50 protein-coding genes and 1 tRNA gene (2 of these 51 cut by a window edge) are annotated in these 57,671 nt (G+C 57.2%); 37 read left to right on the top strand and 14 right to left on the bottom strand.

The genetic code is table 11. The annotated features are described in order from the left end of the window. The 4 genes from GJT30_02870 to acnB form a co-directional block, all read left to right on the top strand. On the top strand, positions 1–1,150 hold the 3' end of the coding sequence (locus GJT30_02870) for a DNA internalization-related competence protein ComEC/Rec2 (protein ID MSM38553.1). The gene continues 1,268 nt to the left of window position 1, outside the view; 1,150 of the gene's 2,418 nt are visible here — the last part of the coding sequence; its start codon lies off the left edge, out of view; the stop codon is at positions 1,148–1,150. 58 nt (positions 1,151–1,208) lie between these two features. Continuing rightward, entirely contained in the window at positions 1,209–2,600 is a 1,392-nt protein-coding gene (locus GJT30_02865; GenBank protein ID MSM38552.1) for a diguanylate cyclase, read from the top strand. Between the two features lie 11 nt (positions 2,601–2,611). Continuing rightward, a complete protein-coding gene (locus GJT30_02860; protein MSM38551.1) occupies positions 2,612–4,012 on the top strand; it encodes a histidine--tRNA ligase in 1,401 nt (466 codons plus the stop codon). 220 nt (positions 4,013–4,232) lie between these two features. Then, positions 4,233–6,776, top strand: coding sequence for a bifunctional aconitate hydratase 2/2-methylisocitrate dehydratase (acnB, locus tag GJT30_02855; protein ID MSM38550.1), 2,544 nt, complete (start codon positions 4,233–4,235; stop codon positions 6,774–6,776). 268 nt (positions 6,777–7,044) lie between these two features. Here the strand turns inward: acnB and GJT30_02850 are convergent, their stop codons facing one another. The 3 genes from GJT30_02850 to GJT30_02840 form a co-directional block, all read right to left on the bottom strand. After that, positions 7,045–7,491, bottom strand: coding sequence for a chemotaxis protein (locus tag GJT30_02850; protein ID MSM38549.1), 447 nt, complete (start codon positions 7,489–7,491; stop codon positions 7,045–7,047). Between the two features lie 372 nt (positions 7,492–7,863). After that, a complete protein-coding gene (locus GJT30_02845; GenBank protein MSM38548.1) occupies positions 7,864–8,829 on the bottom strand; it encodes a hypothetical protein in 966 nt (321 codons plus the stop codon). A gap of 287 nt (positions 8,830–9,116) precedes the next feature. Continuing rightward, on the bottom strand, positions 9,117–10,796 hold the full coding sequence (locus GJT30_02840; GenBank protein ID MSM38547.1) for a HAMP domain-containing protein: 1,680 nt from the start codon (positions 10,794–10,796) through the stop codon (positions 9,117–9,119). A 543-nt stretch (positions 10,797–11,339) separates the two neighbouring features. Here GJT30_02840 and GJT30_02835 point away from each other — a divergent pair. After that, entirely contained in the window at positions 11,340–13,703 is a 2,364-nt protein-coding gene (locus tag GJT30_02835; GenBank protein MSM38546.1) for a CxxxxCH/CxxCH domain-containing protein, read from the top strand. Positions 13,704–13,809: 106 nt separating this feature from the next. On the opposite strand, the gene GJT30_02830 is transcribed toward GJT30_02835, so the two are convergent. Next, positions 13,810–14,589 carry an SDR family oxidoreductase gene (locus GJT30_02830; protein MSM38545.1) on the bottom strand — a complete coding sequence of 260 codons (780 nt, stop codon included), beginning with the start codon at positions 14,587–14,589 and terminating at the stop codon, positions 13,810–13,812. A 731-nt stretch (positions 14,590–15,320) separates the two neighbouring features. On the opposite strand from GJT30_02830, the gene GJT30_02825 reads away from it, so the two are divergent. The 4 genes from GJT30_02825 (at position 15,321) to GJT30_02810 (ending at position 19,027) form a co-directional block, all read left to right on the top strand. Then, complete coding sequence (locus GJT30_02825; GenBank protein MSM38544.1) at positions 15,321–16,400, top strand: histidine kinase; 1,080 nt, start codon at positions 15,321–15,323, stop codon at positions 16,398–16,400. 54 nt (positions 16,401–16,454) lie between these two features. Next, on the top strand, positions 16,455–17,498 hold the full coding sequence (locus tag GJT30_02820; protein MSM38543.1) for a DUF2219 family protein: 1,044 nt from the start codon (positions 16,455–16,457) through the stop codon (positions 17,496–17,498). 156 nt (positions 17,499–17,654) lie between these two features. After that, positions 17,655–17,867 carry a hypothetical protein gene (locus GJT30_02815; GenBank protein ID MSM38542.1) on the top strand — a complete coding sequence of 71 codons (213 nt, stop codon included), beginning with the start codon at positions 17,655–17,657 and terminating at the stop codon, positions 17,865–17,867. A 200-nt stretch (positions 17,868–18,067) separates the two neighbouring features. Continuing rightward, positions 18,068–19,027 carry an HD domain-containing protein gene (locus GJT30_02810; GenBank protein MSM38541.1) on the top strand — a complete coding sequence of 320 codons (960 nt, stop codon included), beginning with the start codon at positions 18,068–18,070 and terminating at the stop codon, positions 19,025–19,027. 151 nt (positions 19,028–19,178) lie between these two features. Here the strand turns inward: GJT30_02810 and GJT30_02805 are convergent, their stop codons facing one another. Together GJT30_02805 and GJT30_02800 are read right to left on the bottom strand one after the other, a co-directional pair. Further along, a complete protein-coding gene (locus GJT30_02805; GenBank protein MSM38540.1) occupies positions 19,179–19,481 on the bottom strand; it encodes a hypothetical protein in 303 nt (100 codons plus the stop codon). A 227-nt stretch (positions 19,482–19,708) separates the two neighbouring features. After that, the gene (locus tag GJT30_02800; protein ID MSM38539.1) at positions 19,709–19,891 is read right to left on the bottom strand and encodes a hypothetical protein; all 183 of its coding nucleotides are present in this window, start codon (positions 19,889–19,891) and stop codon (positions 19,709–19,711) included. A gap of 277 nt (positions 19,892–20,168) precedes the next feature. Between GJT30_02800 and GJT30_02795 the strand changes: the two genes are divergently transcribed. From GJT30_02795 to GJT30_02785, 3 genes are all read left to right on the top strand, one after another. Continuing rightward, complete coding sequence (locus tag GJT30_02795; GenBank protein MSM38538.1) at positions 20,169–21,311, top strand: hypothetical protein; 1,143 nt, start codon at positions 20,169–20,171, stop codon at positions 21,309–21,311. Between the two features lie 82 nt (positions 21,312–21,393). Continuing rightward, positions 21,394–21,702 carry a hypothetical protein gene (locus tag GJT30_02790; protein MSM38537.1) on the top strand — a complete coding sequence of 103 codons (309 nt, stop codon included), beginning with the start codon at positions 21,394–21,396 and terminating at the stop codon, positions 21,700–21,702. A 265-nt stretch (positions 21,703–21,967) separates the two neighbouring features. Continuing rightward, positions 21,968–22,210, top strand: coding sequence for a hypothetical protein (locus GJT30_02785; protein ID MSM38536.1), 243 nt, complete (start codon positions 21,968–21,970; stop codon positions 22,208–22,210). 31 nt (positions 22,211–22,241) lie between these two features. Here GJT30_02785 and GJT30_02780 read toward each other — a convergent pair whose 3' ends face one another. Further along, positions 22,242–22,505, bottom strand: a complete 264-nt coding sequence (locus GJT30_02780; GenBank protein MSM38535.1) for a hypothetical protein — start codon at positions 22,503–22,505, stop codon at positions 22,242–22,244. A 338-nt stretch (positions 22,506–22,843) separates the two neighbouring features. Between GJT30_02780 and GJT30_02775 the strand changes: the two genes are divergently transcribed. The 5 genes from GJT30_02775 to GJT30_02755 all read left to right on the top strand — a co-directional run bounded on the left by GJT30_02775 (position 22,844) and on the right by GJT30_02755 (position 27,305). Then, entirely contained in the window at positions 22,844–24,997 is a 2,154-nt protein-coding gene (locus GJT30_02775) for a PAS domain S-box protein (GenBank protein ID MSM38534.1), read from the top strand. A 28-nt stretch (positions 24,998–25,025) separates the two neighbouring features. After that, entirely contained in the window at positions 25,026–25,196 is a 171-nt protein-coding gene (locus GJT30_02770; GenBank protein MSM38533.1) for a hypothetical protein, read from the top strand. Between the two features lie 254 nt (positions 25,197–25,450). Then, on the top strand, positions 25,451–26,083 hold the full coding sequence (locus tag GJT30_02765) for a hypothetical protein (protein ID MSM38532.1): 633 nt from the start codon (positions 25,451–25,453) through the stop codon (positions 26,081–26,083). A gap of 125 nt (positions 26,084–26,208) precedes the next feature. Beyond that, positions 26,209–26,661 (top strand): hypothetical protein, encoded by a 453-nt coding sequence (locus tag GJT30_02760; GenBank protein MSM38531.1) that lies wholly within the window; start codon positions 26,209–26,211, stop codon positions 26,659–26,661. 230 nt (positions 26,662–26,891) lie between these two features. Further along, positions 26,892–27,305, top strand: coding sequence for a hypothetical protein (locus tag GJT30_02755; GenBank protein ID MSM38530.1), 414 nt, complete (start codon positions 26,892–26,894; stop codon positions 27,303–27,305). Between the two features lie 118 nt (positions 27,306–27,423). On the opposite strand, the gene GJT30_02750 is transcribed toward GJT30_02755, so the two are convergent. The 3 genes from GJT30_02750 to GJT30_02740 all read right to left on the bottom strand — a co-directional run bounded on the left by GJT30_02750 (position 27,424) and on the right by GJT30_02740 (position 30,765). Beyond that, positions 27,424–28,491: a PilT/PilU family type 4a pilus ATPase gene (locus GJT30_02750; GenBank protein MSM38529.1), complete on the bottom strand. Its 1,068-nt coding sequence runs from the start codon at positions 28,489–28,491 to the stop codon at positions 27,424–27,426. A gap of 33 nt (positions 28,492–28,524) precedes the next feature. Next, a complete protein-coding gene (locus GJT30_02745) occupies positions 28,525–30,303 on the bottom strand; it encodes a DUF4388 domain-containing protein (GenBank protein MSM38528.1) in 1,779 nt (592 codons plus the stop codon). A gap of 273 nt (positions 30,304–30,576) precedes the next feature. Next, a complete protein-coding gene (locus GJT30_02740) occupies positions 30,577–30,765 on the bottom strand; it encodes a hypothetical protein (protein MSM38527.1) in 189 nt (62 codons plus the stop codon). Positions 30,766–31,085: 320 nt separating this feature from the next. Between GJT30_02740 and GJT30_02735 the strand changes: the two genes are divergently transcribed. Next, positions 31,086–31,703, top strand: coding sequence for a tetratricopeptide repeat protein (locus GJT30_02735; protein MSM38526.1), 618 nt, complete (start codon positions 31,086–31,088; stop codon positions 31,701–31,703). Positions 31,704–31,731: 28 nt separating this feature from the next. Here the strand turns inward: GJT30_02735 and GJT30_02730 are convergent, their stop codons facing one another. Together GJT30_02730 and GJT30_02725 are read right to left on the bottom strand one after the other, a co-directional pair. Next, on the bottom strand, positions 31,732–33,840 hold the full coding sequence (locus tag GJT30_02730) for a hypothetical protein (GenBank protein MSM38525.1): 2,109 nt from the start codon (positions 33,838–33,840) through the stop codon (positions 31,732–31,734). Next, a complete protein-coding gene (locus GJT30_02725; protein ID MSM38524.1) occupies positions 33,840–34,340 on the bottom strand; it encodes a lactate utilization protein in 501 nt (166 codons plus the stop codon). The genes GJT30_02730 and GJT30_02725 overlap by 1 nt, the downstream gene beginning before the upstream one ends. A gap of 333 nt (positions 34,341–34,673) precedes the next feature. Between GJT30_02725 and GJT30_02720 the strand changes: the two genes are divergently transcribed. The 11 genes from GJT30_02720 to GJT30_02670 all read left to right on the top strand — a co-directional run bounded on the left by GJT30_02720 (position 34,674) and on the right by GJT30_02670 (position 47,425). Then, complete coding sequence (locus GJT30_02720; GenBank protein MSM38523.1) at positions 34,674–36,047, top strand: FAD-binding protein; 1,374 nt, start codon at positions 34,674–34,676, stop codon at positions 36,045–36,047. A gap of 80 nt (positions 36,048–36,127) precedes the next feature. Continuing rightward, complete coding sequence (locus GJT30_02715) at positions 36,128–37,369, top strand: 4Fe-4S dicluster domain-containing protein (protein MSM38522.1); 1,242 nt, start codon at positions 36,128–36,130, stop codon at positions 37,367–37,369. 83 nt (positions 37,370–37,452) lie between these two features. Beyond that, positions 37,453–38,172, top strand: coding sequence for a GntR family transcriptional regulator (locus tag GJT30_02710; protein ID MSM38521.1), 720 nt, complete (start codon positions 37,453–37,455; stop codon positions 38,170–38,172). A 204-nt stretch (positions 38,173–38,376) separates the two neighbouring features. Further along, positions 38,377–40,167 (top strand): aspartate--tRNA ligase, encoded by a 1,791-nt coding sequence (gene aspS, locus GJT30_02705; GenBank protein ID MSM38520.1) that lies wholly within the window; start codon positions 38,377–38,379, stop codon positions 40,165–40,167. A 10-nt stretch (positions 40,168–40,177) separates the two neighbouring features. Next, entirely contained in the window at positions 40,178–40,888 is a 711-nt protein-coding gene (locus tag GJT30_02700) for a LysM peptidoglycan-binding domain-containing protein (protein MSM38519.1), read from the top strand. Positions 40,889–41,235: 347 nt separating this feature from the next. Then, positions 41,236–43,461 carry an NADP-dependent isocitrate dehydrogenase gene (locus GJT30_02695; protein ID MSM38518.1) on the top strand — a complete coding sequence of 742 codons (2,226 nt, stop codon included), beginning with the start codon at positions 41,236–41,238 and terminating at the stop codon, positions 43,459–43,461. 40 nt (positions 43,462–43,501) lie between these two features. Continuing rightward, complete coding sequence (gene mdh / locus GJT30_02690) at positions 43,502–44,455, top strand: malate dehydrogenase (protein ID MSM38517.1); 954 nt, start codon at positions 43,502–43,504, stop codon at positions 44,453–44,455. Positions 44,456–44,672: 217 nt separating this feature from the next. Beyond that, positions 44,673–44,867, top strand: coding sequence for a 4Fe-4S dicluster domain-containing protein (locus GJT30_02685; protein MSM38516.1), 195 nt, complete (start codon positions 44,673–44,675; stop codon positions 44,865–44,867). A 24-nt stretch (positions 44,868–44,891) separates the two neighbouring features. Continuing rightward, entirely contained in the window at positions 44,892–46,025 is a 1,134-nt protein-coding gene (locus GJT30_02680) for a 2-oxoacid:acceptor oxidoreductase subunit alpha (protein MSM38515.1), read from the top strand. A gap of 2 nt (positions 46,026–46,027) precedes the next feature. After that, positions 46,028–46,849, top strand: a complete 822-nt coding sequence (locus GJT30_02675) for a 2-oxoacid:ferredoxin oxidoreductase subunit beta (protein ID MSM38514.1) — start codon at positions 46,028–46,030, stop codon at positions 46,847–46,849. A 27-nt stretch (positions 46,850–46,876) separates the two neighbouring features. Further along, on the top strand, positions 46,877–47,425 hold the full coding sequence (locus tag GJT30_02670) for a 2-oxoacid:ferredoxin oxidoreductase subunit gamma (protein MSM38513.1): 549 nt from the start codon (positions 46,877–46,879) through the stop codon (positions 47,423–47,425). 251 nt (positions 47,426–47,676) lie between these two features. Here the strand turns inward: GJT30_02670 and GJT30_02665 are convergent, their stop codons facing one another. After that, on the bottom strand, positions 47,677–47,919 hold the full coding sequence (locus GJT30_02665) for a hypothetical protein (protein MSM38512.1): 243 nt from the start codon (positions 47,917–47,919) through the stop codon (positions 47,677–47,679). Between the two features lie 157 nt (positions 47,920–48,076). Here GJT30_02665 and GJT30_02660 point away from each other — a divergent pair. The 6 genes from GJT30_02660 to GJT30_02635 all read left to right on the top strand — a co-directional run bounded on the left by GJT30_02660 (position 48,077) and on the right by GJT30_02635 (position 53,839). After that, positions 48,077–48,151, top strand: a tRNA-Cys gene (locus GJT30_02660). Positions 48,152–48,235: 84 nt separating this feature from the next. Next, positions 48,236–48,772: a hypothetical protein gene (locus GJT30_02655; GenBank protein ID MSM38511.1), complete on the top strand. Its 537-nt coding sequence runs from the start codon at positions 48,236–48,238 to the stop codon at positions 48,770–48,772. A gap of 297 nt (positions 48,773–49,069) precedes the next feature. Further along, complete coding sequence (locus tag GJT30_02650; protein ID MSM38510.1) at positions 49,070–49,729, top strand: corrinoid-binding protein; 660 nt, start codon at positions 49,070–49,072, stop codon at positions 49,727–49,729. Beyond that, positions 49,726–50,760: a hypothetical protein gene (locus GJT30_02645; protein ID MSM38509.1), complete on the top strand. Its 1,035-nt coding sequence runs from the start codon at positions 49,726–49,728 to the stop codon at positions 50,758–50,760. The genes GJT30_02650 and GJT30_02645 overlap by 4 nt, the downstream gene beginning before the upstream one ends. Then, entirely contained in the window at positions 50,757–51,365 is a 609-nt protein-coding gene (locus tag GJT30_02640; protein MSM38508.1) for a DUF1638 domain-containing protein, read from the top strand. The genes GJT30_02645 and GJT30_02640 overlap by 4 nt, the downstream gene beginning before the upstream one ends. Beyond that, positions 51,362–53,839, top strand: coding sequence for a PAS domain S-box protein (locus GJT30_02635; protein ID MSM38507.1), 2,478 nt, complete (start codon positions 51,362–51,364; stop codon positions 53,837–53,839). The genes GJT30_02640 and GJT30_02635 overlap by 4 nt, the downstream gene beginning before the upstream one ends. Positions 53,840–53,873: 34 nt before the next feature. On the opposite strand, the gene GJT30_02630 is transcribed toward GJT30_02635, so the two are convergent. Next, a complete protein-coding gene (locus GJT30_02630; GenBank protein MSM38506.1) occupies positions 53,874–54,761 on the bottom strand; it encodes a LysR family transcriptional regulator in 888 nt (295 codons plus the stop codon). A 269-nt stretch (positions 54,762–55,030) separates the two neighbouring features. Between GJT30_02630 and GJT30_02625 the strand changes: the two genes are divergently transcribed. Continuing rightward, entirely contained in the window at positions 55,031–56,866 is a 1,836-nt protein-coding gene (locus GJT30_02625) for an amidohydrolase family protein (GenBank protein MSM38505.1), read from the top strand. Positions 56,867–56,919: 53 nt separating this feature from the next. Further along, positions 56,920–57,671: the 5' portion of a pirin family protein gene (locus GJT30_02620; GenBank protein ID MSM38504.1), read on the top strand. Its footprint extends 157 nt past the window's final position; only the first 752 of its 909 coding nucleotides appear in the window; it begins with the start codon at positions 56,920–56,922; the stop codon falls past the right edge of the window.

The following is a 57,671-nucleotide window of genomic DNA, read 5'->3' as shown; positions in this document are numbered from 1 at the left end:
CGTGGTCCCCCTGGTTGGCTACGGTGCCGTGCTCCTCGGGTTCACTGCCCTTGCTGCCGCTGCCTGGTTTCCTTTCCTGGCTGCCCTGTTGCTGCAACTGGCAGCCATGTTGGTCCACTGGTCTGGTGTGGCGCTCCTCTGGCTGGACCATCTGCCCGGGCTTTCCCCGCTGACGCCGACCCCGCTGGAACTGGCAGCGGCTGTCGTCGTCATGGTGGCCTTCACCATTTTCAGGAGTATGGGACCAAGGCTTCTCGCCACCGCGCTTCTGGCCGTCATCCTGGTGTCGGCCCGCACCGGGGCGGATGAGGGGGACGGTCATCTTCGCATTACCTGTTTCAGCGTGGGGCAGGGGGAGAGCACCTTGATCCGCTTTCCGGACCGGACCACCATGCTGGTGGATGGCGGCGGATCGCTGCGGGAAGGGGGAATGGACGTGGGTGAGCGGCTTCTGGCGCCAGCGCTCTGGACCCTGGGGGTCGAGCGGATCGATTACCTGGTTCTCAGTCATCCCCATCCGGATCATCTGCGCGGGCTTCTCTTCGTTGCGACCAACTTTCCGGTGGGGGAGTTCTGGGAAAGCGGACTTCCCTATGAAATGCCCGATTACCTGAAATTGCGGCAGATCCTTGCAGCGAAGGGCGTACCGGTCCGTACGATCCGGGCCGGCACACCGCCGTTCAGGGTTGGCGGCGCACTGGTCGAGCTGCTTGCTCCGGTGGTTTTCTCCCGGAATGCGGCCCGGGCAGCTCCGCTCGACGGGGAGATCAATGACGAATCGCTGGTCTTTCGGCTCTCACTGGACCGGTTTGCCATCCTCTTTACCGGCGACAGCGGCTTTGTCACCGAGGCCCGGCTGTTGCGTGACCCTCGGAGGCTTGCCTGCACGGTCCTCAAGGTGGCGCACCACGGCAGCCGTTATTCCAGCTCGATCCCTTTCATTAAGGCCGCACATCCCCGCTTTGCCCTCATTTCGGCCGGTTACAACAACAGCTTTCATCTTCCCTCTGCGCTTACCCTTGCCGACCTGCAGAAGCTCGGTGCCGCTGTCTATCGGACAGATCAGGACGGCACCATTGAGCTGGATGTAGACCGACAGAGCGGGAGAGTGGCAGTCAGAAAACTGACACGAATGATTGACAGCCCTTAAATATGTCTGATAATGTTTGATGATTAGTCGTTACGGGGTGGCAACCGTCGGAGGTTGGATGGAACGGATACTGATAGTCGAGGATGACCTGTTTTTCCGCGAGGTGTTCTCCGATCTCCTCAAGGAGGAGGGGTACGAGGTCGAGTCGGCTGCCACGGCCGATGAGGCGTTCGATCTTTTGCACCGGCTCGACTATCATCTCGTGGTAGTGGACCTGGTACTGGAGGACGACAGCGGTCTCGACGTGCTGGAAAAGGTCAAGCAGATCGATCCCGCCATCGAGGTGATCATCGTGACCGGCCATGCCAACATCGAGACCGCCATCTATGCCCTCAAGCACGGCGCCCGCGATTACCTGGTCAAGCCGATCAACCATGACGAGTTCAAGCATACGGTATCGCTCTGCATCGAGCAGCGCCGGCTTCTCGACGAGAACCTGGAACTGAAGGGGTTGGTGAACCTCTACCAGGTGAGCCAGAGCATTGCCAATTGCCTGGAACAGGACCGGCTCTATACCCTGGTGGTCGACTCCCTCGCCAAGGAACTGGGGGTCAGCCGCTCTATCGGGTACTTCTTCGAGGAGTGTCTCTATGCCATCCGCGAGCTGCGCGGATTTTCCGAAGAGGCCGGAAACCGTCTCGGCGAATGGATCATGGGGCAGTTTCGTCCCACCGAAGAGAAAACCGGCAGTTTCATGCTCCTGAACAACATCCTCGGCGATGCGCCGCAGCATCTGGCCGAGAGTGGTGAACTGCGCGACGTGCGCGACGCCCTGGTTCTGCTGGTACGGAGCCGGGGGCAGGTGCACGGGGTTGTGATCCTCTGCAACGATCCGGGGTCCGATCTGCCCGAGGCCATCAACTACAAGAACCTTACCTTCCTCCTTGACCAGTCCTCGCTCGCCTTTGAAAACGCCGCCCGTTATGCCTCTGCCCGCAATCTCATCAACGTGGACGAGCTGACCGGGCTGTTCAACTACCGTTACCTGGAAGTCTCCATGGACCGCGAGGTCAAACGGGCCGAGCGGTACGGCACCAATCTGTCGGTGATCTTCCTTGACATCGACCAGTTCAAGGAGATCAACGACACCTACGGCCACCTCATCGGCAGCAAGGTGCTCAAGGAGGTCGGCAAGCTCCTCAAGGCGTCGGTGCGGGAGATCGATACCGTGATCCGCTACGGTGGCGACGAGTACACCGTCCTGTTGGTGGAGACCGGCCTGGAGACGGCGGCAGGGGTTGCCGAGCGTATCCGTCGCTCCATAGAGCGCCACCGGTTCCTGGCCAGCGAAGGGCAGAATATCAGGATCACTGCCAGCCTCGGTTATGCCTGCTACCCGGAAGACACCAAGTCCAAGGTCGAACTGATCGAACTGGCCGACCAGGCCATGTACCGCGGCAAGGCGAGCGGGAAAAACGTGGTCTTCTCCGTAGCCAAAACCAGAAAATAGCCCCTCCCGACATGGGCGCACCGCACCGATCCGGGTGCCGGGCGTTCGCCGTTACGCAAATCCTTGCATCCGGAGCAGTTTTTTCGTATGTATCTGTATGCCCTCCGTCGGCAACCGGATGGACGTCATCTGTCATCGTCACGGAACAAAAGGAGAAACAACCGTTGGCCATCACCGCAATCAAGGGTTTCAATGACATCCTCCCCGGCGAAGTGGAAAAGTGGCAGTATATCGAGGCCACTGCCCGCCGGGTTTTCGAGCTCTATGGCTTCAGCGAGATCAGGATTCCGATCATGGAGAAGACTGAGCTGTTTGCCCGTTCCATTGGTGACACCACCGATATCGTAGAAAAGGAGATGTACTCCTTTGTCGACAAGGGGGAGAACAGGGTGACACTGCGGCCTGAGGGGACCGCCAGCGTCATGCGCGCCTTTGTCGAGCACAAGCTCTATGCCCAGGACCCGGTTGCCAGGCTTTACTACATGGGGCCGATGTTCCGCTACGAGCGCCCGCAGAAGGGGCGCTACCGCCAGTTTCACCAGATCGGCGCCGAGGTGACCGGCGTGACCAGCCCCCTGGTGGACGCCCAGGTGCTGACCATGCTCTGCCATTTCTTTGCCGAGCTGGGGCTTACCGAACCGCGGCTGGAGATCAACTCCCTCGGCTGCCCCGAATGCCGTCCCGCCTATCGCGCGGCTCTGCAGGAATTTCTGCGGGCACGGCTCAACCGGCTCTGCGACGACTGCCGGCGGCGCATCGAGACCAATCCGCTCAGGGCGCTGGACTGTAAGGCCACCGGCTGCAAGGAGGCCACCCTGGATGCCCCGTCGGTGCTGGACAGTCTGTGCACCGCCTGTGACGACCATTTTGCCCGGACCAGGAGCGCCCTGGAGCTGACCGGCACCGGCTATGTCATCAATCCCCGCATGGTGCGCGGTCTGGATTATTACACCCGCACCACCTTTGAGCTGGTCACCGGCTTGCTCGGCGCCCAGTCGGCAGTGGCTGCCGGCGGCCGCTACGACGGCCTGATCTCCGAGATTGGCGGTCCCGCCATTCCCGGCATCGGTTTTGCCATGGGGGTGGAGCGGGTCGCCCTGCTCCTTGCCGAGCGCGATTTTTCCCGTCGTCCCGACCTGTTCGTCGCTGCACTGGGGGATGAGGCACGCGACGCTGCCTTCAGCCTCATGAGCGGCCTGCAGCGAAAGGGGGTGAGCGTGGAGTTCGATTACGAAGGGAAGAGCCTGAAGAGCCAGCTCCGACGTGCCGACAAGTGCAATGCCCGCTTCACCCTCATCATCGGCGGTGACGAACTGGCTGCCAAGAGCGGCACTCTCAAGGAGATGGATGCGGGCATCCAGGAGCCGGTGGCGCTTTCGATAGAAGCACTCTGTCTGAGAATACGTCCTTAGAACCCTGCAAATAGCCGTTTCACAGACCGGCATCGCCTTTTTGGCGGTGCCGGTCTTTTTTCAGCAACAGGATCCTGCCGATCATGCAGTTTTCGGTCAGATTAGAATTGACAAAATCTCACAGAAATTGTATACAGTATTCCGTTTAGCTGGCTGGTCAAAAAGAGAAACTACCTGAAAAGATTGGACGTTCAGGGTCACTTAATCACAGGAGGAGATTATGATCGAAGCCTATCTGCAGCACGAAGCCGAACGCAATTCACAGGGGATTCCGGCCCTGCCGCTCAATCCCGAGCAGACCGCCGAGCTGTGCAAACTCCTTGAGGCACCGCCTGCCGGCAAGGAAGCGTTCCTCGTCAACCTGATCAAGGAAAGGGTTTCCCCTGGTGTGGATCCGGCAGCCGAAGTAAAGGCAGCCTTCCTTGCCGAGATCGTCAAGGGGAGCAAAAAATCTCCTCTGATCTCCAAGGTCGAGGCGGTCCGCATGCTCGGCACCATGCTGGGCGGCTACAACGTGAATCCGCTGGTCGAAGCCCTCAAGGACGCCGAGCTGGCCCAGGAAGCTGCTACCGCCCTGTGTGGAATGACCCTGGTCTATGACGGCTTCGACAAGGTCGTGGAACTCTCCAAGTCCAACGCGGCTGCCAAGAAGGTGCTCGAATCCTGGGCCAATGCCGAATGGTTCACCAATCGTCCCGGCCTGCCCGAAACTATCAAGGTCAAGGTCTTCAAGGTCGAAGGCGAAATCAATACCGACGACTTCTCTCCGGCCGGCGATGCCTGGAGCCGTCCCGATATCCCGCTGCACGCCCTGGCCATGGGCAAAACCCGCTTCCCGAACCGCCTCAAGGATATCGCCGACTGGCGCGCCGCCGGCAATCAGGTGGCCTTTGTCGGCGACGTGGTCGGCACCGGCTCTTCCCGCAAATCGGCCTGCAACAGCGTTCTCTGGCACATGGGCCAGGAGATCCCCTGCGTACCCAACAAAAAGACCGCCGGCGTGATCATCGGCGGAGTCATCGCCCCGATCTTCTTCAACACCGCCCAGGACTCCGGCGCACTGCCGCTGAAGGCCGACGTGACCAAGATGAACGACGGCGATATCATCACCATCAACACCAAGAAGGGTGAGATCTCCAACGAGAAGGGTGAGGTCATCTCCACCTTCAAGATCAACCCCAACACCCTGGCCGACGAATTCCGCGCCGGTGGCCGTATCCCGCTGATCATCGGCCGCGCTGTTACCGACAAGGCCCGCAAGGCGCTCGGCCTTGCAGCTACCGATGTCTTTACCCTGCCGGTCAACCCTGCACCCAAGGCTGACCAGGGGTACTCCCTGGCCCAGAAGATGGTCGGCAAGGCCTGCGGCGTTGCAGGCGTTCTTCCCGGCACTGCCTGCGAACCGAAGATGACCACGGTCGGTTCCCAGGACACCACCGGCCCGATGACCGCCGACGAGCTCAAGGAACTGGCCTGCCTCAAGTTCCTGTCGCCGATGTTCATGCAGTCGTTCTGCCACACCGCCGCCTATCCGAAGCCGGCAGACGTGAAGATGCACAAGAACCTGCCCAAGTTCATCATCGATCGTTGCGGCGTACCCCTCAAGCCGGGCGACGGCGTCATCCATTCCTGGCTCAACCGCCTGCTGCTCCCCGACACCGTCGGTACTGGCGGTGACTCCCACACCCGCTTCCCGATCGGCATCAGCTTCCCGGCCGGTTCCGGCCTGGTCGCCTTTGCCGGCGCCATGGGCTTCATGCCGTTGGATATGCCCGAGTCAGTACTCGTCCGCTTCAAGGGCAAGCTGAATCCCGGTATCACCCTGCGCGATGCAGTCAATGCCATCCCTTACTGGGCCATCAAGCAGGGGAAACTGACCGTGCCCAAGAAGAACAAGATCAACATCTTCAACGGCCGCATCCTGGAGATGGAAGGCCTTCCCGACCTCACCGTCGAGCAGGCGTTCGAGCTGACCGACGCCGCTGCCGAGCGTTCCGCTGCTGCCGGCTGCATCCAGCTCTCCAAGGAATCGGTTGCCACTTATCTTCGCTCCAACGTGGCACTGATGAAGAAAATGATCGCCGACGGCTACCAGGATGCCAAGACCCTGCAGAACAGGATCGACGCGGTCAATGCCTGGCTGGCCAAACCTGAACTGCTTGAAGCCGACAAGAATGCCGAAGCGACCGGCGCCTACGCCGACGTGATCGAGATCGACCTGGCCGAAATCACCGAGCCGATCCTGGCCTGCCCGAACGATCCGGACGACGTCAAGCTCCTTTCCGACGTAGCCGGCACGCCGATCCAGGACGTCTTCCTCGGGTCCTGCATGACCAATATCGGCCACTTCCGCGCTGCTGCCGAAATCTGGCGTGGCCTGAAGTTCAATCCGAGCGTCCGCACCTGGATCTGCCCGCCGACCCGCATGGATCAGGCACAGCTCAAGGACGAAGCCTACTTCTCGGTTTACAGTGCCTTTGGTGCCCGGATCGAGATCGCCGGCTGCTCTCTCTGCATGGGTAACCAGGCCCGCGTGCCCGATGCGGTGAACATGTTCTCCACCTCGACCCGCAACTTCGACGACCGTATCGGTGATGGCGCCAAGGTGTTCCTCGGTTCCGCCGAACTGGGCGCAGTTACCGCCACCATGGGCAAACTGCCGACGGTGGCCGAGTTCATGGCAGTCTACAAGGAGAAGGTCGAGCCGAAGAAGGACGCGATCTACAAGTATCTCCAGTTCGACGAGATGCCGGAATACAAGTAATGTGATTGAGGGATTGTAATGTAACCCCCGCCCGGATTGTCCGAGCGGGGGTTTTTTTATGCCTGTAAAATGTACTGAATTGAGGGTGAGTCAGAAAAATCAACGATACTACAGCATGTTCCGGATTATTTCTTCAAGTTTTAGGTTAGATATTTGTTTGGGGCCAAGAAATGGGGTGCTTTCTTGGCCCGCTCTGAAAGCGGAGAAGCACCCCCTGTGTTCATCCCGAATGATCCCGCGCAATAGGTGAAGGACTGTCGCTTATCGGTTACTTGTAGTAACCGACAGCGCAGACCTGATCCCCTACCTTGGTGACAAACGACTGTTTCTGTACTGGTTCGGTTGTGCCCGGACGCGGCCACATGTAGGAAACCTCGGCTATCGCTCCTTCTTTGGCAGCAGCGTAGATATCCTGGCCAAGCGGTTTGCCGGCCTTGTCTTTCAGGTCCTTGAGGCTTTTCCCTACCAGGGTCGGATGCGCGGTGAAGATGCCGTCCGGGCCGCCGCAGAAGGGGTAGAGGTCACGGTCCTTAAACCCACCTTCGCCTTTGGTGAATTTGGCAAGGGCATCGGCCTTGTCGGCCTTGAGGGCAGTAATTGCCTTTTCAAGCATTGCCTTGGCTTCGTCAGCGGTACCAAAGCTTTCGGCACATACGGGTTGGGCAGATACGACCAGCATTGCGGCAAGTGCGACAAACAGCATAAAACGTTTCATCATATTCTCCTTTCGCGTGGCAAAATATCTCCGGTGTGGAGAGGGTGTTGAATATTCCCGGCTTGTCTGCATCATGCAGGCGACAAACTATAACCGTATTTTAAAAAATACACAATCAAGAAAAATGGTATCAGTGTAATAAAATTGTCAGAAAAAAAATAAATAATAACTAAAAGATAAAGACGTAGATATAAACAAACGACGTTATCAAACTATGGTGTTATTGCTTTTGGTATTAAACGGTGGGGGTATACTGCGTAGCTGACGGTAGGGGGTAAAGTGAGGCAATAACTGCGTTGCAGGTTAAACGCGAGCGGCCCACCGGGACATCCCGGCGGACCGCTGTTGTTTGCAGGCAGTGGATCTGTGCCGTCACCTGTGTGCTGTAAGTATGCCCCGGTAAAGAACTCCGTTGACTGCCAGTTGACTTACGGTGTGGCTTCTGGTGCGGATCAATTCCTTTCGGTAGTCATCGGCGCATAGCTCCATGGAGCGTGCGAGGCCGAAACGGATGACTTGGTCCAGCTCGACTTCCGGAGGGAGACTGATGCCGCTGGCGGCAAAGTAGGCCTGGGCCTGGGGCAGCAGGAACTGCACCAGCAGATCGAGCATCAGGGTGTCGTCGGTTGTTGCCAGGATCAGTCCGTAGATTACCATGCTCTGGCGGAACTGAGCTTCAGCCCCGACGATGAGGGTTCCAGCCTGGTCGACGGGCAGACCGAGCGGGGCGAGGGCAGTGGCGAAAGTTGCTGCCAGCAAGTCCGGAAAGGCCGGATCGCGTTGCTGTGCCGCCTGCGCCATCTGCAGGCCGATGCCGGAATCAAGCTCATTTCTTACCAGCAGGTCCACGCCGTATTCGATCAGTTCATGGGAGACGACCAGCAGATCGTCGGAACCGACGGCCCCTTGCAGGGCAGTGGCCAGTTCATTGGCCAGTGCTCGCGCCTTGATGATGACATAGCCCTCGCTGCCGCCGATGGTAAGGTTCTGGATATGGGCTGTCCAATCCTCACCCCATGCTTCGTTGTGGCTTACAAAGCCGTACGCCAGAGGCTTCAGCGCCTGTGTTGCGTTGTCCCACAGGGGCAGTGGCTGGTAGTGGGCCTCGTAAAACAGGATATTCTGGACCGGTTCCAAGGTAGGGTCGGCAAGGGTGAGATAGTTGAAGACGTCGGTAGCCATGCTGCCGTAAACTTCCTGCTGGTTGGCTTCGGTTTTTGTTGTTCCTATATGATCGATGATGTAGGTGTGGGCTGCCCATCCCCATGGATACGCCGGGACGGCACAGCACAAGAGGGCCAGAAGGCCCAGGGCAGATCCTGCCAGTTTTCGCATCATGGTCTTACTCCTTTCGTTCATGACACAACAAGGTGATTCGGCTGGTGATACCTTCTCAGGGCTACAGGTGATTAGTCTGTATTCATAAATGGTAGCAGCCCGATAGCAGGTGTCAATGACGGAGAACCGGATGGGATTGCTACAGCAGAGGCAGAAGAGGAAAATGAGAGGAGCAGGTCAAGCTGGAATCTTTGACGGGGAACTAGGTCTAGAGGAAAGGGGGCACAGACGTACGACCCCTCTATTCAGGGAGTGGTCTGCGACGTTGCGCGTTACTGTAGCATCTGTCAGGTAGTGACCGATGCGGAAGCGGTTTCCGTTTCCGCTGTCCTGAACTGATTCATGAGCTCCTGTAACCGGCCCGCGAGCAGTTGCATCCGGTCGGCGGCGTCAGCCGATTCATGGGCGCTCTGAGCTGTTTCCTGGACAACGTGCGTTATCTGGTGGATGCTCTTGCTGATCTCGTTGGTCGTTATCGTCTGCTCTCCTGATGCTGTGGCGATCTGGTTTACCTGAAAACTGACCGCGTTGATCTGTTCGAGAATTTCCTGCAGTGCCTTTCCTGATCTGGCTGCACCATCTGTCCCCGCATTGACCTCCGTTACCCCCTCCTGCATGGAGGCAATGGCCCCGGCAGTTTCCTGCTGGATGGTCCGTATCATTGTGGTAATCTCCCGAGTTGCCTTGGCAGTCCGCTCTGCAAGCCCACGTACCTCATCTGCGACAACGGCGAATCCGCGCCCGACCTCTCCGGCACGGGCTGCCTCTATGGCGGCGTTCAAGGCAATGAGGTTGGTCTGGTCCGCTATATCCTCGATTGTTGCGGCGATCACCCCGATCTGATCCGAACGCTTACCGAGGCCGGACATGGTCTGTGCTGTTTCGTTCACTCGCTCCGCGATCCGGTGCATCCGCGTGATCGTCTCCGCCACAACGTCTTCTCCGGATGAGGCCATTCTGTTGGCTATTGCCGAGGCTTCGGACGTGTTGATGCAGTTCTGCGTGATCTCACCGGATGTGCCTGCAATCTCTTCCCCTGCAGTAGCAACGGTTGAGGCTTGGCCCGCCACATCCTCGGCATCCGTTGCCATCTGGAGCGCCCTGCGATACTGATCCCCTGCTGCATGGACGATCTCACTGGCACTTTCCTGTACCGAGCCGACGATGCTCCGGAGATTGGCGACCATGCCGTTCATGTCCCGTGCAAGGCGCCCCAATTCGTCTGTACGTGTGCATTCCAGGTTTACGCTCAGATCCCCTTTGGTTATGCGGCTCACCCCCTCTGTCAGGACACCGATGGTGCGGCTCATCGGGTGTATCATCAGCATGGTCGCCACAATGGCGATCATGAAGACCAGGCAGCCGAGGAGAGAGGTGTAAAGAAGCTGTTTTTGCAGCATTGCGGCAATATTTGATATCTCCAGATCCACGCATGTCACGTAACGAACACCTCCGGGAGAGGTTACCGGCATGAAGACCGAGCGGAAACTCCCCCATTGGTCGGTATATTCGTCGAAGTGGACCTTGCCGTCGGCAATGGCTGCCTTCAGACCCGGACTCGGATCTTCGTACGGATCGAACATCTTCGTGTGCTCACCCTTTTCCATCTCTTCCCGGGTGTAGCTGGATGTGGAGAAGAAGAGCTTCCCCTCTTTTTCCATGACTGTATAGACGTATTTGACCCCTGCTTCTTCGGCAAAGCGGCTCAGATCCTTTACCATGAGCTCATATGCCCCTTTATCGATGGCAGCAGGATTTTGCATCTGGTCATGGAAGGCATCGGTTTCCATCTTGACGGCAGCCGCGGACGCGAGGAGTTTCCCGTCCACGGCTGCCAAACCGGCGGATTTTTGCGACCAATAGCCATAGCCCACGAACAGGGCAACAGTCGCGAAAATGATGGCGACCGTCATTAGCGTAAGTCTTCGCGAAAGACTGGATGTGACGTATGAGAATCCAAATCGCATGTCGAAACCCCCGTGGGTTGAAATCCAGATGAGCCAGCCCGACTCTTTGAGTTCTTTCATTTCAACTTTTCGGACATCCCATATGCATACTTAAGTGTTCGATTTACAGTCAGTTATATACATAAATCTGAATTTATTACGCATTCGTCGATACACTACCTTGCCGTTACCGATATTCGGGAGCGCAACGCCTATTGCCACCAAACTGCTCATGCTGATTGCGGTATCTAGTGTATTTATCATAATATTTTGCATAAATAGTGAATAAAATTCAAATATAACGATATGTTGCAATCATTTTTTTCTTTGAAAATATTTCAGAAGCCATTATATTAAGCATCTGTAATTAATCGGTCTGCAACCCCGCGGTGGAATGTGTTTCATCCCTTATAGACATCCTTGCCAGGAGTAGAGTGCATCCTCATTGCCGGCTATCCGGCGTCGTCGCTTTGGCGATGCAACCGGCATTTTGAGGCCGATCGCCCAGCCGGATAGGGCGATTCGGTGGACAGCATCTGAAGAGAAAGTGGATTACGGCCTGGGATGACCATGGATATTCAAGGAGCCTCAGTGATGCATTTCGTACCAATAACCCGCAATTTCATAGCTACCCTGTTTTTTTCAGGTTCACTTTTCTGCATGGTCAGTATGGCTTCAGCGGAAATAACGTGCACCGGTTGCCATGGGACTCTGGTCCCTGCGGATGTCCGGCCACTCGATGCCTCCAACAGGGATATTTTCACCGGCGGGTTTCAGGGCAATCACCGGACCCATATGGATGGCAACGCTACACCGGCAGTCTGTGCGCGATGCCACAAGGGAAGCGACATCTATTCGACCGGACACCGTGACGGCATGATCAGCATTTCGCCCAATATCAACAACTCACCACTGTCAGCGCTTTACAAAAACATGACGGCGGCATTCCCCCAGACCGCCACCCCGTCGTTGCGTACCTGTACCAATGTCAATTGCCATTTCGAGCGGGAGACCCCGCCATGGGGAAGCGCACTGTTTGCCATTCCGGCTGGCTGCTCCGGCTGCCACGGCGCGCCGCCGGCCGGAGGCGACAGCGGCAGGGCGGGGAGCCATGCGCGGCATGATCTCTACTACACCGGCACAGCCAATTGCGGCAGATGTCATGCCAACCACCTGAGCGAGCCAAACCCCTTTGCCCATGCCACGAGCGCCGCCAGGCGCATGCTCGTCATCAGACTGCACGATCCGAGCGGCGCTCCCTCCGGCGCCTATTCCGGGCCGTTCGACGACTATCTCCCCAAAAGCGGCACCAGGGACTATTTCGGCACATGTTCCAATACCTACTGCCACAGTGACGGCGCTGCCGTGGTGACCGGCGCGGTTACGCCCAACATCACGCCGGCATGGGGCACCACCGGTCCGCTCGCCTGCAACGGCTGCCATGGCTATCCGCCGGAATACGCCACTGGTTCGCCGAAGGCGAACAGCCATCCGATCCATGTTGCGCACACCCTGAGCGACTGTTCCATCTGCCATTATGGTACGACTGCCACCGGTGATTCCATCACGGACAAAAGCAAGCATGTAAACAGCGTCTATGAACTGCAGCCGAAACCGGGCTATACCTTTACCTATACCTACAGCCCCGGTGGCGGCAGCTGCTCGGCCATCTCCTGCCATGGCGATGCACAATGGGGGGCCGGTGGTTCGGTGAGCGGGGACGGGTGCGGCAGCTGCCACGGCCATTCTGCAGGCTATGAATACGAGCCTGGCAAGTTCAGCCAGGGGAAGGGGACCTGGAAGAGCCACGCCACCCATACCCAGAACGACGGCGGCAATGTAAAAGGGCCGAATATCGCCTGCGACGGCTGTCACGACACTGCCAGCTTCCCGAATTTCAAATCGGGGATCGATAGTAATGGCGATGGAAGGTACAGCCTTACCGAGACTGATGTCTGCAATACCTGTCACAGTCCCGGCGGCAGCTACGAAGGGGTGAACGACGCCGCATTCGGCGCGAAGAACAATTGGACATTCGGGGTTTACAGCGGCAGTCTCCTGAAATCAGGCAAAGAGAAGTGGTGCGCAACCTGCCACGACGAGACCCCTTCGGTCATTGGCGGTATAAGCGCTCCGAACGTCATCGGCAACGAATCCGGTGCGTATCCGTATGGCACGGGTTGGGGTTACTACAAGACCGGCCACGGCCTTTCATCCTCGGCATCCATTCCGGCAAGTAGCGGTACCGTGACCGGACCCGCCGCGGCCTGCTCCGCCTGTCACAACCTTGAGATGCCCCATATTGACGGCACTGCCCGGACATATGTCTATACTGCCGTTATCGGGGCAAATAACGATTATCAACATGGCTACCGGCTCAAATCGATTAACGGCGGCCTTTCCATGAATATCCCGCGGAACAACGGCTGCGACAGCGATGTAAAAGCGAACGATTTTGCTTTATGCCTGAGCTGTCACGCCAGTGAGGCGTTCGTCGGCAGCAACACGAATACCAACTTCAGGAACGATTCGTCCGGCGTCAATGCTCACTATTACCATCTGGCCATCAAATACAGTTGCGGCCCCGGCCCGAAATTCGCCTCGGACTGGAGATCGCACGCCTACGACAGCCAGGTAAGTTGTATCACCTGCCACAACGTTCACGGATCGACCCAGCTCTCCATGGTCCGCGATGGGAAACTGGTCAACAAAGAGCCTGGGCTGCAGGTCGCATACTATAATTCGACCGTGTCATATCAATGCAGCGGACCTTCACCCTATCCCCCCACGCCGGCGGATGTCACGCTCTCCAATAGCACGGGCACGGTCTGGAACGCCAAAGATGCGAAAAACCTTTGTGCTGGTTGTCATGGTAGTTGCGGGTTCAATATGCGCTACATGAGAACGCTGGTCGACGTCGTACCGTAATCGGTAAGCTGTGATGTCGGAGAGGGCCGGCCACGGAGAGGGGGGCGGCTCCCCGGAAGGCCTTGCGTCTGATTGTAGCCGGGCATGGGAGGATGCGGGCGGGATTCTAGCCGCGGTAGCCGAACCCGCGGTAGTGGCTTTCCGTGCCGTTCTCGCCGGTCACCGCGTCTGACTCTTCAGATGCGAGGAAGACTGCCAGCTGCGCGACCTCTTCAGGCTGCAGCAACCTTTTCCGCTCCTTCATGTCCGCGAAATCGGCGAAGACGTCGGGTCCGAGGATCGCCGGACCGAAGCCGCGGATTTCCTCCTGCATCCGGGTGTCCATGACAGCCGGGTCGAGTCCGTTTACCTGGATGTTGTGGATCTTCAGTTCCTCCGCCAGATAGCGCGTCATCTGGATGAGCCCTGCCTTGGCGATGGCGTAGACCCCGAACGGGGAAATAACGATCTCTCCCAGCCCAGAGGTGACATTGATGATCTTTCCCCGCTTCTGACGGATCATGTGCGGGGCCACCTCTCTGGCAAAGAGCCAGGGGGCGGTCAGGTTGACGTTCATGGCGTACTGCCAGGCATCGGGTTCGACCTGGTGAAGGTTGCGGACCGGACCGATCACTGCCGCATTGTTCATCAGGATGTCGACCGTCTCGAATGTTGCCACAGTGGTCTCCACCACCCGACGCACGTCCAGCGGATTTGCCGCATCCCCCTCCTGGATTACCACCGTTCCTCCTGCCTGCATGATGACCATAGCGGTTTCTTCGAGTTCCCGAGGGGATCTGCTCATGATGACCAGATCTGCCCCCTCCCTCGCCAGCGCGATCGCCGAGGCACGACCGAGACCTCTCCCCGCACCGGTTACGAGTGCCGTTTTTCCTGTGAGTCGCATGGGTTCCTCCATGGTTACGGAAGATGTTGGAACTTATCAGACTACTATTACCATTTTACCTGATTTCACCCGGAATTCCTTTTGCGTTGCGTGGCAAGCTTTGCATCCACTGAATAGATTGGTATAGTTCAGGCAATGTCCGAAGCCCGACAACGGACGATAGAATTTCGCTCTTTTGCCACTAACCGGATACATGGCGCTGTCTTACAAGTTATTTCGTACAGGAAATGAGCCGATGTGGTCGGAAAGATGGTTCTCTTTCTGCGCAACTGGCGCAGGTCAACGGTGAACCGGAGACGGTGATGGAAAAACGTGAGATATCCGGCAGGCAGTTGTCCAGGAACAGGGAAGAGCTCCTGAAACTGTCGGAGCAAAAACTTCGCAATGAGGCCGAGCGGGGAAAGATGCTCCTTGAGCTGTATGAAAAGGCTCCGCACCTTTCCGAGAAGCAGCTCTACGACTATGCCCTCGACTGTGCCGTCAAGCTCACGGGCAGCATCATCGGGTTTTTTCATCTGGTCTCGGTCGATCAGCAGGAAATCGTTCTCACCACATGGAATAGTGCAGCCCTGCAAACCTGTGTGGCAACATATGATGCCCATTATCCGATCGAACTTGCCGGTAACTGGGTTGACTGTGTGCGACTCAAGCGTCCGGTGTTGTATAACGATTTTGCACACTCTTCCAACCAGAAAGGGCTTCCCGAAGGTCATACGCCTCTGTATCGGTTCATGAGCATCCCTGTGATGGAGGGTGACGACGTCAGGATCATCTTCGGGGTGGGGAACAAGGTCGAGGAGTACGACGATCACGATGTGGTCAATATTCACCTGGTTGCCAATGAACTGCAGAAGATCATCCGGCAGCGCCGCACAGAGGAGTCACTCCGGCGACTCAACGAAGAACTGGAGCGGCGCGTCCAGGAACGAACAGCCGAGCTCAGCGACAAAAACGCAGAATTGCAGCAGGCGTACAATGACCTCAAGACAGCCCAGTCGCAACTCCTGCAGCAGGACAAGATGGCTTCCATCGGCCAGTTGGCTGCAGGGGTGGCGCATGAGATCAACAACCCGATGGGATTCATCATCAGCAACCTGTCAAGTCTCGGCAGGTACGTGGAAAAATTGTCCGCCTACCTGGATTCGGGCGAAACAATACTGAACGACTGCGAATCGACGCTTAGGGAGCGTATCACCCTGGAACGGCATAAATACAAGGTTGACCGTATCCGCGAGGACTTGCCCGATCTCATCAGCGAGTCGCTGGAGGGGGCCGAACGGGTCCGCCGGATCGTTATGGATCTGAAGCGGTTTTCCCGCAACGACGGGACAGTGTATGCCTATGCAGATATCAATGACGGCCTGGAAAGCGCACTCTCCATCGTCTGGAACGAGCTGAAGTATAAAGCGACGGTAACCAGGGAATACGGCCAATTGCCCCCGGTCTGGTGCAATATCGGCCAGCTCAACCAGGTCTTTCTGAATCTTCTGGTGAACGCTGCCCATAGTATAGAAACAAGGGGGGAAATCCGGGTAGAGACCTTTGCCGAAGACGGCTCGGTGCGGATCGCCATCAGCGACACGGGTTGCGGCATCCCAGCGGAAAACCTGAACCGGATCTTCGATCCCTTCTTTACCACAAAAGAGGTCGGCAAAGGTACGGGGCTCGGGTTGGCCATTGCCTACGGCATTGTCGTCAACAAACATTGCGGCACCATCTTCGTTGCCAGCGAGATCGGCAAAGGCAGTACCTTTACCATCAACCTGCCGGTCAAACGACGCACTGCTTCTGACGAAGCAGAGGAGCCCTGATCAGGTACCCTGGTATCTTGCGCGGAAAGCCATATCGTTTCGGAGAATCGGCATATGCAAACTGTTTTGACCTGCTGTATACCCAAACGGAGCTTATGGTTGCGGTGTTGTATCCGCTTCCTGGCGGCCGTGGTTCTTCTGGCAGGCATTGCTCCGGTGTCGCTGCATGCGGATGAGCTTCCGTCAAGGCAAAGCCCGAGTGCCTTTTCCTTTCGCTGGGAGAACGATACCTTTGGCAACACCGACGAAAATTATACCAATGGCGTTGCTCTGGCGTTGACCTATCCGGGCAGAGGCATCATCGGCGGTGTTTGGGATGTCATGGGAGAAGTCGAGGGGAGCAGGTACAGCTCCTTTGATCTTGGTCAGCTTCTCTTTACACCCACCGATACGTCGAGTACGGTGCCTGACCCTGCCGACCGCCCTTACGCGGGGTTTCTCTATCTCGGCACAACAACCTTTCTCCAGCGCAACGAAAGCCTGCACGGCTTCAAACTTGCGGTCGGCGTTGTGGGGCCGGCTTCCATGGGTGAAGCCCTCCAGAAGGTCGCTCACAGGGCGCTCCTCTACAGGATGCCTCAGGGATGGGACTCCCAGATCAAGAACGAGCCGATCGTCAACCTGCACTACGAATATCGCCACCGATTCTCTTTTACGCCACGTGCTGCGGCCATCGGGGTGGAGATGATCCCCGTGGCAGGAGCGGCTCTGGGCAACTTTCTGACCGAGGCACAGGCAGAACTCCAGCTGCGCGTCGGCTACTGGCTGCCGGATGACTTCGGAACCACGGTGTTGCGCGGTATCGGCACCCTGCCAGTCGCCACCGGCAGCAACCCTTCCCATGACTGGGGGATCTATGCGTTTGCCGGCGGCTGTGCAAGCCTGGTTGCCTGGAACATTACCCTTGACGGCAACACCCTTGCCAGAAGCCCAAACGTGGACAAGCGTATCTTCCTGCCAGCGGCTGAGTTCGGCGCAACGCTCTGGACGAGACGGTTCCAGGCGTCGTTCTCGTATGTGATGCTGGGAGAGGAATTCTACGGGCAAAAGCGGAGAGAGGATTACGGGTCGATTCTACTGTCGTACGTTTTCCCCTAGTCTGAGTCGAAGCTCCGCCCGCATGAGACGATCTGCCGATCAATCCGGGTCGACCGAGATCCCTGATCCACTCCTTGCCGTTGACGGCGGCCATAAATGAAGGGTCTTTCAACCTCCACCCCATGCTATAATGAAAACATGAAAGGGGTGACTGTCATGAAAGGCACGGAATTGAGAACCGATCTTTACCGCTCCACGGAAGGTCACTGCGACATCAGGACCTGGAGCGGCGAGTGCAGGCACGACGACTACTCAACGCTGGGCGATAAGTATCTTTGCGCCAGCTGCGGCAAGATCGACAACCTGGAGCACATGGTACGGCAGCAGGGCTTCCCCCATGTCTCCGGAGACTATGACAATCTCAGCTGAAAAGAATCCATTACACATATGACCATGTAATACGAGAGCATTGGCCTGGATGACGGGCCATTTCTTTTGCTCGTTCACGCTAGAGCAACAACGACCAAGCCTGTCTCGGCGACGGGCTGCGTGACCCAGAACACAGTGTGCCGGCACGACGCATGCTATGGTTCCTCCGGAACCTGAGCGACCGAGCGGGACGAAGAGTTATGTCAGAAGCGGATTATAAGTCGATACCGGTGGAATGCATCTTTCCCGGTGTTTTTCCCATCATTGCCCTATACACACGGGGAAGTGCGGGAAATTACGTGCTCTACAAAACAGGCGAGCGACCGTTTACCGACGTGGATCAGCAGCGACTGGAGCGGATCGGCACGAAATACCTCTTTATTCAGGTGGGCGATGCGCAGGCTGTGACCGGCTATCTGGAAAAAAACCTGTCCGCATTTCTGGACAACAAGGAGATCTCCGAGCGGACCAAGAACCTGATCCTCTACCAGACCTCCATGGATTTTGTCGCAGAGATGCTCGAATCTCCCCAGACCGTATCCGACAACCTGGAACGCTGCAGGAGCCTCGTCGGCAACCTGATGCGGCATATCGTCTCGACCAACTGCCTGTTGGAGGTCATGAAGGATGTGGCTTCTAGCGGGCTCTACATCCTCTCCCATTCAGTCAAGGTAGCGGCCGTCACCATGCTGGTGCATGAGAAAATCTTCAATATTAGCCATGACGAGATGCTTGACGTCGGGGTAGGGGCGATTCTCCATGACCTGGGGATGACTTTCATCTCCAGCGATATCCTGGACAAGCCGGAGGCTCTCTCCAATATCGAGTACTCGACGGTAAAGACCCATGCCCAGCGTGGCTACGATTTTTTGAGAAAGCATGGCGTTTTCAGCGAGGTCTCACTGGCCATCGTCAGGCATCATCACGAAAAGTGGGATGGTTCGGGATATCCCAGCAGGTTAAGGGGGGATTCCATTTCGCGTTCCGCCCAGGTGGCGGGGATTTGCGACATCTATTGCGCACTGATCTCGGACCGCCCGTACCGGAAGGCCTCCTCCTATGAAGAAGCCCTGCGGATCATGGAAAGCGAATCGGGAAGGAGTTTCAAGAAGGAGTTGTTCGAGCAGTTCCGCGCCATTGTCGATACCCAGAAAGGGTAACGTCGGTATAGCGTCTCCCCTGTATCGACAACTGCACGCGATTTCGTTTTTTTGCCGGTTCCGGCATGGAAAAGCCACCCATCCCGCTGCTGCCGTATCCAGCTTACCCTTGATGTCGGCAGGAATGAGTCAAACCCCTCGCGATAACGGGTCACGCATAGGTGTCGAACAGGAAACCATGTTCATCATGGGAGAGCCTGATGAACCTGATGAATTCCTTGAATTCCACTCTCTCCGGATGAGCACCGGTTGTGCACGAGTTTCCCGTAACAGTCATGTTCCCGGCGCAGGACGTTACACTGCAGGTGCAGACGATATCGTACACGGCAGTCGCTGCCGTGTCATAGGTTCTTTGTGGATCCCTTCCCTCTGAGGGTTCGGCCATTTTGCCATACGTGGAGACGGTCAGGTCTATCGTATGTGAGGTGGATACCAGGTTTCTTTCTGCTACCATGGGGAATCTGCTGTCTTTCCTCTTCTCCGTCCGCACAGGGAGCCATTCTATAGTGTCATTGTCCAGACGCATATACATCACCTTCTCTGAATATAGTATATCATGCATTGATGGCCAGGGGATGCGGTTTGAAGTGCGTTATCATGAAGAGTGCAATGCGATGGAGTGCAGGGGGAAGGACATGAGCTGAGGGAATGCCCCAGCTTTCTTGGCCGTTTCCAGGAGGATCAGGGGCGGGTCCTGCCAGTGGCACAGTGTTGACACATGGCAGGTTCCACCGTGGACAATCGGCAGCCGCAGGACGCACAGGCATTGACCCATTCGGGGTGGCCAACGGCAACGGCCCGTTGTTGGGCTTCGAGGCGTCGCACTTCCGATTCCATCTCATCGTTGTATTGATTTTCAAACATAAGAGGTCTCCGTAATCCGGTTGCTGTAGGGATGAGGGGTTTGAACGAGGTATTTCACGACGCAGTGGCGGTTCGAGCTGGCCGGCTATGGGTATTTTGCCGGATGGACCCGTGGGCTGCAAGATAATTTGACACAATTTTATCCATTGCCGGGAAGGCGGCGAAGTGATATATAATCCCTGCCTGTCAACCACAGGGGGGAGCTCCTGTGGTTTTTGTGTGTCCGGCAAACGGAAACCAGGCGGTTTCGCATACAGTCATATTCCAGGAGTAACCCGTGACCCCCCCATATTTCTCCCTGCTCCCCCGGCTGGCAGCACCTCTGTTGTGCGTTTTCCTGATCCTTCCCGGTTGTTCCAATGAAAAACCTGGTAACCAACCGTCCGGAACGACGGAGCAGAAAGACCTCCATCCTCCTGCGCCGCCTGCTTCCTTTGTCGTGTCTTCATCGGCGGCAGCAGCCGTCCCGGTACAGAAACCCGTTTCTTCTGCCATGCACTCCGTACCTCGGGAGGAGATCAAGAGTGAGCCGCGGGCCGAGATAACGGCGCCGAAGTCCAAATATCTTGCGGGGGAAGACCCCGAATTTGCCAAACGACAGGGCTGGCCGGTGAAGACCCCGGCGCTCCTGCCTGGATCGATCCTGCCAGGGAAGCGGATCGTTGCCTATTATGGCAACCCCCAGTCCAAGCGGATGGGTGCCTTGGGTGAATTCCCCAAGGACGAGATGCTGGCTCGGTTGAAGAAAGAAGTCGCCAAATGGGAGAAGGCCGACCCTTCCAGACCGGTGCAGCCGGCCTTGCACCTGATTGCGGTGGTTGCCCAGGGAGACCCGGGAAAGGCGGGCAAGTACCGGATGGTGATGCCCGATGCCATCGTCAACCAGGTTTACGGCTGGGCCAAGGAGGCAAATGCCCTGCTGTTCATCGACATTCAGACCGGCCATGACGATATCCGCACCCTGCTGCCCCGGTTTGAATGGATCCTGAAAAATCCCGATGTCCACCTGGGGATCGATCCGGAGTTCAATCTGATAAGGAGCGGCAAAAAGCCGGGAACCAAGATCGGCTCTTACGATGCGGCGGATATCAACTATGCCTCGTCATATCTCAGCGACTTGGTGAAACGATACAACCTTCCACCCAAGGTATTCACGGTGCACCGGTTCACCCGCAACGGCGTTACCAATGCGCGCAAAATCGTCCTGCGTCCAGAAGTGCAAATCGTCATGCACATGGACGGGTGGGGTGCACCCTGGTTGAAACGCGATTCCTACAAGGCCTATATTGTGTCTGAACCGGTGCAGTACACCGGATTCAAACTTTTTTACCATAACGACACGAAAAAGGGGGATCCGCTGATGTCCCCCCAGGACCTGCTCAGACTGCATCCGAAGCCGATATATATCCAGTACCAGTGAGGAATCCCGGCTGGAGGCCTTTTCCGGTGGCTAATCTGCGGTACACTGTTCTGCGAAGACCGCACGTTACGGAGGGAATGCCATGTACCTCGTCCAGATCCTCTTGCCACTCTACGACAATACTGGTGAGCCGTTTCCGCAATGGGAATTCAACCGGGTGCGCACCGAGTTGACCGAACGCTTCGGCGGTTTGACCAGCTATGTCCGTTCGCCGGCTGTGGGATTGTGGAAGGAGAGGGACAATGCCATGGTCCACGACGATATCGTGATCTACGAGGTGATGGCCCATCACCTTGACCGCGACTGGTGGCGCGGGTACCGCGAGGAACTGGCTGTCCGCTTTCGCCAGGAGGTGCTGATCGTGCGGGTGAGCGAGGTTCAGCTCCTGTAACGTGATGAGTGCCGATTACCCCCCGTAGCGTCATAACCACAACCATTCGAGTCCCGCAAGGAGTGCTGTCGTGCCCTTTCCCTCCCGACCTGTCAGGCGGGGTTTCATTGGCCTGGCCGTCATCGTCTGCTCTACGGCAGGTTGCTACTCTTTGCCGACGCAGGGTTCGCCTCCCCAAGTGATTGCTGCCGACAACAGCAGTGTCGCCACTCTGCAACCGTATGTGACACTTTACGTGGGAGAGGGGTGAAGTTACTGCGACCGGGTGAAGAGTTACTTCACCGAGCAGCGGATTGTCTTTACCGAACGGGATATCCGCCACGACCCGCAGGCATATCGGGAATGGCGCGACCAGTTGCATGGCGATATCGTGCCCGTAATCGTCTTCAACAATGGTGAGTTGATCGTGGATGGCTGTGATATTCCGGCTATCAAAAGAGCCCTTTTAAAGCTGCGGCAGCCAGGGAAATTGAAGGAACAGCCGCCCAAACAGAAAAGCCCGCACTGAGCGGGCTTTTTTCATGGGGCAGGGCAGAAGATCAGGCGAGGAATTCCTGCACCAGCAGCAGCATGCCGCCGCTCTCCTTGCCAATGGCGGCCTGGCGCTCTTCCGGTGTCATCATCTTCATGAGGTGTTTCCGTGCCTGTTTGCGGCTGCCGGCGATGGTTTCCGTCATCTTGCAGAGGACTCCCACCGGCAGGCCGTTGCGATAGCCTTCGACCAGTTTGGCGATTTCGTCGCGGCGCTGTGTATTGCTCCAGGTTTTGAAAACCGAGGCTCCCAAATCGTCTTCAGCGTACATAACGTCCCTCCCGTGTGTGGCTGCAGTCGTCGCATGGATCTGCGCTGCGGTGCATCATACTGCAAGGCAGGAAGAGCGTCCAGAGATTTCTCTCCGGAGCGGCAGGAAGTAAGCGACAGGTAGCTTGGCAGTAGTCGCCGCTTCACGCGGTTCAGCCGCTTTGTGCATTCTCGCTGCTGTCTTTGCCGGAGCAGGCCACCTAAATCTTTGCCCAGAGTTGACGAAATACAAATATATATAATGATTGTAATGAAACTGGTTACTGGTTTACTCCGGACCGACCGGCCGGAAGGGCGGGTGCCGGTTCCTGAGCGGCTGCAGACGGAGACTGTGCACGCATGCATACCTCAAACAACGGGAAAGAGCGCCTTGCAGTAGTCCGGATCGTTGCGACCTATGCATTGTTCGGCGCACTCTGGATCTATCTTTCTGATTCCATTCTCGGCTGGATGGTGCAGAGCACGGATATCATGACGCGCATAGCCGTGTTCAAGGGGCTGTTATTCATCATCCTGACGGCGGTTTTACTCTATTTCCTCATTTCCCGTTATGCGCAGAGGCTGCGACGTGCAGAAGAGTCGTTGCGCGAACGTGAGGAGCTCTACCGCAATTTTACCCAGTTGACCTCGGATTATGTCTACTCCTGTACCCGCAACGAAGGCGAGCCGTATCGGGTGCACTGGATGGGGGGCGCAGTGGAGGCGATCAGCGGCTATTCACAGGAAGAAATCATTGCCCGGGGATGCTGGCTGCCGCTCGTGCATTCCGATGATCTGCAACGGGTCAGTGCCAATCTCATGACATTGCGTCCGGGCATGACCCTGACCGACGAGTTCCGTATTGTGACGAAGAACGGCGGTATCCGCTGGGTTCACGAGTCGTCGCGTTGTGAAGCAGGGTCTGCCCCCGGTGCATTGCTTCTGTTCGGGACCTCGCAGGATATCACCTCGCGCAAGCGTGCGGAGCTGGCGGTGCGGGAAAGCGAGGAGAATCTCAAGACGCTTATGGAGCTTATGCCGGTGGGGGTCAGTTGGGCCAACGCCGACGGCAGGGTCGAGTATCTCAATCGTCATTTTGTTGAGCGATTCGGTTATTCGCTTGGGGATATCCCAACCGTTGAGGAATGGTTCAGTCAGGCATACCCCGATCCCGATTATCGTCAGATGATTGTTGCTGAGTGGCGAAGTGCCATTGACGAGGCCAAAAAATGCGGTGCAAGGGTGCGCCCCGTTGAGGCACGTGTAACCTGCAAGGATGGATCAGTCAGGCAGGTGATCATCAATACCCAGTTCATCCAGGAGCGGACCCTGGTCATCATGACCGACATCACCGAGCGGGAGCATCTGCAGAATGAGCTGCTTAAAGCGCAGAAGATCGAGTCGCTCGGGGTGCTTGCCGGCGGCATCGCCCATGATTTCAATAACATCCTCACCGGAATACTGGGATATATCTCTATTGCCCGCATGCTAGTCGATCCTGAGCATAAATCACGCAAGGCGTTGACGGAAGCTGAAAAGGCCTCCCTGCGGGCGGCTGAGCTGGCCCACCAGCTACTCACCTTTGCCAGGGGGGGAGAGCCGGTGAAGAGGGCCGTATCCGTTGCAAAGATTGTCAACGAGTCGGTTTCACTGGTTTTGCGCGGGTCGAACGTGAAGGCGGTCCTGGATCTCCCAGATCAGATCCATCCCGTTGAGGCTGACGAAGGGCAGCTTAGCCAAGTTTGCAACAATATTATCATCAATGCGATCCAGGCCATGCCCGGAGGTGGAACCCTGACGGTGCGCGCAGAAAACGTTACGTTTGCCGAATGGAACAGCATGGCGCTTCTTCCGGGCGAATATGTGCGCATCTGCTTCACCGATGAAGGGTGCGGCATCAGAGCGGAAGACCTGAAAAAGATTTTTGACCCCTATTTTACGACCAAGCCGGCTGGCACAGGATTGGGCCTCGCATCGGTCTATTCCATCGTCAAGCGGCACGGTGGCCATGTCGAAGCTCGTTCGAGCCTTGGGGAGTGGACGACATTTTGCATCTATCTGCCGGCGAGCAGCATGGTTCAACCGTTACCGGAGAGCAGCCAGCCCGAGATGGTAGCGATCAGAACGGAGCGCTGTTCGCTGCTTGTCATGGACGACGATGCCACCATCAGGGAGCTTGCCGCGGAGATGCTGACGAGCGGCGGCTATCTCGTCGAGACGGTCAGCAGCGGGGAAGATGCTATTACCCGGTATCGGACTGCTCAGGAGCGTGGCACCCCCTATGCCGCGGTGATCATGGACCTCACCATTCCCGGAGGCATGAGCGGCAAGGATGCGGCAAAGCAGATCCTTGCCCTTGATCCGCAGGCGCGTCTGATCGTGTCGAGCGGCTACTCGAACGATCCTGTCATGGCTACATACGGAGACTATGGGTTTAGCGCCGCCATTGCCAAGCCGTATCGCGCCCAGCAGTTACTGGCATGCCTGCAGGGTTTACTGGAGGGGCGCCATTGAAGATGTCCTGCGCAGCCGGAAGCCGAAGATGAACGACAGAAGCCGCATCAAACCTGCGGCTTCTATCGTTTTAAACACCAGGACGGACAAAAGCGGCATGGCCCCGCAAACCGGTATGGTGAACGATATCGCCATTATTGCCGGGGGACATTGGGCGCAGAAATGCTGTCAGCTACGCGAAGGACGTATGAAAAAATAGACGATCAACAAGAAGGGGAAGGTAGAGAAAGCTGCCTCAAGGTTTCCGCGGTAGAGCTGCCAGGTTCCGAAGCAGACCAAGATGGCGACACACAGTATCATGAGGATGGCAGCAGTTCTGTTCATGCCGTCAATAATACCTATTTGGCTGCCGGATAGGAAGCAATTCCGACAACAGGGTCTTATGCCCGTTGCATATCGTCTACTCTGGGCTACTCTTGATCCCAGGTGCATTCCTTTGTCGTGGAGAGAGATATGCGCGGACTCCGTATACCCCTGTTGCTGGTGCTGATTTTGTACGGTTGCTCGCAACCAGCACCCATACCGACCAGTGAACAATGGGCCGGCATGACGCAGCGACGATTCGAGATGGCACATGCTGACGAGATCATCGATGCCGCCAGAAAGGTGTTGATCTTCGATAATCGGCGTAACCTGAAATTTGATACTCAGTCGAACGGGTTTGTTGCCCGAAGGGGTTATCAGGTCTACATTACCGGCTCGGCGCCATTTGAGTATTTTATCTTCGAGGTGACCGCCATTCAGGACAACGACGATGTGCGCGCACGACTGGTGATTTCCACGTCGAGCACGCCGGTTTCCACCCGCTATACCTTCGATGAGGGGGATTACTGGACATTGCCGCCGGATTGGCATGACGATGTGCAGAGCCGCTGGCCGTATCATGAAGCTTATGACCTGTTTTTCGCCAGAATGGCCGCGCTCTTGAAACGCGGGGCCTGGCAACTCTGTGCCGAGGTTTCGGATGCCTCGTCAAGGCCTTATGAGCCGCTCTGTCTTTTCAGCGACGATAACGTCCCTCCTGATGTGTCATTAACTCCGAAGGGAGAGACTATCCTACGGGAACGAAAGGGTTTGAAGCCCTGACGGATCCTTTAGCCGGGCTTTCCTGCGAACGTTCGTAACTCTGTTGCAAGATCTGTCTTGAATTTTTCCGGAAGGTGACGAAAAGAAATAGAGTTGTAGAGGAATCAGACCGGCAGGAGGTCGGCATGGGGCCACAGTCTGTAGATGAGGCTGCCAGGGAATTTCAGCGTGCAGTGCAGGATATTGCAGAGGATAACAGCCTGGGGGCTCTGGCCCGGTTGGAGAGAGCGCTACGCTTTGGCGACAATCGGCGCTGGCACTCCTATCTGGGTTATTGCATTGCACGGGAGCGGGGACAGGTACGAAAGGGGATTGATCTCTGCCTGAGTTCGCTGGAACTGGAACCGGACAACCCCGAGCACTATCTCAACCTCGGGAAGGTTCATCTCATTGGTGGCAACAAGGACGATGCCCTGCGGGTCTTCCGTGATGGGATGACCCGCACGGGTAACGCAGCACTCGCCGACCTGCTGGAAAGACTGGGGACGAGGAAACCCCCGGTGATCTCCTTTCTGTCGCGCGACAATTTCCTTAACCGCTTTCTCGGACTTATCCTTGTCAGGATGGGCCTTCGCTGATACCGGATAAGCCCTTCTACCCCTCTGCCATGGTCTCATCGCAATGTCTCCCTTTGCAGTGTCAGGACCCGTCGAGTAGTCGTCGGGTCTTGAAGCTTGAAAATTATCCATGAGCCGGTAGAATGGTCATGTGCTGAGACTTTGTCATGCGCGGATTGAGGAGGGAGACCAGTTGTCCATCCCTGAAATTCCTCAGTTCATTTATATGTTCAGTGGAAAGGAGAACGGGGATGGGGATTTACAACTTGAGGGCACTGGACCTCCTTGAAAAGCATGCGCTCGACATTGCCATTGCGGAAAAATTTCTTGGCTGGCAGCTTCTGGACGACCCTGCCAAGAGCGGCTGCAAGCGATGGTTCGACGAGAAGGGGGAGCCCACCGCATACGGTACCGGGTGCGGCATGCGGCTGTTTCATCCAAGCGAAGATCTGAACATCTGTTACACCGATATCATAGAGCGGCTGAAGAATGGTGGCCTGATGATTACCTGCACCGTGGTGGAAGATATTTATACCTGTGGCATTTACAACAATAAACAGAAAGAGATGGCCCACTGGTACGATTCATCGCTGGGGGTCGCCATCTGCAAGGCAACCCTCAAACTGCTTTTAAAGCTCACCAACGAGCCTGCCACTATCAAGTAGCCGGGCACCGTCTCAGGCTGCTTCCTGTATTTTCTGCAAGGCGTGTTCGTCGCCACATGCAAAATGCCCGCATAGCGCGGGCATTTTCGTTTCAGGGCACGCATGGCAAATTGCGTGATCAGTCGAACATCAGCTTCCGCTCGAAATCCATGGAGTGGGTGAGTCGCTTGGCATCCTCCATGGTGATCCGTTCCGATTTGTACAGCTGCAGCAGGTGCTGGTCCAGGGTCTGCATCTGGTACTGGGAGCTGCCGTTTTCGATATGCTTTTCGATCTCGTCCAGCCGCCCCTCGCGAATACAGGCCCGGATAGTGGTAGTGGAGCGCATTACCTCGACCACCGGCAGGATGCATTCCCCGGTCTTGTCGATCACCAGGCGCAGAGAGACGATAGCCACGAGAATGTCAGCCAGCCTCTGCCGGATGATCTCCTGGGATTCCGGTGGAAAGTTTCCGACCATGCGGTTGATGGTTGATACCGCACCCTGGGTGTGCAGGGTAGAAAAAACCAGGTGCCCGGTTTCAGCCGCCTTGATACAGGCGTCGATGGTTTCCTTGTCGCGCATTTCGCCGACCATGATGACGTCCGGGTCCATGCGCAGAGCGGCTTTCAACGCGGCGTTGAAGCTGTCGGTATCGATCCCCACCTCCCGTTGCACGATGCAGCTTTTCTGGGAGGAGAAGAGGAATTCAATCGGGTCCTCGATAGTGATGATGTTGAAGCTCTGGTGTTCATTGATGTAGCGGATCATGGAGGCAAGGGTGGTGGATTTCCCGTTGCCGGTGGGGCCGGTGACGAGGATCAGGCCGTTGGGTGCCTGGGCGATCTCGCTCAGGACCGGCGGCAGGTTCAGCTCCTCGAAGGTGCCGATGTGGGGGGGGATGACGCGCATCACTACCCCGTAATTGCCACGCTGGCGGAAGATGCTGACCCTGAAGCGTCCGCCGCTGGAGAGGGCATAGGAGGCGTCGAATTCCCGCAGGTCGCTGCCCAGCTGCCGGCCGTTCTGTTCCATGATCTGGGAGGCGATGAACGCGGTATCTTCGCTGGTCAGGTTCGGCAGTTTCGAGCGGATGAGCTGGCCCTTGCCCCGGAAAAAAGGCGGGTTGTCCACTTCGAAATGAAGGTCCGACACTTTTCTCTGGAAGGCGATCTCCAGTATCTGATTCAGGGTTCTGGCATCCATGGCAGGCCATCTCCTCACTGTTTGGTACGTGATTCAGTTCTTCTGTGATTGTTTCTCGAATCGCTTGCGGTAAAAGGCATTTTCCAGCACCAGTCCTGCCTGGCGTGCGAGGATCTCCAATGGATCGATCCGAACGGGACGAACTTCCTGGGCGCCGAAGTCGGCATAGGTGAGTGCGATCACCTTGCCGAAACTCTTGAGCGGCATGAGCAGCAGATGCCCGTAGCGGGGCGATCCGATCTCTGCATGGAGATGGTTGCAGAGCACCGCATCGTTGCAGGGGCCGAAATAGGGGGTGCCGCTTGCGAGCACGTCCAGGATCAATGTCGGCTGTCCCAGGGGAATCTTGAATCGAAGCGGCGGGGTAACGCCGGCGGCCTTGTCGCCGGTTATGCCGATTCCCCGCTCGGCGAGGAGCTCTTCCTTGCCCACCACCAGCGTTACGGCCCGTTCGAACGAGGACGATACGAACCGGAGCATGAGCAGCGCCACGTCCGGGGCCTCCTGCATGGTGTCGAGCTGGCGGCAATAGTCCTTGAGACGGCGCACCATCAGTCGTTCCGAGCCGAAGACCGACTGTTGCATGCACGCCAGAAAGGATTGCAGAAAGCTGACCGTATCGTCGACGAACGTTTCTTTCCGCTTTTCCCGGTCAGGTCGCATGAGCACGCAGCTGGCACCTGCCTGCAGGAGCTGCAGGGAGAGTTCCCTCTCTTCCGTTGGCACCATCTGCACAATGATGATGTCGGGATACCTGCCGAGTTTTTCCTGTTGGAAGGTAACGGCCTTTGCACGGGAAGTTGCACCGTCGTGGCTGCTGCCCTGATCCACGACCAGGATCGGGATGAGTTCTTTGGCCAGGGTCTGCCCGATGATGTGGTCGAGGTTGACCTCTTCGTCGGTGGTAAAGGTGAAATAGCCTTCGGCGCGGCAGACCGACATGACGGCCTGTCTGATGAACTCGTCGCTGCTGAACAGGATGACAGCCGGTGCAGGCTTGTCAGGCTCGATCGCGCTTTCGGAGCCGGTTAAACCTTCGAGGAAGGAAAAGAGCTTGTCCTGCTCTGTTCGGGGATACTCCCGCAGTTCCTCCCTGATCTTTTGCAGGTGCGCCTTGGCTGGATCGTATTCCTTGACGCCGAGAAAGACATCGGGGATCTTCCGCTGGATGGAATCGAGATCCTCCAGGCCGAGATCGTCGGCGGTGATTTCCCAATTCTGTGATGCTGTGACGGCGGCGGTCTGCCCGGTGGGGAGTTCCGCCACGGCAAAGGTTTCCTCGGTGAGGGTACCGTCGCGCATTCGCTCGTCATAGATGCGCAGTGCATCCATCAGCACGCTCTGGGTGTTGATGTAGATCTCCTGCTGCAGCGTTTCCGGGAAATAACGGTATTCGTCGGACACGACCAACTGGTCGATGTCGAGTTCAAAGGTCCCACCGGTCCATGTCAGTACCTCGACGATGGTCAGTTCGACCAGACTCTCCAGCCCTCTGTGGGCGACCTCTTCCTTGATCTTGCCGCTTTCCAGAAGGGTTGCGATCAACGGGATACGGTCGGCTCCGGCATTCTGCTGGGTCTGCAGGGCTTCTTGAAGATCGTCTTCGGTTATGGCCTGCATCTCCACCAGGATTCGCCCGACGCGGATTCCGGTGTTGGCATGGTTGGCGCTGACGATATAGCCGTCCTTGAACACCAGGTGGCTTTCGCCCCTCTGGCTCTTGAGGCAGAGGGTTCCCGATTTGCGCGTCGAATGCAACAACTGGATCACATCGACGATGGGGAGATGTTCAAGATCGCCAACAAAGGACATGAACGGTATCCTTGCGAGTAGTGTCCCTGCGTAATGCGGCTCTGCGCCTGGTTGCCGTGTCGGCGTGGCGGGGCACCCGCGGTTGCAGGGTGATGCTCATACAATATAGCACCCGGTTGGCGAGAGACAAGAATCGCAACGACATTTCGTTGTAAAGAGACATCGTCCGACCGATCATCCATGCCTCGGCGCGCCGTCGGGATATCCTCTCGGTGCAAAAAAAAACGGCCGGCATGTGATGCCAGCCGCTCTGGGTTTCTGAGGATGGGTGTATTATTCGCCAGCGCTACAGCCGCTGTGAATGGCACGGGCCATATTGTCGTTGGCGGTGTGATAGGTCTCAAGGGTTGCACCACAAGCGTACTCGATTCTCTCGAAACGGAAGAGGCGACCTTCGCGTTCCTCGATCCTGTTGACGCTGTTGCTGCCGCAATCGATGCAGATGTTGCCAAGCTTCTTCACTTCGTTCTCCTCCTTCGTTCTTCTCTGACTGTTGTCCCGGTGCGGGAGTTGATGGGGGCATTCAGAAGGAATCCCCAGCCGGCAACCGGACAGATAGGGTGCTGTCCGGGCCGTTGGGAAGAGTCATGCTGGCAGCCCGCCTTTCATTAAAATATCCGATAGGGTGCTTTCATGTCAATGGGGAATGTTCGTGCCAAGTCAGGAAGATAAAGTGAGTTTTCATGTCAACCGGGGGAATGCCCCTGCCGTGATGTGCCGCGTACAGGTTGCCCGCTGTGGGATCCTCTTGGAGGACCGTGGGGCATTGAGCCGTTAGCTGGATGAGGGGTCCTATGAACGAACTTATCAGGATGGTTGCCATCGTTGCTTGTCTGGTAGTGGTTGCGGGGTGTACGGTGCCGGCAACGTTCAGTGTACCTATTCGGAGTGGTGAAGCGGTCAAGGGTGCCGATTCACATCACTATGTCGAAACCTGCATCGAGGCGGAACGGGATGGTCGTCTGGAGGCTGCCGAGGAGTCGTGCCAGCAGGCTGTCGCGACAACTGGCCTGAGCGATTCCCTGAAATCCCAGCGCTTGTACAACCTGGCGCGGATCAAGCGTCGTCTGGGCAAGGACGATCAGGCTGTCGACCTCTTCCGCCAGTCGCTGACGATCGAACAGCATCAGCCCCAGCCGTCGCAGAAGAAAATCGGCCGGCGTCTGGCAGGGCTTGCCATCGTCTATGGCAAACTGGACCGCTTTGACGACGGACTCCCCTATGTCCAGCAGTTGATCCCTCTTGCCGATGTCTACCCTGAGCGGGAAAAGAGGACACTGGCGGGCATTTTCTATTTTTACTCCCAGGAGTTGCAGGACAAGGCACCCCCTGCGGTCCTTAAGCAACTGAGGAAGAAGTCTCTCGAACTCGGATTTGTAGCCGAAAAGGGAGAACGATAGACCTCCAGAGCTGTTGCAGTCGCATTGTTTACGAACCCAGTCGCCGGGCCACCAGGGTAGCACTGTGCTCCACGGCGATGCTGCTGCCGGCCCCTTCCAATCCCCCTTCGATCTGCAGTTTGCACCCTGGGCAATCGACTGCCACGATCCTGGCTCCGGTCGCCCTGATACTCTCCAGCTTATTCTTCAGGACCTCCTGGGAAATCTCCGGATACTTGATGGCATAGGAACCGCCAAAGCCGCAGCACTTGTCGCAATCGGCCATCTCCCTGATCTCTGCCCCGACCAGTTCGCGCAGCACCCTTCGCGGTTCCTCGTGGACACCGCACCCCCGTTTCAGATGACAGGCGTCGTGATAGGTGACCTGCGCGGTTTCGTCGTCATCCGTTGCCGTTACGGGCGCAGTTCCGATCTTTTGCGCGACCAGTTCGGAATAGTTGCAGACCTTTGCTGCCAGCTCCCTGGAGCGCGCCGCATAGACCGGGTCATCTGCCAGCAGTTTCGGGAAGTCATGCCGGAGCGACATGGTGCAGGTGGGGCAGATGGTTGCCACATATGCGGCGTCCCCGGCGAGCAGTACGTCGGTATTGATCCGGGCCATATCCCTGGCAACATCCATTTCGCCGGAGTAGCGGGCCGGGATGCCGCAGCAGGTCTGTTCAGCGGGGAAGGAGACACGGTAGCCGAGTTTTCCCAGGCTTTCCACGGTCTCCGTGCAGAGCTCCGGGTAGACGAAGTCGGCAAGACAGCCGGAATAGAAGAGCACCTTTTCGCCGGAGCCTCCGGTTTCTCCCTTCTGCACCAGGTCGCGGAACGGCTTCTCGGCGATGGGGGGGAGGGAGCGGTTGGCAGTTTCCCGGTTAAGAATCAGCGGGAGGTGGCGAATCCGGCCACCCTCGCTCTGGAACGGCTTTTGCGCCAGGTAGAGTGCGCGCAGGGTGGTATGGAACAGGCGGCGGTTTTTCATCAGGGTGCTAAAGAGAAACTTCTGGCCCACCGGCTTCCTGATCCTGTCGCGCAGATCGACGATCAGCCCCTCGATGTCGATCCGGGCGGCGCAGACCTCATTGCATTTCCGGCAGCCGATGCAGAGCTTGAGGATCTCCTCGGCATTCTCGAAACCGTGAAAGAAGGGGGTAAGAACCAGGCCGATGCCGCCGACGTAGATGTGGCCGAATACGTGCCCGCCGACAATCTCGTAGATGGGGCAGACATTGGCGCAGGCACCGCATTTGACGCACTGCAGCGCCTCGCCGAAGACCGGATCGGCAGCGAGTTCGGTCCGGCCGTTGTCCAGGAGGACGATATGCAGTTCCCGCCCGGCGTCGTTTCCCGGCCCCTTGATGAGCGAGACATAGGACGTGATCTTCTGGCCGGTGGCGTTCTTCGGCAGAATGTTGATGACGTCCAGGGCCTCGGCAAACGACGGTACGATCTTTTCAACGCCGATCAACGCGATATGGGTCTGGGGGAGGGTGGTTACCAGCCGTCCATTCCCCTCATTGGTCATGATGGCGATGGCGCCGCTGTCGGCAAGCGCCGCATTGGCGCCCGACAGCCCGACCTGTCCGGCCAGAAAGCCGCTGCGAAGCGTTTCTCTGGCTGTCCGGACCAGCAGGGGGATGTCGGGGGGGCACTCCGTGCCGGTTTCCCGCGAGAAAAGCTCCGCCACCTCTTCACGGTTTTTGTGGATGGCCGGCATGACCATGTGTGACGGGCGTTCACCGGCCAGCTGGATGATCCATTCTCCCAGGTCAGTCTCCAGGCAGCGAACGCCGTGCCTTTCCAGGAACTGGTTCAGTTCGATCTCCTCCGAGGTCATGGACTTGGACTTGATCAGGAAGTCGGTCCCCTTGGCCTTGACGATCTCAAGGATGTCCCGGTTTGCCTCGGCCGTGGTGCGGCAGAGGTGGACCGTGGCGCCGCTGGCCTCGGCGCTGGCGGTGAATTCACGGATCAATGCCGGCAGACGTTTCAGTCCTTTCTCCTTACCTTCGGCAATGCGGGTTCGTAGCGCTTCGAAATCGATCCCCTCGAATGCCTTGGCCCGTGCCACCGGATAGGCAGCGGCAAAATTCTTCAGTGTCTTGCGCAGAAAAAGGTTGTTGATCTTCTGCCGGATTATTTCCTTCCCCATTACACATCCTCCATGAGTAGCACATGCAGTTCCCTGGGGCCGTGTACCCCGATCGTCAGTACCCGTTCGATATCGGCGGTCCGGCTCGGTCCGGTGGTGATGGAAAGATAGGTGCTACCCGCTGAAGCAAGTCGCGTACAGACGATTTCACCAAGTTCGGCCAGTGTCGGGACAATAGCGGATTCGTTCAGAAAGACCGCGTGCACGGGGGAGAGCGCGGTGGCGCTACGGGCAGTCGGGTCGGTGAGTTCGAGGAGAAGGCTGCCCGTATCGGCTATGGCTGCGATCGCGCAGCTAACGGCAACCTCTGTCGCGGCATAGGCCTTTGGTTCTGCGAATGCCCCTGGGGCAAACGCCTCGGCGATGGCAGGTGGAAGAGCGGATGCTGCAATCGGGCCGTCGGACAGGGTTTGTAAATAGGCGACTGCCTCATGAATAGTGGAAAATCGTTTTACTGTAGCTCCGACCGCTTCGGCAGCTGTTTGGAAAGTGGTAAGCATATTCACCTCTGGGAAAAAGGTAATGCCAAAACTGCATCTCAGGGTAATGTATGATAAAACCCATGTCAACAGATGATTGAGCGCTATATTGGAATTGTGTTGACATGTAGTGGGAAAATGGATAATTGGTAAGACAACCATGTAAAAATGATTTATATTATTGAAGAACTACGGCAATCCGCTGTATCTGTATTTAATGATCCCGATGCGGGAAATCTCGGGTTGGGTGCTCTCGTTGCCGGCGTACTGCGGCATTCATTTACATCTACTGCCGGCGTATAGCCCCCTGAGCAGCGGTCTGCCGACCAGGCAGCAGAAAAGGAGAGAAGGGGAATGAAGCCGAATTTTATCGCCGAGCTGACATCCGTCGTCGGCAGGGAGAACATCCTCACCGATAGGGAATCCCTGGCCTGTTACCAGTACGATGCAACACCTGAATTGTCCATGACACCGGGGGTTGTGATGTTGCCGGAACGAGGCGAGGATGTGGCGCGAATCCTGATCCTCTGCAGCGAGAACGGGGTTGCGGTTACCCCCCGCGGCTCCGGCACCGGCCTCTCCGGCGGTTCGCTGGCAATCTCCGGCGGCGTGGTGCTGCAGACGAGCCGACTCAACCGGATACTGGAGATCGACGAGGAGAACCTGACCGCAACGGTGGAGACCGGGGTCGTCACCAGCGCCCTGCACCGGGAAGTGGAGGCGCGGGGGCTCTTTTACCCGCCTGATCCGGGGAGCATGAATATCTCCACCATGGGTGGAAATGTGGCGGAAAACTCGGGCGGCCTGCGGGGGCTCAAGTATGGGGTTACCGCCGATTACGTCATGGGGTTGACCACGGTCCTTCCCGGAGGGGAACTGCTGAAGACCGGCGGCAAGGCGGTGAAGAACGTTGCCGGCTACAACCTGAACGACCTGCTGGTTTCATCGGAAGGGACCCTGGGGATCTTTACCGAGATCATGGTCAAGCTGATCCCCATGCCCCGGACGAAACGAACCATGCTGGTCCATTTCCCCGAACTGGAGCAGGCAGCGATCAGCGTTTCCCGCATCATTGCCGCCCGGATCATCCCTGCCACCCTGGAGTTCCTGGACAAGGTGACCATCAGGTGCGTGGAGGACTATGCAAAGGTCGGACTCCCCTTGGATGTGGAGGCGGTACTGCTCATCGAGGTCGACGGTCATCCGGTGGTGGTTGCGGAAGAGGCTGCTGCCATTCGCGATATCTGCGAGAAGCAGCGCTGCTCCTATTTCCAGATCGCTGCAGACGCCGAAGAAGCGCTACGCCTCGCTACTGCCCGGCGTGTGGCGCTGTCGGCCCTGGCGCGGGTCAAGCCGACCACCATCCTGGAGGATGCCACGGTGCCGCGCAGCTGCATCGCACCGATGGTCAAGTTTATCCAGGAGACGGCGCGTAAATACGATCTCATGATCGGCACCTTCGGCCATGCCGGTGACGGCAATCTCCACCCCACCTGTCTCACCGACGAGCGCGATACCGACGAGATCGGACGGGCTCACCAGGCTTTCGCCGAGATATTCGAGGCTGCCATCGGCATGGGAGGGACCATCACCGGTGAGCATGGCGTCGGCATCGCGAAAAAGAGATATCTGCCCGGTCTGGTGGGGGAGTCGGGAATGACAATCATGCGGGGAATCAAGCAGGTATTCGATCCGCAAGGAATCTTGAATCCGGGGAAAGTCTTCTGACAGGCCATGGTTGAGGTTGAGAAAGCCCCTACCCCTACCTGTGAGCAGAGCGAACAAACGCCTTAACCTGGAGTCTTGCAATGGACTATGAACAGCTGATCAACTGCATGCGGTGCGGCATGTGTCTGCCACACTGCCCGACTTATAAGGAGACCTTCCTGGAGACCGCCTCGCCCCGCGGGCGGGTGGCTCTGGTGCGGAAGTTCCGGGAGGGGGAGCTGGATACCAGCGACCGGTTTCTGGAGTATCTCTCCCTCTGTCTCGACTGCCAGGCCTGTGCCACTGCCTGCCCCTGCGGGGTGAATGCGGGCGAACTGGTGGCCGAGTTCAAGTGCGAGAAAAAATGCGACGCCGGCCTGTCCATGATGGAAGAGCTCATTCTACGGAGGCTTCTGCCCCATCCGGACCGGCTTGAAGCGGCCACGGTGCCGCTACGGCTCTACCAGCGCTCGGGTCTGCAGCGCCTGGTCCGCAAGCTGGGGATGCTGAAGATGTTTCCCGAGACCCTGGCCCGCATGGAGGGGCTTTTGCCCGACCTGCCCGCAAGGCCGCTGCGCCGGGCACTCCAGGAGGTGACGCCGGCCCGGGGAGAGGAGCGGGGAACGGTCGGCTTTTTCCTCGGCTGCGTCATGAGCCTGGTCTTTTCCGAGGCGAGCCATGCAACGGTGCAGCTCCTTTCGGCACTCGGCTACAGGGTCGTCACGCCGAAAAACCAGAAGTGCTGCGGCGCCCCCCATATGCTTGCCGGCGACCGCAAGGGGCTCGACGAGATGGCACGTTTCAACACGGACCTGTTCAACGAGCTCGATGTCGACCTGATCGTCACGGACTGTGGTGGCTGCGGCGCGGAGCTGAAGAAGTATGCCTCCCATCTGCCCGGAGACCCCGGTGCTGTCGCTTTCAGCGCTAAGGTGCGCGATATCTCCCAGCTCCTTTTCACCGATGCGGAGATACTCCGGGAGAAGCTGCACCCCCTGCCGCTCAGGGTAACCTACCATGACCCCTGTCACATCGCCCACTGCCAGGGGATCAGGCGCGAGCCCCGCGAGCTCCTGAAGCTGATTCCCGGTCTGAGTTTTTGCGAGCTAGGGGAAGCAGACGCCTGTTGCGGCAGCGCCGGCACGTACAATATCGAAAAGCCTGAGATGTCGGACCGGGTGCTTGGGCGGAAGGTCGCCAACATTCGTTCTACCGGCGCTGAGTGTCTGGTTACGGGAAATCCCGGCTGCCTGCTGCAGCTGAAAAAAGGGCTTGCCGACGGTTCACCGGTGGTGGAGGTGCTTCATCTGGCCCAGCTGTTAGTCCGGAGTATGCAAGGTTAACCGTTTCAAACAGATTGCCAACATGACAGAAATGGTGTAATTGAAGAACGGTCCATACCCCGTTTTTATCTGTCGTGAGCGAAATGATATTCAAGCCGATCAAGCCGAAAAAAGTTTCCATGCAGATTGCCGAGCAGATCCGCACCTCCATCCTTGCCGGAGAATTCAGCCCTGGTGATAAGCTGCCTCCGGAGCGGGAACTGGCCGAACTGTTCGGCGTGTCGCGGCCATCGGTCCGCGAAGCCCTGAATATGCTCGCCTCGGCGGGTTTCGTGGAGTCCTACCAGGGTGGCGGGACTGTTGTCAAATCCCTTGTAGAAACCATTGCCGGCAACCCGCTTACCGAACTCGTCAAGGTCGAGCGGGAGCGTGCCCTGGATGTGATCGAGGTGCGCAAGGGGCTGGAGTCCTGGACCGCTTTTTACGCTGCTCAACGGGCGCTGCCCGACGATCTGCGCAAGCTGGAGAAGATCATCGAAGGGATGAGGCAGAACCTGGAGAGCGGTAAGCCCTCCGAGGACCTGGATGCAAATTTCCATATCCTGATTGCCAGGGCCACCCACAATATCGTCTGGCTGCATCTGATGCAGACGATCTTTGATGCCATGAAGGAGTTTCAGAAGACCGTCTGGCGCGCCGTCTATCTTACCTCTGAGGATCATCTCATCCTCTATGAGCACCATAGCGCAATCTATGAGGCTATACGGACCAGGGATGCCGAGATGGCTCGCGATGCCATGCTGAAGCACCTGGTTTTTGCCGAACAACGAAGCAGTATCTATATTCGCCAGTTCCAGAAGTGATGTTTACCCGATCTTCTGCAAAAAGGCCTTCCGGATTGATCCGGAGGGCCTTTTTGTTGGTGCGGGGTAAGGCCATGGCGCGGTCTGTCCCCGTACATTCAGTCGTCTTGGCTAGTGGGAAGGCATTTGTCCTTGAAGGAGCTGCATTTTTTGAGTATACTTACGCGATTTTCAGATCATGACACTTCCGTGGAGGGTGAAACAGTGATAGAGATGCTTGGTGACTGGAAACGAACCGATTATTGCGGCTGCCTGCGGGCTTCCGACATCGGCAGGGAAGTGGTGCTGATGGGGTGGGCACTGCGCAGACGCGATCATGGCGGGCTGATCTTCGTGGACCTGCGCGACCGTGAAGGACTGGCGCAGATAGTGTTCGATCCGGAGCAGAATGCCGAGGCCCATGAAAAGGCCGAAGCGATCCGCAACGAGTTCGTCGTGGCGGTCAAGGGGAAAGTGATCCCCCGCCCCGAAGGGACCGTTAATCCGGGGCTGATCACCGGCGAGGTCGAGGTGCTGGTATCCGAGTGCCGGATCCTTAACCGTTCCAAACCGCTCCCCTTTACCCTGGACGATTTCGTGGACGTGGCTGAGAATCTCCGTCTCAAATACCGTTACCTCGATCTGCGCAGGCCGCAGTTGCAATACAACCTCATCCTCAGGCACAAGGTCGCCCAGGTTACCCGTCAGTATCTGTCCGAGAACGGTTTCCTGGAGCTGGAGACGCCGTTCCTCACCAAGTCGACGCCTGAAGGCGCCCGGGACTTCCTGGTGCCGTCCCGCATAAACCAGGGGAACTTCTATGCGCTTCCCCAGTCGCCGCAGATCTTCAAGCAGATCCTGATGATCTCCGGCTATGACCGCTATTTCCAGGTCGTCCGCTGTTTCCGTGACGAAGACCTGCGGGCGGACCGCCAGCCAGAGTTCACCCAGATTGACTGCGAAATGTCGTTCATCGACCGGGAAGATATCATCAGCGTGATGGAAGGGCTCATAGCACGGATCTTCAAGGAGGCCAAAGTGGTCGATGTGGAGCTTCCGGTCGAGCGGATGACCTATGCCGAGTCGATCCGCCGTTTCGGGGTGGACAATCCTGATCTCCGCTTCGGTCTCGAACTCGTCGAATTGACCGACATCGTCAAAGGGGCCGGTTTCAAGGTTTTTGCCGATGTGGCAGCCGGGGGAGGCATCATCAAGGGGCTCAATGCCAAGGGGTGTGCCGGGTTCTCCCGCAAGGAGATCGACGATCTGACCGAATTCGCCAAGATCTACGGCGCCAAGGGGCTTGCCTATGTGAAGATCGAGAACGACACCTGGCATTCTCCCATAGCCAAGTTCTTCACCCCGGAAGAGATCGCCGCCATGAACCAGGCCTTCGGTGCCGAGGAGGGGGATCTGCTGCTCTTCGTGGCCGACAAGCCGAAGGTCGTCAATGATTCGCTCGGCAAGCTGCGCAACCACCTGGCCAACCTCCTTGGCCTCCTGGACAAGAACGTCTTTCGGTTCGTCTGGATTACCGACTTCCCGCTCCTTGAGTGGGACGATGATGAGAAGCGGTGGGCTGCGGTGCACCATCCGTTCACGGCCCCCATGGACGAGGATCTTGCCTATGTGGAGTCCGATCCGGGTCGCTGCCGCGCCAAGGCCTACGACCTGGTGCTCAACGGCAACGAGATCGGCGGCGGTTCAATCAGGATCCACCAGGAAGCGGTCCAATCCCTCATGTTCAAGATGCTCGGACATTCGGAAGAGGACAAGCGGGCCAAGTTCGGCTTCCTGCTCGACGCCCTCGAGTACGGGACCCCGCCCCACGGCGGTATTGCCTTTGGCATGGACCGTCTGGTCATGCTGCTCACCGGCAGTGACTCCATCCGGGACGTCATAGCATTTCCCAAGACCCAGAAAGGCACCTGTCTCATGTCCGAAGCTCCGTCAGCGGTGGACGCCAAACAGCTCAGGGAGCTGGGGATCAAGCTCGCGGTGAAGCAGCAGCCGTGATGGTGGCTGCATGACGGTCAGGTTCCTCATACTGTTGTTCATGCTGGTGCTTTTGGAGGGGTGTGCACCTCGCACACCCCTTTGGCATCTCCAGGCTAGCCAGATGCTGAACTCTGTCACCGTCGAAGGCGCCCCTGACCTGCTTCCTGCCGAATTCGCAAACCTTTCCGATACCTTTTCCCGAGGTGAGGTCTTTCTCAAGGCAGAGGAGGTGGAGGAGGCCGATCGTTTCTTCCAGCTCGCTCTCGTCAAAGGCGAACTGCTCAAAGAAAACCTCGTCGCCGAGAAAAAGCGGATCGCGGATGAGGAGCGCCTGCGCCGCGAAGAGGCTGAACGGATTGAACGTGAGCGGCTCCAGGCACTTGCCCTGGAAGAGGAGCGGCGCCGGCTGGCGGAAGAAGCTGCCCGGTTGAAAGCCGTGGAGCAGGCCCGTGCCGAGGCTGAGGCCCGCAGGCTCATGGAACGGGCGAAGCAGGTCAAGGAGATCCCCCTTCTGACCAGTTACACTGTCAAACGAGGTGAAACCCTGCCGCAGATCTCCGCCCAGCCAGGAGTCTATGGTGACGTCCTGCTCTGGCCCCTTCTCTACCGCGCCAACCGTGACCAGATCCGCAATCCCCGCCAGCTCTGGCCGGGACAGGTCCTTCGCATCCCGCGTAACCTGAGCCGCGATGATATCCAGGAAGCCCGCCGTTACGCCCAGGAGCGACGTCTGCACTAACCTGCCACATTTCCCCCTCTTGCCGCGATTCCGCGGTTTTTTGTTAATGAAATCAGTAATAAAACAACATTAGTTTGATTATTAAATGTTTTGCATTTTTTCTTGACAGGGTATGGTGATTTGTATACTGTATACAAACTTTTCGGTATATTACCGAAAATCGGTGGAGAGAAGCGGGTAGACGCTTTACATACCATAACGGCATCAGTGCTGATTATCATTTTAGGGAAAGGAGATTTCGATACGGAAGATTCCTGAGACTGAAACGATCATGATGGTGTATATAGCAGTCTGTAAGCGACCTTTCTAGGCCTCTGGCGGCACAGCATAAATACTAAGGAGAGAACATGACAACACAAAAGATTATCTGGTCGAAAATCGATGAAGCACCTGCTCTGGCAACGTACTCCCTGCTCCCTATCGTTAATGCCTTCACCAAGGCTGCCGGCGTTGTCGTGGAAACAAGGGACATCTCTGTTGCCGGAAGAATTATCGCCAATTTCCCCGAATATCTGACCGAGAGTCAGAGAATGCCCGACTATCTGGCCGAACTGGGCGATCTCACCCAGAAGCTTGAAGCCAATATCATAAAGCTGCCCAACGTCAGCGCTTCGATCCCGCAGTTGAAGGCAGCTATCAAGGAACTTCAGGATAAAGGCTACAAGCTCCCAGATTACCCGGAAGAGCCGAAGACCGATGAAGAAAAAGCCCTTCATGCACGGTATGCCAAGTGTCTGGGAAGCGCCGTAAACCCCGTGCTCAGAGAGGGTAACTCCGACAGGAGATCAGCCAAGGCGGTAAAGGAATACGCCAAAAAACATCCGCACAAGATGGGTGCCTGGGCACCGGAGTGCAAGACCCATGTGTCGTGGATGGATTGCTGCGATTTCTATGCGAATGAAAAGTCATTTACTATGGACAAGGCCGGCAATGTGAAGATCGAGTTCGTCGATCAGGCCGGGAAGGTTACTGTTCTGAAAGAGAAACTCCCTCTTCTGGCTGGAGAGGTCTTTGACGGGACGTTCCTGAGTGTACGTGCCCTGCGCAAATTCATTGAAGAGCAGATCGAAGACGCAAAGCAGAAGGGCGTGCTGTTCTCCGTGCACCTCAAGGCCACCATGATGAAGATCTCCGATCCGATCATGTTCGGTCATTTCGTATCCGTTTTCTTCAAGGATGTGTTTGAGAAGCATGCCGCAACCTTCAAGGAGCTGGGTGTCAACCCGGATCTCGGTCTGGGCGACCTCTACCTGAAACTTGCGAAATTGCCTGAAGCCAAACGGGCCGAAATCGAAGCGGATATCCAGGAGACCTACAAGAAGAGACCGCCTCTGGCGATGGTGGATTCGGACAAGGGTATCACCAACCTGCATGCCAGCAACGATATCATTATCGATGCCTCCATGCCGGTCGTTATCCGTGACTCCGGCGGGATGTGGGGTCCGGACGGCAAGCTTCACGATGTGAAGTGCGTCATCCCCGATCGCTGCTATTCGAGGTGGTACCAGGTCTGTATCGATTTCTGCAAGAAGAACGGGCAGTTCGATCCCACCACCATGGGCTCCACCTCCAACGTCGGTCTCATGGCCCAGAAGGCCGAGGAATACGGCTCACACGACAAGACCTTCAAAATGCCGGCAAACGGTACGGTGCGTGTTCTTGATGAATCCGGCGCAGTGCTGATGCAGCACACCGTCGAAGAAGGCGATATCTGGCGCGGCTGTCAGGCAAAAGACCTGCCGATCCAGGATTGGGTCAAGCTGGCGGTGCGCAGAGCGCGGGCAACCGGTGCTCCGGCAATATTCTGGCTGGATAAGGAACGGGCTCACGATGCCCAGATGATCCTCAAGGTCAACAAGTATCTGAAGGATCATGACACCAGTGGTCTGGATATTCGTATCATGGCCCCGGTCGACGCGATGCTCTTTACGTGTGAAAGGGCCAAAGCCGGTCAGGATACTATTACGGTAACCGGCAACGCCCTGAGAGATTACCTCACTGACCTCTTCCCGATTCTTGAACTGGGTACCAGCGCCAAGATGCTCTCCATCGTGCCTCTTCTGGCCGGCGGCGGTCTCTTCGAGACCGGTGCAGGCGGTTCGGCTCCCAAGCATGTCCAGCAGTTCGTTCAGGAAGGGTACCTGCGGTGGGATTCGCTCGGCGAGTTCCTGGCGCTGGCCGTATCTCTGGAGCATCTGGCAGCTACCTTCAAAAATGAAAAGGCACAGCTCCTGGCAGATACTCTTGATCAGGCCAACACCAAATTCCTGGATCAAAACAAGAACCCGGCACGTAAGGTCGGTCAGATCGATAACCGCGGCAGCCATTTCTATCTCGCAATGTACTGGGCCGAAGCTCTGGCAGCGCAGACCAAGGATCCTGAACTTGCCGCACGTTTTGCCAAGGTAGCGAAGCAGCTTCAGGAAAATGAAGAGAAGATCAATGCTGAACTGATCGGTGCCCAGGGCAAGCCGCAGGATATCGGCGGTTATTTCATGCCGGATCCCAGCAAGACTGAAAAAGCAATGCGTCCCAGCGCAACGTTGAATGCAATAGTGGATGCTATCGCATAACGGTAGAAGGAAGAATCAAAATCCAAACAAGGAGGAAGTCATGGCAAGAAAGAAGATTTCATTAATCGGTGGTGGTCAGATCGGTGGCGTTCTTGCTCAGCTTTGCGCACTGCGTGAACTGGGTGACGTAGTAATGTTCGATATCGTGGAAGGCCTGCCCCAGGGCAAGATGCTCGATATCGCCGAAGTCGGTTCTGTTGACCGTTTCGATGCAGCCCTCAAAGGGACCAACAGCTACGAAGACATCAAGGATTCCGATGTCGTCATCGTGACTGCAGGCCTCCCGCGCAAGCCCGGCATGAGCCGCGACGACCTGATCGAGGTCAACTCCAAGATCATGACGTCCGTTGCCGAAGGGATCAAGCAGTTTGCTCCCAAAGCCATCGTCATCGTCATCTCCAACCCGCTTGACGCCATGGTTACCCTCTGCCAGAAGATCACCGGCTTCCCTTACAACCGCGTTATCGGCCAGGCAGGCGTACTCGATTCAGCCCGTTTCATCACCTTCATTGCCTGGGAACTGGGCGTTTCCGTCAAGGACGTGAACGCAATGACCCTCGGTGGCCATGGCGACGACATGGTACCGCTTGTTCGTTACGCCAGCGTCAACGGCATTCCCGTCATGGAACTCCTTGAGCGCAAGTACAAGGACAAAGCCAAGGCCAAGGAAGTCATGGAAGCAATGGTCAAGCGGACCCGTGGTGCAGGCGGCGAGGTTGTTGCTCTCCTCAAAACCGGTTCCGCATTCTACTCCCCGGCTTCTTCCGCCATTGCCATGGCGGAGTCGATCCTCAAGGATCAGAAGCGCGTACTCCCGACCTGCTGCTTCCTCCAGGGCGAGTTCGGCGTGAATGGCTACTACGTTGGCGTTCCTGCAGTTCTCGGCGAGAATGGTGTCGAGCAGATCCTTGAGTTCGCACTTGATGCAGAAGAGCAGGCCATGATGGACAAGTCGGTTGCTGCCGTGAAGGGTCTTGTCGACAGCATGAAGTAAACGAAACGATAAGCATCGTTTCACAGTTTTCCGTAAGCAAGAGAAGGGCTTCGGCCCTTCTTTTTGCTGTGTGCTCCACTATAGAACAGCGCTGGCCCGATCCGACGGTTTCGGAAACATTGTTCGATACCGGGCTTGCATTTTTTGTATACGCTGTGCTATAGTCTCACGGTTTCTCAGCCTGATCGGCTTCAATACACAAAAGGAGCGTATGTAGATGGAAAAGAAGCTTCCCACAATCGAGATCATCGAGAAGTATTGCAAGGGTTGCCACATCTGCGTCGAATTCTGCCCCAAGCAAGTCTTGGAAATGCGCGGATTTGTCGTGGCAGTCAAAGACCTGGAGGCCTGCATCAAGTGCATGCAGTGCGAACTCCGCTGCCCCGATTTCGCTATCAAGGTAACGGCGTAACCAATTTTATAGGAGGTATGTAACGTGGCTAAGAAAGTTGCTTTTCTTCAGGGTAACGAAGCTGCCGCTCACGGCGCTCTCTATGCCGGCTGTAAGTTTTTTGGCGGTTACCCGATCACCCCGTCCACAGAAGTTGCCGAAGTCATGTCGGCCGAGCTTCCGAAGGTGGGGGGTAAATTCATTCAGATGGAAGACGAGATCGGGGCCATGGCTGCCCTCATCGGCGCCTCCTTGACCGGTACCAAGGTTCTCACCTCCACTTCCGGTCCCGGCCTCTCTCTCAAGCAGGAAAATATCGGTTACGCCTGCATTACCGAAGTCCCCTGCGTTATCTTCAACGTCATGCGAGGTGGCCCGTCCACCGGTATGCCGACCGGTCCGTCCCAGTCCGACGTGATGTGCGCCAAGTGGGGCACCCACGGTGATCACCCGGCCATCTGCCTGGTTCCTGCTTCGGTGCAGGAAGTATATGAAGAGGTAGTCAGGGCATTCAACCTTGCCGAGAAGTACCGTACACCGGTCATGGTCATGCCTGACGAGATCGTTGCCCACATGCGCGAGCGGATCGTGTTCCCCGAGCCGGGCGAGCTGGAAGTCATCGACCGGACCGGACCCTCGGTTCCGCCCGAGCAATACAAGCCGTACGATACCTCCTTCGGTGATGTCCCGCCACTGGCCGCATTCGGTTCCGGGTACAAGTTCCACGTAACCGGCCTCAACAAGATGCAGGACGGCTTCCCGACCACCAAGGCCGAGATCGTTCAGGCAGAGGAAGAGCGTCAGGTTCGCAAGGTGGAAGCCAACAAGGCCGACATCATGAAGTGGGAAGAGTACCAGGTTGACGACGCCGAAATCATCGTTGTTGCCTATGGCTCCACATCTCGTTCTGCACGGTTTGCCGTGGACGAAGCCCGAAAAGCCGGTATCAAGGCTGGCCTGTTCCGTCTGATCACCTTCTGGCCCTTCCCGGAGGAGCGTCTTCTCGAACTTTCCAAGAAGGTCAAGGCATTCATTTCTCCGGAAATGAACCTCGGCATGTGTGCCGGCGTCATCAAAGGCTGCATCGAGGGGAATGCCCCTGTCCTCGGTATTTTCCGTGTTGACGGTGAACCGGTCAACCCGGGCCAGATCCTCGACAAGATGAAGGAGGTCAAGTAACCATGTCTTTTGATTATGATAAATGGATACGTCCCGGCAAGCTGCCGCACATCTGGTGTCCCGGCTGCGGCCATGGCATCGTCATGAAGGGGTTGATCCGGGCTCTGGATACCCTTCAGCTGAAGAAGGAAAACACGGCGATCGTATCGGGTATCGGCTGCGCTTCACGTTTGCCCGGCTACATGGACTGCTGCACCCTGCACACCGCACATGGCCGCGCTGCTGCCTTTGCCACCGGTGTGAAGATGGCACGTCCTGACATGAACGTCATCCTGTGCGGTGGCGACGGCGATGGTACCGCCATCGGCGGTAACCACTTCATCCATGCCTGCCGCCGCAACATCGACATGACCTACATCATCATGAACAACAAGATCTACGGCATGACTGGTGGTCAGTTCTCTCCCTGTACCCCGACCGGCGACAAGGCATCCACCACTCCGTACGGCAACCCCGATCCGGGTTTTGATATCGCCAAGCTCGCCATCGGCGCCGGCGCTTCGTTTGTTGCCCGTGGAACCGCCTTCCATGCGAACCAGATCGACAAGCTGATCGCAGAGGCCATTCAGCACAAAGGCTTCTCAGTGGTCGAAATCCTTGACGACTGCCCGACCACCTATGGTCGCCGCAACAAGTACAAGTCCGTCATCGAAATGATGAACAAGCTGAAGGAAATTGCTGTCCCGGTCAAGGCAGCTGAGAAGATGGACCCCGAGCAGCTGAAGGGGAAAGTCCTCACCGGTGTTCTCTACAAAGAGGACAAGCCCGAGTACTGCGAACAGTACCAGAAGGTCATCGAGCGGGCCCAGGGCGCTGCCAAGTAATCCACTTGCACTAAAGGAGAAACAATAATGGCTGGAAGATATGAGATTCGCTTTTCCGGCGCCGGTGGGCAGGGGCTGATCCTGGCCGGTGTCATCATGGCCGAGGCTGCTTCGATCTATGAAGGGATCCAGGCCGTTCAGTCCCAGAGCTATGGTCCGGAAGCCCGTGGTGGCGCCTCCAAGTCGGAGGTCATCATCTCTGACACTGCTATCGACTACCCAAAGGTGACCAAATGTGATGCTCTCCTTGCTCTTACTCAGGAGGCTTGCGACAAATATTCCCACGATCTCAAGGAAGGCGGGGTACTCCTGATTGACTCCGACCTCGTTCTGAGGCAACCGGAAGGGAATTTCAAGGTAACCAAGTTCAACATCACCAACACCGCCAAGCATGAAGTCGGTCGCGAGATCGTTACCAACATCGTTGCCCTTGGCGCCATGGTGGCTCTGACCGGCGTCGTCTCGAAAGAGAACGCTGAAAAAGCCGTTCTGGCTCGCGTTCCCGAGGCTTTCCTCGAACTGAACAAGAAAGCATTCAATATCGGCTACGATAAGGCTATGGCTGCTAAGGCCTAGGTCCAATCGTCCCGTTGTCATGAGAGCCCGACACACACAGTGTCGGGCTTTTTTTTATTCACTGATCATACTTTCTACTCGAAATACCTCAGTGTGGACATTGATTTCGAGAAAGTGGTTAGACGAGCCAACTGGGTTCGTAGATGCTGAACTAGGCAGCGGGTAATAGCGGACGGAATACGGCGCTGAAATGGATGGAATTTTGAAGGTGCTTGCGGGGGCGTGGATTTCGTGAAATCGAGAGATCCGTATCAGTTAGAGATATGCGGTGCCGGTGCGGGAAAAGGTACAGCAGGGCTTTTCCTTCGTTCGTTGCCGATATAGGTAGCGCGCTCCGTTTTACACGGCGCTTCCCTGGTCTGTTCAGAGCCCACCTTTACCCATTCATCGGATCGTGAAAACTCCGCGATCTTGCCGGTTACGATGAGATATTCCAGGCAGTAATCTTCGACGATATCGTAGTCATTGTCGCAGTAACGGACCAGGACGAGCATGATGATCCTCCGTAACTTCATTAAATATCACAGTATTCAGTATCGTCAACAGGTGGTAATACTTTAACGTATAAGGAGAAAACTGATTTAGCGTTGACAAAGACGTTGAAAAAGGCTACAAAGAAAATCCGCTCCGGGGTGAAACCCCTGCAGCAGCGGCGGCGTAGCCAAGTGGTAAGGCAGAGGTCTGCAAAACCTTTATTCAGCGGTTCAAATCCGCTCGCCGCCTCCATAATAATAAGCACTTAGATTAAGTTCTAAGTGCTTTTTTTGTACTGGCCGAAAATTGTCGCAAGAAGAAAATTGACCTCCAGCCATGGCTCTACCATCAACTATCTATCGGGTAACACTCCATCTTTCGGATATTGACCGCGGCATCTACGAATCAGTGCTGACGACCGTTGCCCAACATCCGTCGGAAACCGAAGAGCGACTGGTAGCCAGACTGCTGGCTCTGGCCATCTTTTACCAGCCGGGACTGACCTTCACGAAGGGGCTGAGCGCAACCGACGAGCCTGACTTCTGGGTCAAGGGTTCCGACGATAGAGTGCAACTCTGGGGAGAAGTCGGACTCCCCGACTCTGACCGGATCATCAAGGCGAGCCGCCACACCGACCGGGTCGTTCTTCTGGCGTGCGGCAGATCTCTGCACAACTGGAATCAACAACACCTCCCCAAACTGGAGAAACTTGCCAACCTGACCAGCGTCTGCCTTGATCAGGCATTCATCTCCAACCTCGCGGCACAGTTACATCGCTCCATTATCTGGTCGATTACCATCACCGAAGGTGTCCTCTATCTTGCGTCCGGCGAGCAGACCTACCAAACCACCATACTTTCGCATATCCGATAAATGAATAGACCGCCGGTAGGCTTGCCGATAACGCCGGTGCTTTCAAAACCATGAACCGCTGTATGCGGAATGCCCAATAGGTTCATTTCTCGGGGAAATCTCCCTCCTGAACAGGAAATCCCTTATATACATTTGTGTAAATATCACGATACATAAAACAACATCACGAGAAAAAGATGGCAATATCCGTGGTAATCGACTCGATGCTCCTCCCTCTGGACGATATGCAACCTTCGATGTCCGGCGCGAGGAATCCGTATCATCTGTTCTGAGGCTTCACTGCTGCATGGAGGCGTCATGATGAATTCACAAGACTGGAGCGACAAGCTTCTGGTCACCATGATCAATGCTGATCGCTCCGGTGCGGCGGAGATTATAGAACGGACTCTGGCTACAGGCATTGAGGCTCGTCAGGTGATTGCGGAAATCCTCGACCCGGCGATTGTTCAACTTGGGCGATTATGGGAAGAAGAGACCATGTCGCTGGCACAGAACTTTGTCGCGTCAAAAATTGCTGAAGACACTCTTCTCCGCTGTATCCCGAATATGACCGCTCATCCCCATTCAAAGGGGGCACTCGTGATCGGCAATATAGAGGATGATTTCCACAGCCTTGGTCGGAAGGCTGTCGGGTTGTTTCTGAGTGCCGCCGGCTGGGATGTTCATGATCTGGGGAATGACGTGCCCGCGGAGGAACTCCTGGAAAAGGCGCTGGAGGTCGATGCCTGCGTCATAGGCGCTTCAGCCATGATGCAGACTACGGCATTGAACATACGCAAATTGCGTCAGTTGATCGATAAGCGCGGACTGGCCTACCGGATCAAGCTGGCGGTGGGTGGTGCCGTGTTCAACTGGCGACCGGATCTGGTGGCAGAAGTGGGCGGCGACGGTACGGCGCACAATGCAGTCGGGGCCGATGAGCTGTTCATGCGGCTGCAGGCCGAGGTGTTGAGATGAATCCATATCAGCGCGTGATGAATACCCTGGTAGGGCAACCGGTGGACCGTCCTCCGGTTTTTGCCGTTCTGGGGGCGTACGGCGGTAGATTGACGAACACCGGCCTGCGGGCCATTTTCAGCGACGCGTCTGCGTACGTTGCAGGACAAAGGGCGTTGCAGGAAACATTCGGTTTTGATCTGGTCATGACCCCGTTCATTTTCACTGCAATCTCGGAAGCCTTTGGCGGAGTGACCGCCTGGAGCGACGACCAGGTTCCCAACATGAAACGTCCTGGAGCGCGCGGTCCTGTCGAGGCGCTTGCCTTGCCGCTGCCCAACCCTCTTGTGGCCGGGCAGCTGTCCGTTGTCCTGGAAGCTACGCGACAATTGGCAGACCTTTACAAGGGACAGGTACCGATCATCGCCGTTGTACCGGGGCCCGGCATCATGCCGTCCCTGATAATCGGTATGGAGCAGTGGATGGAGACTGTCTTGTTCGATGAACCGCTTGCCCGGAAGCTGCTCGATCATACTGCCCCGTTTTTTATCTCGTGGGCCAATGCTCTCTTGGCGGCTGGTGCCGACTGCCTGGTCGTCACCGAGGGGATGGCAACGGCCGAGATCGCGCCGCGTTCCCTGTTTGCCGAACGCTTTCTACCGCTGTTGGCCTCAACCTTTGCGCAGATCCCCGGGCCGAAGGTGCTGCATCACACCGGTGGCAGCATGAACCATAACCTGGATCTGCTCCCCGGTCTGGATGGCCTGGTCGGGGTTGCAGTCGGCTCGAAAGACGACCTTGCCGAGGCGAGACGGCTCATTGGCCCGGATCTGAACTTGATCGGGAATCTGGACAACCTGAGCTTTCCCGCCCTCTCTGCCGATGCCGTCTATTCCATGAGCCAGGCTTGCCTGCGGACGGCCGCACCTTCCGGCCACTACATACTGGCAAATGCCGGTGCGGACATCCCGCTGACGACGCCGTCCGAGAACCTGCTGGCAATGCGGGCGGCTGTTACAGACTATCCTGCGGTGCGGGGACATGGGTCATGAGCGATCGCACGATCTGGCTCAGTTGTGGTGTGGTGAGCGCCGAGATGGAGGAATTGCAGCGCCGTGGATTGATCGAGGGTGAGCTGTTGTTTCTTGATTCCATGTTCCATATGGACCCTCAGCAACTGGAAGCAGAGCTGACTGCAACGCTTGAGCAGAATAGGGGGCGTTGTGGCTGCCTTGTCCTGGTCTACGGTGACTGCTCGGCCCGGATGCTCGACCTGGTCCGCCGTTACCATGTGGGCAGAGTTGCCGTTATCAACTGTGCCCAATTGCTGGTTGGCCGGGATCGCTACCGCAAGTTGATGGGGGAAAAGGCCTTTCTGGTCCTCCCTGAATGGGCGCGGCGCTGGGAGCAGATCATGAAGAATGAGCTTGGACTGAACCGAGCGGTGGCGCACGACCTGATGGGAGACAATTGCGGGGTACTGGTCTATCTCGACACCGGCCTGCTTCCGGTGCCGGAGCAGCAGTTGCAGGAGTTTTCATCCTATACCGGTCTGCCCGTGCGGATAGACACGGTTTCCCTGGATACCATGCTGGCGACCCTGCTGGCGGCACGGGAAGAGGCCTGTTCAGAAGGGCAGCACGAGGAATCGGCATGAGTGCGACGGAACCCTGCACACTTTCCTCGCCGGCAGCCCAGTTGATGGCCATCGAGGTCATTACCGAACTTCTGGTTTCCACATCGCCGCAGAAACTGGGTGAGGTCCTGACCGATCACCTGCGCGAACTGAGCGGCGCCAGGACCGTGATGGTCCTAGCCCATCGTAAAAGGCCTGAAAGAGATAGCCTGTTGCATGTCAGTCCGCTGCGGAGATTCGATCTCTTTGCACCAGCGGAGCTCGATCTGTTTTGCCTTGAGCATACCCCTGGAGAACTGCCGTACTCTCCGGACGGACTTCCCGCAGATCTTCCCTTGAAGGGAGTGCTGGTGCGGGCAGGCATCCAGTCTGTCGCACGGTTTCCGCTGCGTGCCGCCGGCGAACTGATCGGCATGCTGCTCCTGTTTGATCTGCCGGGGATTGACCGCATCGCCGAGACAAACCAGATCATCCATCTCCTTTCATCGCCGATTGCCCTTGCCCTGAAAAACGCCCTGGCATTCCGCCAGATCGAACAGCAGGCAAAGGAACTGGAAAAGCGGGTAGTGGAGCGTACCGCCGAGCTCAACACGGCACAGATGCTCTTCAGGTCGGCCATTTACAATTCGCCGATTCCCATCATGATTCACGATGAAGACAACAGGGTTTTGCAACTCAGTCTCGGCTGGACGACCCTTTCCGGCTACACCCTGGAAGATATCCCGACGCTGGCCGATTGGACCGAACGTGCCTACGGGGAGCGGTCAGAGAGCATAAAGGCATATATCGATAACCTTTTCGAGATTGACCGGACGGTCGATAACGGGGAATGGACGATAACGGCGAAAAACGGCGCGAAAAGGATCTGGCACTTCCAGGCCACACCATTGGGAAAAGTCGGCAACGGCAAGCGCGTTCTCCTCAGCATTGCAGTCGACATCACCGAGCAGAAACTGAACGAAGAGTCTTTGCGCAAGAGTGAGGAACGGCACCGGACTATCCTGCGAACGGCCATGGACGGCATCTGGCTGATGGATTTGCAGGGGCGCTTCCTTGAGGTTAATGAGACCTATTGCCGCATGAGCGGTTACAGCATGCACGAGCTTTTGACGTTGACCGTGCATGATATCGAGGCCATGGAAACAAGAGATGACGCTGCTGCCCATATTCAAATTGTTGTCGAACAGGGCAATGATCGCTTCGAGACCAGGCACCGCCGTAAGGATGGGTCTGTGTATGACGTCGAAGTCAGTGCACAGTTCCGGCCGGTTGAGGGTGGGCAAATTGTGAGCTTTGTCCAGGATATTTCCGAGCGGAAACGTGCAGAGGCAGAGAAAGCCGCACTTGAAGGCCAGCTCAGACAGGCCCAGAAGATGGAGTCCATCGGCCGTCTGGCCGGCGGAGTGGCCCATGATTTCAACAATATGCTGGGAGTCATCCTGGGCCATACGGAAATTGGGCTCCTGAGAATGGACCCTTCCCATCACCTCTTTGCGCAACTTGTAGAAATCCGCAAGGCAGCGGAGCGTTCTGCCGACCTTACACGGCAGTTACTGGCCTTTGCCCGGAAACAGACGGTCACACCCAAGGTCATCGATCTCAACGAGACTGTTGGGGAGATGCTTCAGATGCTGCAACGGCTCATCGGAGAGGATATTACGCTCACTTTCAGGCCGGCACCCGATCTCTGGCCGGTGATGATGGACCCGTCACAGGTAGACCAGATCCTTGCCAATCTGTGCGTTAATGCCCGGGACGCCATCGAGGACACCGGCCGGATTGCCATAGTCACGGAAAACTGCAGTGTCGATGCCGCCTATTGCGCCCATAACCCGGACGCGGAGCCGCGGGAGTATGTGCGGCTTGCCGTGAGCGACGACGGCTGCGGCATGGACAGGGAGACGCAGAGCCACATATTCGAACCGTTTTACACGACCAAGGAAATGGGGAAGGGGACCGGTCTGGGGCTGGCAACAGTCTATGGTGCAGTCAGGCAGAACAGCGGTTTCATCAACATCTACAGCGAACCGGGACAGGGCTCTACCTTTTCGGTCTATCTCCCCCGCCATGCAGGGAAGATTCATGAGGTGCAGCCAGAGGCTGCTTCGTCCCCGGTTCAGCGCGGCCATGAGACCATTCTGCTGGTGGAGGACGAACCGGCCATCCTGGAAATAACTTCCATGATGTTGGAGGAGCAGGGGTATGCCGTCCTGGCGGCGACAACCCCGGGCGAGGCGATCCAGTTTGCCAGGGAACACGTCGGGGAGATCAACCTGCTCATGACCGACGTGATCATGCCGGAAATGAACGGCCGCGATCTGGCCAAAAACCTCCTTACCCTCTATCCCCGCATGAAGCGCCTCTTCATGTCAGGCTATACGGCCGACATCATAGCCCACCACGGCGTGCTGGATGCAGGGGCTCATTTCATCCAGAAACCGTTCTCGCTTGCCAACATGACGGAGAAGGTCCGCCTGGTGCTGGACAGCCCGTAACTGCAGGGCACAGTGGTGATTGTGCGGGGTAGGGTCAGCGGTGGGTAGGTTTCTCGATGCAGTCCAAGAGATGTCTGAGGGGAATCCGCTCGTCGTCGCGCCGCCAGGCAGCTGCAAACTGGACCGGTTCGAGCTTTTCCTGCACCGGGATAAAGACCGCGTGGGGATGGGGGAGGGTGGCGACATCGGCCGGCATCAGGCATACCCCTGCTCCGGAACCGATCATTGCCAGCACCTCCACCAGGCTGTCCGCCTTGTAGCGGAAACTGGGCTTGAATCCCCCCACCATGCAGGCGTCGACGATAGTCTGGTTTCTGCCGGGAAAGCTCTGCTCGTTGTAGCCGATGAAATCGTTCCCGGCAAGTTCTTCCACCCTGATGAATTTCCTGCCTGCCAGGGGGTGCTGCACAGGTAAGACTGCATGCTCCTCCAGGGTAAACAAGTTTCTCACCTCGAACTCATCCCGTACCGCCCCGCAGGGATTCCCGAGCAGGGCCACGTCGATCAGCCGTTTCCTCAGGGCATGGGCCTGCTCTGCCGGCGATAGTTCATGAATCCGTACCTGCATTTCCGGATAGAGCTCACGGAACGATCGCAACGCCTCTCCTAGAAACGGGTCCAATGACGAGGCAATGAAGCCGATATTCAACGCGGCTCCCGCCTCGGGCAGATTCCCGATGACCCTTTTTGCCTCGTTGCAGATATCCAGGATCTGGCGTCCATACACCAGCAGCTTTTCGCCCGCAGTGGTCAAGCTGAGGCCAAATCGCTCCCGGATGAAGAGCTGCGTCCCCAGTTCGCCTTCGAGATCGCGGATCAGGCGGCTCATGGCTGGCTGGGAGACGTTCAGCCGGCGTGATGCCTTGCTGATATTGAGCTCTTCCGCAGCAGCGATGAAGTATCTGATATGGCGAAGTTCCATGGGGTAAAGCTATAACAAAAAGACATACCTGACAATAGAAAAGAGTATGGGGAAGGATCCGGTGAAGTGCGCTAGAGTTTAATTAAAGAAGATCCGATCGATTCTTAATGATGAGATGCATCGCAGAACTGCTCGATCCGGCAAAGGGTACATTGGAGCACGGTGGTCCTATGGGGAAGGCGTGGAGTATGCCTAAACCATATGCAGGGCACACTGCCGAGCAGGGCTGGAGAAGCGGCGTACTGAGCAGCACGAACGGAGGTGCAATCATGACAACCGGACATACAGACACGATCCTGGTCAATGGCCGTATTGCAACACTCGACCCGGTCGCTCCTGAGGCGTCGGCTGTCGCAATTCGCGACGGCCGCTTCATTGCGGTTGGCGACGAGCGTAAGATAAGGCCCTTTGCAGATGCGGATACCATAACCATCGACCTCAAGGGGCGGTGCGTCATCCCTGGCCTCAATGACTCCCATATCCATGTCATCAGGGGCGGGCTCAATTTCAACATGGAGCTGCGCTGGGACGGCGTCCCGTCGCTGGCCACGGCGCTGGAGATGCTGCGAGAGCAGGCCCTGCGCACACCGTCCCCCCAGTGGGTGCGGGTCATCGGCGGCTGGACCGAATTCCAGTTCGCCGAGGGGCGGATGCCGACCCTGGATGAGATCAATGCGGTCTCTGCCGACACCCCGGTCTTTGTCCTGCACCTGTACGACCGGGCGTTCGTCAACCGGGCCGGAATGCGGGTGCTTGGCTACACGAAGGAGACCCCCAACCCTCCGGGCGGGGAGATCCAGCGCGACAAGACCGGCAATCCGACCGGACTGTTGATCGCCAGGCCCAATGCCCTGATCCTCTATGCCAGTCTGGCCAGGGGACCGAAGCTCGATTTCGCAGACCAGGTCAATTCGACCCGCCACTTCATGCGAGAATTGAACCGGCTGGGGATCACCAGCTGCATCGATGCCGGCGGAGGTTTCCAGAACTATCCCGATGATTACCGGGTCGTCGAGCATCTGGCCGGAAAGGATGAACTGACCCTGCGGATCGCCTACAACCTCTTCACCCAGCGGCCGCACGAGGAGTATGACGACTTTGCCCGCTGGATCGGTATTACCGAGCCGGGAAGAGGGAGCGATCTCTACAAGGTAAATGGCGCCGGCGAGATGCTGGTCTTCTCTGCAGCCGACTTCGAGGACTTCCTGGAGCCGCGTCCCGACCTCGAACCAGGCATGGAGGCGGAGCTGAAGAAGGTAGTCGGCCTGTTGGTGGAGAAACGCTGGCCGTTTCGCCTGCATGCCACCTACGATGAATCCATCTCCCGCTTTCTCGACCTGTTCGAGGAGATCGACCGGGAGATCCCGTTCGACGGGCTGCGCTGGTTCTTCGACCATGCCGAAACCATCTCGGACCGGAACATGGAGCGGGTAAAGAGTCTTGGCGGCGGCATAGCCATCCAGGACCGGATGGCCTTCCAGGGCGAATATTTCGTGTCTCGCTACGGCGCCGAGCAGGCATTGCGAACCCCCCCCATCGCCAGGATGCTGAACCTCGGCATTCCGGTCGGCGCCGGGACCGATGCCACCCGCGTATCCAGCTACAACCCCTGGGTTTCCCTCCAGTGGCTGGTAAGCGGCAAAACCGTGGGCGGGTTGGCGCTCTATGATGAGAAGAATCGCCTCAGCCGCACCACGGCGCTCAGGCTTTACACCGAAGGGAGCTCCTGGTTCTCCGGCGACGAGGGGAAGAAGGGGAGGATCGCGGCGGGGCAACTGGCCGACCTGGCGGTACTGTCGGCGGACTATTTCACCGCTCCCGAACAGGAGATCAGGAACATCGAGGCATTGCTGACCATCATGGGCGGGAAGATCGTGCACGCCAGCGGCGAATTCGCCCCGCTTGCGCCGCCATTGCCGCCGGCAAGCCCCGACTGGTCGCCAACAAGGGCGTATGGCGGTGCATACCGTCATGGCGAATTGCTGAAGGCCGCAGCACTGCAGGCAGTATCTCCACGCCGCTGCAGCAATCCGTTGCACCGGGATTTCCGCCGGATCTCCGGTAAAATGTGGCGAGGGCCCGGCTGCGACTGTTTTGCCTTCTGATACACTTGAGGCAATAGAAGGCAGCTATCACACTATCTTGAGCAGGGGGGACCATGACCAGGCGAAAAATCGGCAGGATCCTGAAGAGCCGGCCCACCATCGAGGGGGCCGGCGTTCATCTCAAGCGGGCATTCGGCTATTCCCAGGTGCCGCTCTTCGATCCATTCCTGATGCTGGACGATTTCCATACCTCCAACCCGGCAGAATACCTGCCCGGCTTCCCCTGGCACCCCCACCGTGGCATAGAAACCATCACCTACGTGCTTGAGGGGCTGGTCGAGCATGGCGACAGCATGGGGAACAAAGGGGTGATCGGTGCGGGTGACGTGCAGTGGATGACGGCCGGCAGCGGCATCATCCACCAGGAGATGCCGCGCAAAAGCCCGACCGGGACCATGTGGGGGTTCCAGTTCTGGGCCAACCTGCCGGCGGCGCAGAAGATGATGGCCCCGCGTTACCGGGACGTGAAGGCTGCCGATATCCCCGAAGTCGTCATGGACTCCGGCGTCAGGATCAAGATCGTCAGCGGCCGCCTGAACGGCACCGAGGGGCCGGTGCAGGACATCGTCATCGAACCGGAGATGCTCGACGTCAGCGTCCCTCCCGGCACGGAGTTCCGCCATCCGGTCAAGGAGGGGCATACGGCCATTGCCTATCTGTTGGCCGGCGAGGGGTATTTCGACGATTGCCGTGACGCCTTTGCCTATGAAATGATGGGAGCCGGCTGGACGGATGTCGCCAGGAGCTGCATCTGCGGGCCGGAAACGGTTGTCCTCTATGAGCGGGATGGGGCGGAGATCTGCGT

The sequence above is a fragment of the Geobacter sp. genome (genome assembly GCA_009684525.1).
Taxonomy (GTDB): Bacteria; Desulfobacterota; Desulfuromonadia; order Geobacterales; family DSM-12255; genus Geoanaerobacter.
The sequence above is the reverse complement of the archived record's forward strand: the minus strand, read 5'-3'. Positions and strand labels throughout refer to the sequence as shown.

Excerpts from the sequence above, each read along its gene's own strand:
- GJT30_02865 (MSM38552.1), top strand. The coding sequence starts at position 1,209 with ATGGAACGGATACTGATAGTCGAGGATGACCTGTTTTTCCGCGAGGTG.
- GJT30_02860 (MSM38551.1), top strand. The coding sequence starts at position 2,612 with ATGGGCGCACCGCACCGATCCGGGTGCCGGGCGTTCGCCGTTACGCAA.
- acnB (MSM38550.1), top strand. The coding sequence starts at position 4,233 with ATGATCGAAGCCTATCTGCAGCACGAAGCCGAACGCAATTCACAGGGG.
- GJT30_02850 (MSM38549.1), bottom strand. The coding sequence starts at position 7,491 with ATGAAACGTTTTATGCTGTTTGTCGCACTTGCCGCAATGCTGGTCGTA.
- GJT30_02845 (MSM38548.1), bottom strand. The coding sequence starts at position 8,829 with ATGATGCGAAAACTGGCAGGATCTGCCCTGGGCCTTCTGGCCCTCTTG.
- GJT30_02840 (MSM38547.1), bottom strand. The coding sequence starts at position 10,796 with ATGCGATTTGGATTCTCATACGTCACATCCAGTCTTTCGCGAAGACTT.
- GJT30_02835 (MSM38546.1), top strand. The coding sequence starts at position 11,340 with ATGACCATGGATATTCAAGGAGCCTCAGTGATGCATTTCGTACCAATA.
- GJT30_02830 (MSM38545.1), bottom strand. The coding sequence starts at position 14,589 with ATGCGACTCACAGGAAAAACGGCACTCGTAACCGGTGCGGGGAGAGGT.
- GJT30_02825 (MSM38544.1), top strand. The coding sequence starts at position 15,321 with ATGAGCATCCCTGTGATGGAGGGTGACGACGTCAGGATCATCTTCGGG.
- GJT30_02820 (MSM38543.1), top strand. The coding sequence starts at position 16,455 with ATGCAAACTGTTTTGACCTGCTGTATACCCAAACGGAGCTTATGGTTG.
- GJT30_02815 (MSM38542.1), top strand. The coding sequence starts at position 17,655 with ATGAAAGGCACGGAATTGAGAACCGATCTTTACCGCTCCACGGAAGGT.
- GJT30_02810 (MSM38541.1), top strand. The coding sequence starts at position 18,068 with ATGTCAGAAGCGGATTATAAGTCGATACCGGTGGAATGCATCTTTCCC.
- GJT30_02805 (MSM38540.1), bottom strand. The coding sequence starts at position 19,481 with ATGGTAGCAGAAAGAAACCTGGTATCCACCTCACATACGATAGACCTG.
- GJT30_02800 (MSM38539.1), bottom strand. The coding sequence starts at position 19,891 with ATGTTTGAAAATCAATACAACGATGAGATGGAATCGGAAGTGCGACGC.
- GJT30_02790 (MSM38537.1), top strand. The coding sequence starts at position 21,394 with ATGTACCTCGTCCAGATCCTCTTGCCACTCTACGACAATACTGGTGAG.
- GJT30_02780 (MSM38535.1), bottom strand. The coding sequence starts at position 22,505 with ATGTACGCTGAAGACGATTTGGGAGCCTCGGTTTTCAAAACCTGGAGC.
- GJT30_02775 (MSM38534.1), top strand. The coding sequence starts at position 22,844 with ATGCATACCTCAAACAACGGGAAAGAGCGCCTTGCAGTAGTCCGGATC.
- GJT30_02770 (MSM38533.1), top strand. The coding sequence starts at position 25,026 with ATGAACGACAGAAGCCGCATCAAACCTGCGGCTTCTATCGTTTTAAAC.
- GJT30_02765 (MSM38532.1), top strand. The coding sequence starts at position 25,451 with ATGCGCGGACTCCGTATACCCCTGTTGCTGGTGCTGATTTTGTACGGT.
- GJT30_02760 (MSM38531.1), top strand. The coding sequence starts at position 26,209 with ATGGGGCCACAGTCTGTAGATGAGGCTGCCAGGGAATTTCAGCGTGCA.
- GJT30_02755 (MSM38530.1), top strand. The coding sequence starts at position 26,892 with ATGGGGATTTACAACTTGAGGGCACTGGACCTCCTTGAAAAGCATGCG.
- GJT30_02750 (MSM38529.1), bottom strand. The coding sequence starts at position 28,491 with ATGGATGCCAGAACCCTGAATCAGATACTGGAGATCGCCTTCCAGAGA.
- GJT30_02745 (MSM38528.1), bottom strand. The coding sequence starts at position 30,303 with ATGTCCTTTGTTGGCGATCTTGAACATCTCCCCATCGTCGATGTGATC.
- GJT30_02735 (MSM38526.1), top strand. The coding sequence starts at position 31,086 with ATGAGGGGTCCTATGAACGAACTTATCAGGATGGTTGCCATCGTTGCT.
- GJT30_02730 (MSM38525.1), bottom strand. The coding sequence starts at position 33,840 with ATGGGGAAGGAAATAATCCGGCAGAAGATCAACAACCTTTTTCTGCGC.
- GJT30_02725 (MSM38524.1), bottom strand. The coding sequence starts at position 34,340 with ATGCTTACCACTTTCCAAACAGCTGCCGAAGCGGTCGGAGCTACAGTA.
- GJT30_02720 (MSM38523.1), top strand. The coding sequence starts at position 34,674 with ATGAAGCCGAATTTTATCGCCGAGCTGACATCCGTCGTCGGCAGGGAG.
- GJT30_02715 (MSM38522.1), top strand. The coding sequence starts at position 36,128 with ATGGACTATGAACAGCTGATCAACTGCATGCGGTGCGGCATGTGTCTG.
- GJT30_02710 (MSM38521.1), top strand. The coding sequence starts at position 37,453 with ATGATATTCAAGCCGATCAAGCCGAAAAAAGTTTCCATGCAGATTGCC.
- GJT30_02700 (MSM38519.1), top strand. The coding sequence starts at position 40,178 with ATGACGGTCAGGTTCCTCATACTGTTGTTCATGCTGGTGCTTTTGGAG.
- GJT30_02695 (MSM38518.1), top strand. The coding sequence starts at position 41,236 with ATGACAACACAAAAGATTATCTGGTCGAAAATCGATGAAGCACCTGCT.
- mdh (MSM38517.1), top strand. The coding sequence starts at position 43,502 with ATGGCAAGAAAGAAGATTTCATTAATCGGTGGTGGTCAGATCGGTGGC.
- GJT30_02685 (MSM38516.1), top strand. The coding sequence starts at position 44,673 with ATGGAAAAGAAGCTTCCCACAATCGAGATCATCGAGAAGTATTGCAAG.
- GJT30_02675 (MSM38514.1), top strand. The coding sequence starts at position 46,028 with ATGTCTTTTGATTATGATAAATGGATACGTCCCGGCAAGCTGCCGCAC.
- GJT30_02670 (MSM38513.1), top strand. The coding sequence starts at position 46,877 with ATGGCTGGAAGATATGAGATTCGCTTTTCCGGCGCCGGTGGGCAGGGG.
- GJT30_02665 (MSM38512.1), bottom strand. The coding sequence starts at position 47,919 with ATGCTCGTCCTGGTCCGTTACTGCGACAATGACTACGATATCGTCGAA.
- GJT30_02655 (MSM38511.1), top strand. The coding sequence starts at position 48,236 with ATGGCTCTACCATCAACTATCTATCGGGTAACACTCCATCTTTCGGAT.
- GJT30_02650 (MSM38510.1), top strand. The coding sequence starts at position 49,070 with ATGATGAATTCACAAGACTGGAGCGACAAGCTTCTGGTCACCATGATC.
- GJT30_02645 (MSM38509.1), top strand. The coding sequence starts at position 49,726 with ATGAATCCATATCAGCGCGTGATGAATACCCTGGTAGGGCAACCGGTG.
- GJT30_02640 (MSM38508.1), top strand. The coding sequence starts at position 50,757 with ATGAGCGATCGCACGATCTGGCTCAGTTGTGGTGTGGTGAGCGCCGAG.
- GJT30_02635 (MSM38507.1), top strand. The coding sequence starts at position 51,362 with ATGAGTGCGACGGAACCCTGCACACTTTCCTCGCCGGCAGCCCAGTTG.
- GJT30_02630 (MSM38506.1), bottom strand. The coding sequence starts at position 54,761 with ATGGAACTTCGCCATATCAGATACTTCATCGCTGCTGCGGAAGAGCTC.
- GJT30_02625 (MSM38505.1), top strand. The coding sequence starts at position 55,031 with ATGACAACCGGACATACAGACACGATCCTGGTCAATGGCCGTATTGCA.